The sequence below is a fragment of the Achromobacter sp. UMC46 genome, from assembly GCF_014170335.1.
In the GTDB taxonomy this organism is placed as follows: Bacteria; Pseudomonadota; Gammaproteobacteria; order Burkholderiales; family Burkholderiaceae_B; genus Achromobacter.
Genome location: NZ_LZZS01000004.1, coordinates 794561 through 852231, shown reverse-complemented (window position 1 = coordinate 852231; position 57671 = coordinate 794561). Strand labels below are relative to the sequence as shown.

50 protein-coding genes (1 of these 50 cut by a window edge) are annotated in these 57671 nt (G+C 65.7%); 16 read left to right on the top strand and 34 right to left on the bottom strand.

Features of this window, described 5'->3' with window-relative positions:
• From bktB to A9973_RS06870, 3 genes are all read right to left on the bottom strand, one after another.
• On the bottom strand, positions 1 to 749 hold the 5' portion of the coding sequence (gene bktB, locus A9973_RS06880; RefSeq protein ID WP_183012978.1) for a beta-ketothiolase BktB. Its footprint begins 433 nt before the window's first position; the window shows 749 of its 1182 coding nt (coding positions 1-749); it begins with the start codon at positions 747 to 749; its stop codon lies off the left edge, out of view.
• A 66-nt stretch (positions 750 to 815) separates the two neighbouring features.
• Positions 816 to 1616 (bottom strand): crotonase/enoyl-CoA hydratase family protein, encoded by an 801-nt coding sequence (locus tag A9973_RS06875; RefSeq protein WP_183012977.1) that lies wholly within the window; start codon positions 1614 to 1616, stop codon positions 816 to 818.
• A gap of 29 nt (positions 1617 to 1645) precedes the next feature.
• Entirely contained in the window at positions 1646 to 2614 is a 969-nt protein-coding gene (locus A9973_RS06870; RefSeq protein WP_183012976.1) for a tripartite tricarboxylate transporter substrate binding protein, read from the bottom strand.
• Positions 2615 to 2837: 223 nt separating this feature from the next.
• Between A9973_RS06870 and A9973_RS06865 the strand changes: the two genes are divergently transcribed.
• The 4 genes from A9973_RS06865 (at position 2838) to A9973_RS06850 (ending at position 6560) form a co-directional block, all read left to right on the top strand.
• Positions 2838 to 3986 carry an acyl-CoA dehydrogenase family protein gene (locus tag A9973_RS06865; protein ID WP_183012975.1) on the top strand — a complete coding sequence of 383 codons (1149 nt, stop codon included), beginning with the start codon at positions 2838 to 2840 and terminating at the stop codon, positions 3984 to 3986.
• Between the two features lie 10 nt (positions 3987 to 3996).
• Positions 3997 to 4995 (top strand): acyl-CoA dehydrogenase family protein, encoded by a 999-nt coding sequence (locus A9973_RS06860; protein WP_183012974.1) that lies wholly within the window; start codon positions 3997 to 3999, stop codon positions 4993 to 4995.
• Between the two features lie 87 nt (positions 4996 to 5082).
• Positions 5083 to 6027: a LysR family transcriptional regulator gene (locus A9973_RS06855; protein ID WP_183012973.1), complete on the top strand. Its 945-nt coding sequence runs from the start codon at positions 5083 to 5085 to the stop codon at positions 6025 to 6027.
• Between the two features lie 92 nt (positions 6028 to 6119).
• A complete protein-coding gene (locus tag A9973_RS06850) occupies positions 6120 to 6560 on the top strand; it encodes a CBS domain-containing protein (RefSeq protein ID WP_183012972.1) in 441 nt (146 codons plus the stop codon).
• Positions 6561 to 6597: 37 nt separating this feature from the next.
• Here the strand turns inward: A9973_RS06850 and A9973_RS06845 are convergent, their stop codons facing one another.
• The gene (locus A9973_RS06845) at positions 6598 to 7362 is read right to left on the bottom strand and encodes a TSUP family transporter (protein ID WP_183012971.1); all 765 of its coding nucleotides are present in this window, start codon (positions 7360 to 7362) and stop codon (positions 6598 to 6600) included.
• A 250-nt stretch (positions 7363 to 7612) separates the two neighbouring features.
• Between A9973_RS06845 and A9973_RS06840 the strand changes: the two genes are divergently transcribed.
• From A9973_RS06840 to A9973_RS06825, 4 genes are all read left to right on the top strand, one after another.
• Entirely contained in the window at positions 7613 to 8497 is an 885-nt protein-coding gene (locus tag A9973_RS06840) for an FxLYD domain-containing protein (protein WP_183012970.1), read from the top strand.
• The gene (locus A9973_RS06835) at positions 8487 to 9401 is read left to right on the top strand and encodes an FxLYD domain-containing protein (RefSeq protein ID WP_183012969.1); all 915 of its coding nucleotides are present in this window, start codon (positions 8487 to 8489) and stop codon (positions 9399 to 9401) included. Before A9973_RS06840 ends, A9973_RS06835 begins: the two co-directional genes overlap by 11 nt.
• Positions 9402 to 9625: 224 nt before the next feature.
• The gene (acnB, locus tag A9973_RS06830) at positions 9626 to 12217 is read left to right on the top strand and encodes a bifunctional aconitate hydratase 2/2-methylisocitrate dehydratase (protein ID WP_183012968.1); all 2592 of its coding nucleotides are present in this window, start codon (positions 9626 to 9628) and stop codon (positions 12215 to 12217) included.
• Positions 12218 to 12443: 226 nt separating this feature from the next.
• Positions 12444 to 13043: a hypothetical protein gene (locus A9973_RS06825; protein ID WP_183012967.1), complete on the top strand. Its 600-nt coding sequence runs from the start codon at positions 12444 to 12446 to the stop codon at positions 13041 to 13043.
• 42 nt (positions 13044 to 13085) lie between these two features.
• Here A9973_RS06825 and A9973_RS06820 read toward each other — a convergent pair whose 3' ends face one another.
• The 7 genes from A9973_RS06820 to A9973_RS06790 all read right to left on the bottom strand — a co-directional run bounded on the left by A9973_RS06820 (position 13086) and on the right by A9973_RS06790 (position 21019).
• On the bottom strand, positions 13086 to 13400 hold the full coding sequence (locus A9973_RS06820; RefSeq protein ID WP_183012966.1) for a DNA-binding transcriptional regulator: 315 nt from the start codon (positions 13398 to 13400) through the stop codon (positions 13086 to 13088).
• Positions 13400 to 13690 carry a toxin gene (locus tag A9973_RS06815; RefSeq protein ID WP_255469045.1) on the bottom strand — a complete coding sequence of 97 codons (291 nt, stop codon included), beginning with the start codon at positions 13688 to 13690 and terminating at the stop codon, positions 13400 to 13402. Before A9973_RS06815 ends, A9973_RS06820 begins: the two co-directional genes overlap by 1 nt.
• A 297-nt stretch (positions 13691 to 13987) precedes the next feature.
• Positions 13988 to 16204: a TonB-dependent siderophore receptor gene (locus tag A9973_RS06810; protein WP_183012964.1), complete on the bottom strand. Its 2217-nt coding sequence runs from the start codon at positions 16202 to 16204 to the stop codon at positions 13988 to 13990.
• A 257-nt stretch (positions 16205 to 16461) separates the two neighbouring features.
• A complete protein-coding gene (locus A9973_RS06805) occupies positions 16462 to 17376 on the bottom strand; it encodes a pirin family protein (protein WP_183012963.1) in 915 nt (304 codons plus the stop codon).
• A gap of 161 nt (positions 17377 to 17537) precedes the next feature.
• A complete protein-coding gene (locus A9973_RS06800; protein ID WP_370539452.1) occupies positions 17538 to 18521 on the bottom strand; it encodes a Bug family tripartite tricarboxylate transporter substrate binding protein in 984 nt (327 codons plus the stop codon).
• Positions 18522 to 18617: 96 nt separating this feature from the next.
• A complete protein-coding gene (locus A9973_RS06795; protein ID WP_183012962.1) occupies positions 18618 to 20135 on the bottom strand; it encodes an AMP-binding protein in 1518 nt (505 codons plus the stop codon).
• Positions 20132 to 21019, bottom strand: coding sequence for an SDR family oxidoreductase (locus A9973_RS06790; protein ID WP_183013189.1), 888 nt, complete (start codon positions 21017 to 21019; stop codon positions 20132 to 20134). The genes A9973_RS06795 and A9973_RS06790 overlap by 4 nt, the downstream gene beginning before the upstream one ends.
• Before the next feature lie 160 nt (positions 21020 to 21179).
• On the opposite strand from A9973_RS06790, the gene A9973_RS06785 reads away from it, so the two are divergent.
• Positions 21180 to 22109 (top strand): LysR family transcriptional regulator, encoded by a 930-nt coding sequence (locus A9973_RS06785; RefSeq protein WP_183012961.1) that lies wholly within the window; start codon positions 21180 to 21182, stop codon positions 22107 to 22109.
• 308 nt (positions 22110 to 22417) lie between these two features.
• Entirely contained in the window at positions 22418 to 25123 is a 2706-nt protein-coding gene (gene acnA / locus A9973_RS06780) for an aconitate hydratase AcnA (protein WP_183012960.1), read from the top strand.
• 134 nt (positions 25124 to 25257) lie between these two features.
• On the opposite strand, the gene A9973_RS06775 is transcribed toward acnA, so the two are convergent.
• Complete coding sequence (locus A9973_RS06775; protein WP_183012959.1) at positions 25258 to 26034, bottom strand: class III extradiol ring-cleavage dioxygenase; 777 nt, start codon at positions 26032 to 26034, stop codon at positions 25258 to 25260.
• A 240-nt stretch (positions 26035 to 26274) separates the two neighbouring features.
• Here A9973_RS06775 and A9973_RS06770 point away from each other — a divergent pair, with 240 nt between their 5' ends.
• The 3 genes from A9973_RS06770 to efp all read left to right on the top strand — a co-directional run bounded on the left by A9973_RS06770 (position 26275) and on the right by efp (position 29332).
• Positions 26275 to 27477, top strand: coding sequence for a DUF2863 family protein (locus tag A9973_RS06770; RefSeq protein ID WP_183012958.1), 1203 nt, complete (start codon positions 26275 to 26277; stop codon positions 27475 to 27477).
• A 6-nt stretch (positions 27478 to 27483) separates the two neighbouring features.
• Complete coding sequence (gene earP, locus A9973_RS06765; protein WP_183012957.1) at positions 27484 to 28596, top strand: elongation factor P maturation arginine rhamnosyltransferase EarP; 1113 nt, start codon at positions 27484 to 27486, stop codon at positions 28594 to 28596.
• Positions 28597 to 28771: 175 nt separating this feature from the next.
• Positions 28772 to 29332, top strand: coding sequence for an elongation factor P (efp, locus tag A9973_RS06760; RefSeq protein WP_183012956.1), 561 nt, complete (start codon positions 28772 to 28774; stop codon positions 29330 to 29332).
• 89 nt (positions 29333 to 29421) lie between these two features.
• On the opposite strand, the gene A9973_RS06755 is transcribed toward efp, so the two are convergent.
• The 17 genes from A9973_RS06755 to A9973_RS06675 all read right to left on the bottom strand — a co-directional run bounded on the left by A9973_RS06755 (position 29422) and on the right by A9973_RS06675 (position 45541).
• The gene (locus A9973_RS06755; RefSeq protein ID WP_183012955.1) at positions 29422 to 29880 is read right to left on the bottom strand and encodes a DUF1178 family protein; all 459 of its coding nucleotides are present in this window, start codon (positions 29878 to 29880) and stop codon (positions 29422 to 29424) included.
• 135 nt (positions 29881 to 30015) lie between these two features.
• On the bottom strand, positions 30016 to 30726 hold the full coding sequence (locus tag A9973_RS06750; RefSeq protein WP_183012954.1) for a DUF2968 domain-containing protein: 711 nt from the start codon (positions 30724 to 30726) through the stop codon (positions 30016 to 30018).
• 117 nt (positions 30727 to 30843) lie between these two features.
• The gene (locus A9973_RS06745; protein WP_183012953.1) at positions 30844 to 32244 is read right to left on the bottom strand and encodes a sigma 54-interacting transcriptional regulator; all 1401 of its coding nucleotides are present in this window, start codon (positions 32242 to 32244) and stop codon (positions 30844 to 30846) included.
• A gap of 43 nt (positions 32245 to 32287) precedes the next feature.
• Positions 32288 to 34396: a pilus assembly protein TadG-related protein gene (locus A9973_RS06740; protein WP_183012952.1), complete on the bottom strand. Its 2109-nt coding sequence runs from the start codon at positions 34394 to 34396 to the stop codon at positions 32288 to 32290.
• Positions 34397 to 34426: 30 nt separating this feature from the next.
• On the bottom strand, positions 34427 to 34897 hold the full coding sequence (locus A9973_RS06735; protein WP_183012951.1) for a DUF3613 domain-containing protein: 471 nt from the start codon (positions 34895 to 34897) through the stop codon (positions 34427 to 34429).
• A gap of 22 nt (positions 34898 to 34919) precedes the next feature.
• Positions 34920 to 35804: a tetratricopeptide repeat protein gene (locus A9973_RS06730; RefSeq protein ID WP_183013188.1), complete on the bottom strand. Its 885-nt coding sequence runs from the start codon at positions 35802 to 35804 to the stop codon at positions 34920 to 34922.
• Positions 35804 to 36805 carry a type II secretion system F family protein gene (locus A9973_RS06725; protein WP_183012950.1) on the bottom strand — a complete coding sequence of 334 codons (1002 nt, stop codon included), beginning with the start codon at positions 36803 to 36805 and terminating at the stop codon, positions 35804 to 35806. The genes A9973_RS06730 and A9973_RS06725 overlap by 1 nt, the downstream gene beginning before the upstream one ends.
• A gap of 13 nt (positions 36806 to 36818) precedes the next feature.
• Entirely contained in the window at positions 36819 to 37745 is a 927-nt protein-coding gene (locus tag A9973_RS06720; protein WP_183012949.1) for a type II secretion system F family protein, read from the bottom strand.
• Positions 37745 to 39100: a CpaF family protein gene (locus tag A9973_RS06715; RefSeq protein WP_183012948.1), complete on the bottom strand. Its 1356-nt coding sequence runs from the start codon at positions 39098 to 39100 to the stop codon at positions 37745 to 37747. Before A9973_RS06715 ends, A9973_RS06720 begins: the two co-directional genes overlap by 1 nt.
• A gap of 33 nt (positions 39101 to 39133) precedes the next feature.
• Positions 39134 to 40477: a pilus assembly protein CpaE gene (locus tag A9973_RS06710; protein WP_183012947.1), complete on the bottom strand. Its 1344-nt coding sequence runs from the start codon at positions 40475 to 40477 to the stop codon at positions 39134 to 39136.
• Complete coding sequence (locus A9973_RS06705; protein WP_183012946.1) at positions 40474 to 41841, bottom strand: type II and III secretion system protein family protein; 1368 nt, start codon at positions 41839 to 41841, stop codon at positions 40474 to 40476. Before A9973_RS06705 ends, A9973_RS06710 begins: the two co-directional genes overlap by 4 nt.
• A 63-nt stretch (positions 41842 to 41904) precedes the next feature.
• Positions 41905 to 42873 (bottom strand): Flp pilus assembly protein CpaB, encoded by a 969-nt coding sequence (gene cpaB, locus A9973_RS06700; protein ID WP_183012945.1) that lies wholly within the window; start codon positions 42871 to 42873, stop codon positions 41905 to 41907.
• Positions 42870 to 43361 (bottom strand): TadE/TadG family type IV pilus assembly protein, encoded by a 492-nt coding sequence (locus A9973_RS06695; RefSeq protein WP_183012944.1) that lies wholly within the window; start codon positions 43359 to 43361, stop codon positions 42870 to 42872. Before A9973_RS06695 ends, cpaB begins: the two co-directional genes overlap by 4 nt.
• Position 43362: 1 nt before the next feature.
• On the bottom strand, positions 43363 to 43791 hold the full coding sequence (locus tag A9973_RS06690) for a TadE/TadG family type IV pilus assembly protein (protein ID WP_370539460.1): 429 nt from the start codon (positions 43789 to 43791) through the stop codon (positions 43363 to 43365).
• On the bottom strand, positions 43758 to 44264 hold the full coding sequence (locus tag A9973_RS06685; RefSeq protein ID WP_183013187.1) for a prepilin peptidase: 507 nt from the start codon (positions 44262 to 44264) through the stop codon (positions 43758 to 43760). Before A9973_RS06685 ends, A9973_RS06690 begins: the two co-directional genes overlap by 34 nt.
• A gap of 144 nt (positions 44265 to 44408) precedes the next feature.
• Positions 44409 to 44591 (bottom strand): Flp family type IVb pilin, encoded by a 183-nt coding sequence (locus A9973_RS06680; protein WP_183012942.1) that lies wholly within the window; start codon positions 44589 to 44591, stop codon positions 44409 to 44411.
• A 119-nt stretch (positions 44592 to 44710) separates the two neighbouring features.
• Entirely contained in the window at positions 44711 to 45541 is an 831-nt protein-coding gene (locus A9973_RS06675) for an MHYT domain-containing protein (RefSeq protein ID WP_183012941.1), read from the bottom strand.
• 490 nt (positions 45542 to 46031) lie between these two features.
• On the opposite strand from A9973_RS06675, the gene A9973_RS06670 reads away from it, so the two are divergent.
• The 3 genes from A9973_RS06670 (at position 46032) to A9973_RS06660 (ending at position 50328) form a co-directional block, all read left to right on the top strand.
• Positions 46032 to 47741: a ShlB/FhaC/HecB family hemolysin secretion/activation protein gene (locus A9973_RS06670; RefSeq protein ID WP_183012940.1), complete on the top strand. Its 1710-nt coding sequence runs from the start codon at positions 46032 to 46034 to the stop codon at positions 47739 to 47741.
• Between the two features lie 346 nt (positions 47742 to 48087).
• Positions 48088 to 49752 (top strand): collagen-like triple helix repeat-containing protein, encoded by a 1665-nt coding sequence (locus A9973_RS06665; protein ID WP_183012939.1) that lies wholly within the window; start codon positions 48088 to 48090, stop codon positions 49750 to 49752.
• A 27-nt stretch (positions 49753 to 49779) separates the two neighbouring features.
• Positions 49780 to 50328 (top strand): MarR family winged helix-turn-helix transcriptional regulator, encoded by a 549-nt coding sequence (locus A9973_RS06660; protein ID WP_183012938.1) that lies wholly within the window; start codon positions 49780 to 49782, stop codon positions 50326 to 50328.
• Positions 50329 to 50404: 76 nt separating this feature from the next.
• Here A9973_RS06660 and A9973_RS06655 read toward each other — a convergent pair whose 3' ends face one another.
• The 5 genes from A9973_RS06655 to A9973_RS06635 form a co-directional block, all read right to left on the bottom strand.
• Positions 50405 to 52105, bottom strand: a complete 1701-nt coding sequence (locus tag A9973_RS06655; RefSeq protein ID WP_183012937.1) for an ABC transporter ATP-binding protein — start codon at positions 52103 to 52105, stop codon at positions 50405 to 50407.
• Positions 52102 to 53616, bottom strand: coding sequence for an ABC transporter permease (locus A9973_RS06650; protein WP_183012936.1), 1515 nt, complete (start codon positions 53614 to 53616; stop codon positions 52102 to 52104). Before A9973_RS06650 ends, A9973_RS06655 begins: the two co-directional genes overlap by 4 nt.
• Before the next feature lie 5 nt (positions 53617 to 53621).
• Positions 53622 to 54599 (bottom strand): ABC transporter permease, encoded by a 978-nt coding sequence (locus A9973_RS06645; RefSeq protein ID WP_183012935.1) that lies wholly within the window; start codon positions 54597 to 54599, stop codon positions 53622 to 53624.
• Entirely contained in the window at positions 54596 to 56830 is a 2235-nt protein-coding gene (locus A9973_RS06640) for an ABC transporter substrate-binding protein (protein ID WP_183012934.1), read from the bottom strand. The genes A9973_RS06645 and A9973_RS06640 overlap by 4 nt, the downstream gene beginning before the upstream one ends.
• Before the next feature lie 105 nt (positions 56831 to 56935).
• Positions 56936 to 57616: a thermonuclease family protein gene (locus A9973_RS06635; protein ID WP_183012933.1), complete on the bottom strand. Its 681-nt coding sequence runs from the start codon at positions 57614 to 57616 to the stop codon at positions 56936 to 56938.
• Between the last annotated feature and the right edge of the window lie 55 nt (positions 57617 to 57671).

Here is a 57671-nt window from a genome sequence, read left to right as displayed (position 1 = left end):
AGGCCCGAAGCGTTGCCCGCCGTGACCGTGCCGTTCTCCTTCTGGAAGACCGGTTTGAGCGTCGCCATGGTGGCGGCCGAGACATCGCGGCGCACGTGCTCGTCGGTGTCGAACACGACTTCGCCCTTTCGCGTCTTCTGCACCACCGGCACGATCTGGTCGCGGAAGTAGCCGGCGTCGATGGCGGCCGCGGCGCGGCGATGCGATTCCGCGGCCAGCGCGTCCTGGTCCTGGCGGCTGATGCCGAACTTGGCCGCCACGTTCTCGGCCGTGACGCCCATGTGCATGCGGCCGAACGGATCCGACAACGCGCCCGTCATCATGTCCAGCATGACGCTGTCGCCCATGCGGGCGCCCCAGCGCTGCGACGGCACGATGTAGGGCGCGCGGCTCATGCTTTCGGCGCCGGCGCCGATCGCGACGTCCGCGTCGCCCAGCAGGATGGTCTGCGCCGCCGACACGATGGCCTGCAGGCCGGAACCGCACAGGCGGTTGACGTTGAAGGCCGGCGTTTCCTTGGCGATGCCAGCGTTCATGGCGGCCACGCGCGACAGGTACATGTCGCGCGGTTCGGTATTGATGACGTGGCCGACCGCGACATGGCCGACCTCGTCGCCCTTGACGCCGGCGCGTTCCAGCGCGGCGCGGATGACGGTGGCGCCCAAGTCGCACGGCGGCACGTCTTTCAGCGCGCCCCCGAAGTCGCCGATGGCGGTGCGGACGGCCGAAGCGACGATGACTTCATTCATGGTGTTTCCTCCTTGTAATGCGTTCCATCATACCGCCGCCCCGCCGCCGTCGGAACGCCGCGGGCGTCACCCCCGTGGGCGGCGCGCCGCGCGCTGCGCGATGAACGCCTCCACGGCTTCCGCGTGCGTCGGGGTCTTGTGCGCCAGCGCCTGATAGGCCGCCGACAGTTCCAGCAAGGTGTCCAGACGCACGTGCTGGCTTTCGCGCAGCAGGCGTTTGGTCAGCCGCACCGCGTCGGGGGAGTTCGCCGCCATGCGCGCGGCCAGCGCACGCGCCGCGGGCAGCAGTTCGACGGCCGGCACGACCCGCGACACCAGCCCCCAGTCCTGCGCCGTGCCCGCGTCGATGGCGTCCCCGGTGAACGACATCTCGGCCGCCCGCGCCGACCCGATCAGCCGCGGCAGGAACCAGGCGCCGCCGTCCCCGGGCACGATCCCCAGCTTGACGAAGCTCTCCGCGAACGTCGCCCCTTCCGCGGCGATGCGCACGTCGCACATGCAAGCCAGATCGCAGCCCGCGCCCACGGCGGGGCCGTTCACCGCTGCGATCGTCGGCACTTCCAGCGCGTGCAGGGCCAGCGGCAAACGCTGGATGCCGTGGCGGTATTCCTGGCGCAAGGCGGCGCTGCCGACTTCGGGGCCGATCTGCCGCTGCATGTCGTTGATGTTGCCGCCAGACGAAAACACGTTGCCCGCCGCCGTCAGGATCAGCACGCGCACGGCGGGGTCCCGCTCGATGCGCGCGAACGCGGCCAGCAGCTGGTCCACGATGCCGCTGCCGGTCAACGCATTGCGCGTGGCCGGATCGTCCAGCGTCAGCGTGACGACCCCGTCCGCGCTGTGCTCGTAATGCACGAGTTCCGTCATGCCCTTCTCCTTGTATGCAGGTTTACGCACTATTGTTTCGGGATGCCGGCGCGCTGGGCGGCTTTGTCCCACTTGCGGATTTCGTCGCGCTGGAACACGCCCAGTTCTTTGGGCCCCACGGGAAACACTTCCCAGTTCGTACGCGCCAGGAACTCCGCTGCGTCCGCCGTGCCGTATATCTCCAACAGCACGCCGGCCAACTTGTCGATGACGGCGGCCGGCGTGCGGGCAGGCGCGAACGCCGCGGTCCAGTTCACCATGTAATAGCCCGGAAATCCCGATTCCTGCAACGTCGGCGTATCGGGCGCGCTCTTTAGCCGCGTATCTCCCGTGACCGCCAGCAGACGCATGCGGCCGCTCTGCACGAAAGGAATCACGGCGCCATAATCGGCGAACACGAAGTCCACCTGCCCGCCCGCGAGGTCCGTCAACGCGGGCGCCGCACCGCGATACGGCACGTGGTTGGCCTTGATGCCGCCCATGGCCAGAAACAGTTCGGTAGCGATTTGATAGGACGCGCTGCCGCTGCCGAAATTCAGCTCGCCCGGCCGTTGGCGCGCCGCGCTCACCAGATCCGCCACCGTCTTGTACGGCGCATCGGCCTTGACCGCCAGCGCCATCGCGCCGTAGCCCAGGCGCGCCACAGGCGCGAAATCCTTGACCGGGTCGTAGGGCAAGTGCTTGAACATGGCCGCATTGGTCGCCACCGGCGAATTGCTGGCCAGCAGCAGGGTGTATCCGTCGGGCTCCGCCAGCGCGACGGCCTGCGCCGCGATGAAGCTGTTGCCGCCGGGCCGATTTTCCACCGTCACGGCCACGCCGAGCTTTTCTTCCATTTTCTTTGCGACATAGCGCGCATTGCTGTCCGTGCCGCTGCCCGGAGGAAACGACACGATCAGCCGGATGGGCTTGTCGGGGTAAGCGGCCTGGGCGGACGCCGCGGGCAGCGCCAGCCATGCAGCACCCGCCAGCGCCAATAGGCGCATCAGCTTGTTCATTGCCTGTCTCCTGTTGTTATCGTCGCTCGGCGCGTTGAACGCGGCGCGGCGCTGCAGGCAGAGTAGGCACACGGGTAGGTGCCGTCTAATATTAATTTTTGCGGGAAGCGATACGAAACGCGTATCGAATATCAAATAAATAATATTGGACGGCTGTCAGCGCGCGGCGTGATAGTGGCCGTGGACGCCCTGCTGCGGGGCGCCTGTCCGCTTCGGAGCGCCCATGATTGAACCGCTGGAACTTACCGCCATCCCGCCCGAGGATGAAGCCTTGCGCGCCGACGTCCGCGCCTTCCTGGCCGATACGCTGGATGGGCTGGAACCCGACGAGCGCGCGCGCTCATGGATGGGTTTTGACGCGGCGTTCAGCCGCCAACTGGCCGCGCGCGGATGGCTGGGCATGACGTTGCCTCGCGAGCACGGCGGTGCGGCGCGCGGCCATTTCGCCCGCTTCGTGCTGTCCGAAGAACTGCTGGGCGCGGGCGCGCCGGTCTCGGCCCACTGGATTGCCGACCGCCAAAGTGCACCGCTGATCCTGAAGTACGGCACACCGGGGCAACGGGACTTCTACCTGCCCCGCATCTGCCGCGCCGACGCGTTCTTTTGCATCGGCATGAGCGAACCCGGATCCGGTTCGGACCTGGCCAGCATCCGCAGCCGCGCCGCGCCCGTCGCGGGCGGCTGGCGCTTGAATGGCAGCAAGGTCTGGACCACCAACGCGCACCGCTCGCACTACATGATCGCGCTGGTCCGCACGTCGGGTTCGCCTGAAGACCGCCACCAGGGCCTGTCGCAGTTGATCGTGGACCTGTCGCTGCCCGGCGTATCCATCCGCCCCATCGAAGACCTGGCGGGCGATTCGCATTTTTCGGAAGTGTTCTTTGACAATGTCGAGCTGGCGGATGACGCGCTGATCGGCGCGGAAGGCGCGGGCTGGGCGCAGGTGAACGCCGAACTGGCCTTTGAGCGCAGCGGCCCCGAGCGCCTGTATTCCAGCATCGCGCTGCTGGAATGCTGGCTGACCCATTGCCGGACGGTCTCGCACGACGCCAGCGACCGGGTCGCGCTGGGCAGCATCCTGTCGCACATGGCCGTTCTGCGCGCCATGTCGCTGGCGGTGGCGGGCAAGCTCGCGGCGGGCGGCAGCCCGGCCACCGAGGCCGCGCTGGTGAAAGATCTGGGCACCGAGCTTGAGCAAGCCCTGCCGCGCCTGATCGGCGACGCGCTGGGACGCCGCCCCGATATGCCGCCGCCCCTGCCGCTGCTGCGCACCCTGGCCTATCTGGAACAAGTCAGCCCCACGTTTTCCTTGCGCGGCGGCACGCGCGAAATCCTGCGCGGCATCATCGCCCGCGGCCTTGGCCTTCGATAAGGACGATCACATGGACTCCCTGCTTGGCGACGCCGCCGAACGCCTGTTCGCCCAAACCTGCACGCCCGCGCTGATCCGCGGCATCGAACAAGACCAGTCGGCCGCCCAGGCCTGGCAGGCCTGCGAAGACGCCGGCTTCGGCGACGCGCTGGTGCCCGAATCGCAGGGCGGCGCCGGATTGGACCTGCCCGATGCGCTGCCCGTGGTCTTGGCGGCCGGCCGCCACCTTTGCCCCTATCCGATCGCCCACACGATGCTGGCGCGCGCCTGGCTTGCCCTCACGGGCCGGCCCCGGCCGACGGGTTCGATCACCCTCGCCCCGCATGGCCTGGCGATTCAGGGCACGCGCGTGACCGGCGCCAGCGTTCCCTGGATGCGCGTGGCCGACCACGTCCTGGCGCATATCAACGGGCAAGCCTGGCTGCTGCCCGCGCAGGCCGGCCATGTGCAGCCGAACGGCGTACATGGCAGCCTGGACGGCGAAGCGTCGTGGGCCTTGGCTGACGCGCACTGCCTGGGCAACGGCAGCCCGCTGGACGAACTGGCCGCCACCGCCTATGCCGGCCTGATGGCCGGCGCCATGGACCGCGTCCTGGCGCTGACGCTGGACTACGCCAACACCCGCGCGCAGTTCGGCAAACCCATCGGCCGGTTCCAGGCCGTGCAGCAACAGATCAGCGTGATGGCCGAGCAGGTCTGGGCCGCGCGCATGGCCGCGCAGCTGGCGTTCCAGGGCCAAGGCGGACTGCCGCAAGCGATGCTGGCGGCCGTGGGCAAGGCGCGCGCCAGCCAGGCGGCGCCGATGGTCGCGGATATCGCGCACGCGGTTCATGGCGCCATTGGCGTCACCGCGGAATTCGACTTGCAGCTGTACACCCGGCGGCTGCGCGAATGGCGGCTGGCGGGCGGATCGGAATCCCATTGGCACGAGCGCGTCGGCGCGCACGCGCTGGCCGGCGGCGCGGACGCCCTGACCTGCCTGCGCACCACGCTGTGCGGCAACGCATGACGGCCTGATACCGGAGGGATAGCACGGATGCCGCCGCCGATACGCGCGCCGTATCATCCAGGGCAACCATCTCCTCGGGCCGCCCTCATGGATTTCCGCCATCTACAGCAGTTCCTTGTTCTTGCCGACACGCTGAACTTCCACCGCGCGGCGGAAAAGCTGCACATGTCGCAACCCCCGCTGTCGGTCTCGATCCGCAAGCTTGAAGAGATGGTGGGCGTGCCCTTGTTCGTGCGCGGCCGACAGGGCGTGCAATTGACCGAAGCCGGCCTGGCGGCGCTGGACGAGGCGCGACGCGCCCTGTTCCACGCCGAGCAGTTCAGGCTGGCGGCGCGTGCCGGGGCAGCGGGCGAAGGCGGCACGGTCCGGATCGGGTTCGTGGGGTCCGCCACCCACGGCATCCTGCCGCGCATCCTGCCCTTGTTCCGCCAGCGCTATCCTGGCGTGACTGTTGTGCTGCGCGAAGCCACGTCGATCCGCATCATGCAGGATCTGGCGGAAGACGCGCTGGAGGTCGGCATCGTGCGCGTGCCGGTGGCGATGGGGTCGAACGTGCGCCTGGCCCCGCTGACCACCGAGAATTTCGCGCTGGCCGTGCCCAAGGGGCATCCTCTAGCGCGGCGCGGCCGCATCCGGCTGACCGACCTGGCGGACGAGGCGTTCATCATGTACACCGCGACCGAAGCGGCGGGCTTGCGCATGGCGGCGATCAACGCCTGTCAGCTGCGCGGCTTCACGCCCCGCATCACGCAGGAAGCGGTGCAGGTGCAGACGCTGCTGAGCCTGGTCGAAAGCGGACTGGGCGTGGCGCTGGTGCCCGCCGGCAGCCGGCGCCATCCTGGACCCAACGTCGTCTACAAGACACTGGCCGACTTTCCCGCCGATGCCTCGATCGGCATTTCACTGGCGTGGAATCCCGACACCGAACGCAGCGCCGCGCGCAACCTGCGAGAGATGGCCAGCCAGGCGTTGCGCGACAAGCCCGCCAAATATCCGGTGCCGCGCTTGCGGCAAGGTGGCCGGCAGGCTTAGGATGGAGCATGGTCGCGCCACGGCACCCCGCGGGGCTGGAAGTGCAGCGCGCGGCCCACGTTTGAACCTTGCCAGCGATTCGGGAGCACATCGTGAAGACAGTTGCTGAGATTCTCAGGGAAAAGCCGAACCAGTCCGTCGTGACGGTTTCACCGGATTCATCGGTGTACGACGCCATCAAGACCATGGCCGAGCGCAGCATCGGCGCGGTGGTCGTCGTCGAGGGCGATACCGTGCTGGGCATGCTGTCCGAGCGCGACTACGCCCGCAAGGTCGTCCTGCAGGACCGCGCATCGCGAAGCACGAAGGTGCGCGACATCATGACGGATTCGGTCTACTACGTGGGTCCGGGCGATACGCGGGAGCACTGCATGGCCATGATGACCGAACGGCATTTTCGCCATCTTCCGGTCATCGACAATGAAAAGCTGATTGGCCTGCTGTCCATCGGCGATCTGGTCAAGGACGTGATGAGCGAACAGAAGTTCATCATCCACGAATTGGAACGCTACATCAGCGGCGGCCACGCCTGACCGCGCGGTCTAACCTCGCGGACCTGGCAGGCGCGGACTAGCCCGCCGCCAGGATCCGCGCCGCCGGCACGATCAGCCCCAACCCGGCGGCCAGCAACAGCACGAACACCATGCGCTTGATGGTCTTCATCGACCCTGCCGTGCCGTAACGGCGCGCCATCCACGTCACGCCGATCACGACCGGGAACGCCTGCACGCTGAGCCAGAACGACGACGCCATGAATGCGCCCTGTCCGGTCACCAAACCCAGGCGCACCACGGCATTCAGCGAAAACAGCACCAGCAGGCTGTTGCGGATGGACGCCAGCGGCAAGGGCTGGCGATACAGGTGATAGACCATCGGCGGCCCGGCGCTTGAGAACAAGCCGCCCAGCACGCCCGATATGCCGCCGAAAAACACGAAGGACGCCTTGGACGACAACTGCTCCAGCGGCTTCGCGCGCGCCACCAGCAGGACGGCGCAAGCCAGGATCGTGACGCCCAGAAGCAATTGCAGCAGCACCGTCGTCGAACCGCTGATCCAGGTCAGCACGGCCACGCCCACGCCGACCCCCACCAGGCTGGCGGCCATGGCCGGCCCCATCAGCGTCCAGTTCACCTGCGGCTTGGCCCGCGCCAGCGTCACGGCGGCGTTCACCAGCGACAGCACGCTGACCACGTTCGCCACTTCGGACACCGACGCCAGCTGGAACACTCCCGAGAGCCCCAGCAGCACCAGCCCGAATGCGAAGCCGGTCATGGTCTGGGCATAGGTGGCCAGCGCCACACAGGCCAGGAACAACAGATGTTGGGAGATGCTCATGCGTCGGGGGTTTTTTGTCGCCGGGCCGCCTGCGGAGAGGGGCATGTTTTTCTTGTCGCAGGGGCCGCACCCGTGGGGGGGCGTCCTACCGCGGCGATGATATCACCGGCGCGCAGGCCGCCTGCCGGCTCCGGCCAGCCCGCCAAATCACATATCTTGTCACAAATGGAAGCGTCCCTGCACCCCGCCCCTGCCGGACTGCCGCTATCCTTGCCGCCCTGTCAGTCCTAGCCGGTAAGCCCTTGCCTGAATGACGCCCAAACAGACCACGATCAATACGGTGACCCTGACCTGCTCGACTTGCGGCAGCGCCCAGTTCACCAAATTGGCCCCCAACGAGTACCGCTGCAACCACTGCCACGCCCTGACGCTGGTGGAAGACGACGTCGCCCAGCGGCTGGAAAAGATCCTGCGCGGCATGCAGCAGCCCAGCCGCCCGCCTCAGATCAAGCCCGCCGCCCTGGCGGCCATCGGGCTGGCGGTGGCCGCCGTGATCGCCATCCCTCTCGTCGCCTCGCTGCTGAGCTCGGGCAATTCGCCGGCGCCACGCCGCCTGATGCAGGAGCCGCCGATCGATGCCGCGCTGGTCAAGCTGACCGACGTGCGCCAAACGCAGGAGCGCGGCCGCAAGCAACTCGTCATGATGATGCGCAACGAGACCGGCAGGAAGATCGACGCGCCACGCGTGACCGCGACCTTCTTCCAGGGCGAATTGACGCTGTCGTCGTCCTGGAGTTCGCCGTCGGCGCGCACCTTGCAGCCCGGCGAATACGCCCCCGTGCTGATCTCGGTGCCGGACAAGGCCTATAGCCGCTATGCGCTGCAGGTCGCCACGCCCTCGCCCGCGCGCGGCAAGAGCAACGATGTGGCGCCCAGCAAGGTGCAACTGGTGCGCAACGACGGGGCGTACCGGCTGGTCGGCCTGCTGAAGAACCAGGGCGCAACCGAGGCCAACAGCACCCAGATCACCGTCATCCTGTACGGCGACGACGGCGCGATGATCGGCACGGGCAACGGCTACGCCACCGCCAGCCCGCTGGCGCCCGGCGCGCTGACCTCGTTCGACGTGCGCTGCGAGATGCTCGGCGGCGGCGACGTCGCGTCCTACGATTACATGGTGCAAAGTGAAAGCTGACCGCCCCGAAGCAAAACCGCTGTCCTGGCCGTCCAAAGCCGGACTGACGCTGATCCTCCTGGCCGCGATCGGCTTCGCCCTGTACAAGCACACCGCGCTAGGCCCCTGGGCGGTGCAGAAAATCACCGGTAAAACCACGCCGCAAGCCGCGGCGGCCCCCACAGCAGAGGCTCCCAAGGAGGCCGGCCCCGCCAGCCGCATCGTGCGGGTCAGCCCGGCCAATACCCGCGTCATCGACCACGTCCGCTTGACTACCGAAGAGCTGCTGGACCCCGACTTCGCGCTGTTCGACCCCAAAGCGTTCAGCCTGTCCGCCCCGCGCCGCCTGCTCGATGAGATCGACCGCCCCGTCCTGTATGCCGAACTCGTCAACACCAGCGACCGTTATGTGGCCTTGTCGCCCAAGGTGAAGATCGCCGTGTTCGACGGGTCGCGCGCGGTGGACCTGCGCCAGGACTGGGAGCTGCCCGCGCGCCTGTACCCGGGCGAACGCGTGCCGGTGGCGCTTCCCGGCGGGCGCTACGAGCGCGTGACCGAGGTCAAGACGGATTGGCAGCCCGCCAAGCGCGCCGCCCTGCCCGGCCCCCGCCCCAAACTGGCCGTCTCGGTGGAGAACACCGAAGCCGGCGTCGGCACCGGCACCCTCAATTTCAGCTACCGCTACCGTTACAAATACGTCACCGTCCACGGCCGGGTGCGCAACGACGACCAGGCGGAAGTCGACAACGTGCGGGTCTGGATCAGCCTGTACGACGCCCAGGACCAGGTGTCTGGCGCCACGTTCAAGGAGCTGCGGCTGCCCAAGCTGAAGCCGGGCGAAAGCGCGCCGTTCGAGGCCCAGGTCAAGCAATACGGCGGCAATTTCGCCCGGGTGGGCCTGGTCTACGACGCCACGGCACGCTAGGCCCCGGCATGGCGCCGCCTCCGGGCGCGCCCTATGAAAAGGCGGCCCCCGAGGCCGCCTTTTCCTTGCCCGGCACACGCTCCCGCCCCGCGCGCCGTCGCCGGTAAGCAACAGCTATCAACTCAGGTCTTATATAAGATATAAGACATTTGCTTGCGCCCCCCTCTTCCCTCTACAATTCCGTCAACAACCCTTCTTCCAACCCGACTTTGAGCAGGCCTCACATGCTGGATAACTACCGCCAACACGTTGCCGAACGCGCGGCTCTGGGGATTCCCCCGCTGCCCCTTACGGCTAAACAAACCGCTGAACTGATCGAACTGCTGAAGAACCCGCCCGCTGGCGAGGAGCAGAATCTGGTCGAACTGTTGACCTACCGCGTGCCGGCCGGCGTGGACGATGCCGCCAAGGTCAAGGCGTCCTACCTGGCCGCCGTGGCGCTGGGCAAGGAAGCTTGTGCGCTGATCAGCCGCGCCAAGGCGACGGAACTGCTGGGCACGATGCTCGGCGGCTACAACATTGGCCCGCTGGTCGAACTGCTGGATGATGCGGAAATCGGCACCATCGCCGCTGATGCGCTGAAGAAGACCCTGTTGATGTTCGACGCCTTCCACGACGTGAAGGAAAAGGCCGACCGCGGCAACGCCAACGCCCAGTCCGTGCTGCAAAGCTGGGCCGACGCCGAATGGTTCACCAGCCGTCCGGAACTGCCGGAAAGCCTGACGATCACCGTCTTCAAGGTGCCTGGCGAAACCAACACCGACGACCTGTCGCCGGCGCCCGACGCCACGACCCGACCCGACATCCCGATGCACGCCCTGGCGATGCTGAAGAACAAGCGCGACGGCGCCGCGTTCGAACCGGAAGAAGACGGCAAACGCGGCCCGATCAAGTTCATCGAATCGCTGAAGGAAAAAGGCCACCTGGTCGCCTACGTGGGCGACGTGGTCGGCACGGGTTCGTCGCGCAAGTCGGCCACCAACTCGGTGCTGTGGTTCACGGGCGAAGACATCCCCTTCGTGCCGAACAAGCGCTTTGGTGGCGTCTGCCTGGGCAACAAGATCGCCCCGATCTTCTACAACACGATGGAAGACGCCGGCGCCCTGCCGATCGAACTCGACGTGTCCCAGATGGAAATGGGCGACGTGGTCGAACTGCGTCCGTACGAAGGCCGCGCCTTGAAGAACGGCGAAGTCATCGCCGAATTCGAAGTGAAGTCCGACGTGCTGTTCGACGAAGTGCGCGCCGGCGGCCGCATTCCGCTGATCATCGGCCGCGGCCTGACCGCGAAGGCGCGTGAAGCGCTGGGCCTGGCGCCGTCGACGCTGTTCCGCCTGCCCAAGGATCCGGTCGACTCCGGCCACGGCTTCACGCTGGCCCAGAAGATGGTCGGCCGCGCCTGCGGCCTGCCGGAAGGCCGCGGCATCCGCCCGGGCACCTACTGCGAACCGAAGATGACCTCGGTCGGCAGCCAGGACACCACCGGCCCGATGACCCGCGACGAACTGAAGGACCTGGCTTGCCTGGGCTTCTCGGCCGACCTGGTGATGCAGTCGTTCTGCCACACCGCCGCCTACCCGAAGCCCGTGGACGTCAAGACGCACCACACGCTGCCGGAATTCATCAGCACCCGCGGCGGCATTTCGCTGCGCCCGGGCGACGGCGTGATCCACTCGTGGCTGAACCGCATGCTGTTGCCCGACACCGTCGGCACCGGCGGCGACTCGCACACCCGCTTCCCCATCGGCATCTCGTTCCCCGCCGGCTCGGGCCTGGTGGCCTTTGCCGCCGCCACGGGCGTGATGCCCCTGGACATGCCGGAATCGGTGCTGGTCCGCTTCAAGGGCAAGCTGCAGCCCGGCGTCACCCTGCGCGACCTGGTCAACGCCATCCCGCTGTACGCCATCAAGCAAGGCCTGCTGACGGTCGCCAAGCAAGGCAAGAAGAACATCTTCTCCGGCCGCATCCTGGAAATCGAAGGCCTGCCCGACCTGAAGGTCGAACAAGCCTTCGAACTGTCGGACGCTTCCGCTGAACGTTCGGCCGCCGGCTGCTCGGTGCACCTGAACAAGGAACCGATCATCGAATACATCAACAGCAACATCGTGATGTTGAAGTGGATGATCGCCAACGGCTACGAAGACGAGCGCACGCTGGGCCGCCGCATCAAGGCCATGGAAGCCTGGCTGGCTGATCCCCAGCTGCTGGCCCCGGATGCCGACGCCGAATACGCCGCCATCATCGAAATCGACCTGGCCGACGTGCACGAGCCCATCGTGGCCTGCCCGAACGACCCGGACGACGTCAAGACGCTGTCTGAAGTCGCCGGCGCCAAGATCGACGAAGTGTTCATCGGCAGCTGCATGACCAACATCGGCCATTTCCGCGCAGCCTCCAAGCTGCTGGAAGGCAAGCGCGACATCCCGGTCAAGCTGTGGATTGCCCCGCCGACCAAGATGGACGCCACGCAACTGACGGAAGAAGGCCACTACGGCGTGTTCGGCACGGCCGGCGCGCGCACCGAAATGCCGGGCTGCTCGCTGTGCATGGGCAACCAGGCGCAAGTGCGCGAAGGCGCGACCGTCATGTCGACCAGCACCCGCAACTTCCCGAACCGCCTGGGCAAGAACACGAACGTGTACCTGGGCTCGGCTGAACTGGCCGCCATCTGCTCGAAGCTGGGCCGGATTCCGACCAAGGACGAGTACATGGGCGATATGGGCGTCATCAACAAGAGCGGCGACCAGATCTACCAATACCTGAACTTCGACAAGATCGCGGACTACAAGGACGTGGCGGACGTGATCGAGGTCTAAGCCTCAAGCGCCAGCCAGGCCCTTTCGCCTGCATGACGGCCCCGGAGCGATCCGGGGCCGTTTTTCTTTGGCCGTGGACAGGCTCCGATTGCCGCGGCTTTTCGGAAAATTTCAGGGACGGAACTTTTCGGGCGAAACGTTTTCATACAATCGCGCTACCTTGTGACACTTTGCCCCTAACCGGCGCGGCTTGCCGCCTGCGCCCCCCCCTGGAGGACGCCTGCCAATGACCCGGCTTTTGCTGCCGCCGCTGCTACTGCTGGCGCTTGCCGGTTGCGCTACGGCGCCGCCATCCAACCCCGAGAACATTTGCGCGATCTTCCGTGAAAAGCCGGACTGGCACGACGCCGCCCTGAAAGTGCAGAAGAAATGGGGCGCCCCCGTGCCGGTGCCGATGGCCATGATGTACCAGGAGTCCTCATTCAAGCAGGACGCCGTGCCGCCCCGCTACTACTTCCTGGGCATCATCCCCTGGGGCCGCGTCAGCTCCGCCTACGGCTATGCGCAGGCCAAGGACGAAACCTGGGCCGACTACAAGAAGGACGCCGGCGGCTGGGGCGCCAGCCGCGACAACTTCGCCGACGCGCTGGATTTCATGGGCTGGTACATGAGCAAGTCGCAGCGCATCAACGGCGTGTCCAAGTGGGACGCCTACGGCCAGTACCTGAACTACCACGAAGGCTGGACCGGCTACCGCAACCGCAGCTTCGACCGCAAGGCGTGGTTGAAGACGGTGTCGCAGAAAGTGCAGGCGCGCGCGGAGAAGTTCACGTCGCAGTACAAGAGCTGCGAGGCGGACCTGACGCGGGGGGGATGGTTCTGGTGAAGGGGCGGCCTTAGCGCCGGCACTCGGGGACCGGCTTGCCGCTCAAGCCAGTGCCGCCAAATGTTCCACCGTTTCTGGGTACTTCTCTACCAAGCGGATGAGTGTTGTCGCCTGAGCATTGGGTTTTGCCCTGCCCTGCTCCCAGTTTTCAAGCGTACGGGCATTGGTCCGCAAGTACATGGCGAACACCGGCCGCGACATATTCAGGCGCTCCCGGATGGCGACCAGTTCGTCCGCCGAAATCGCCGCCAACTCGCTCAAGCGGACCTTATGCGACCTAAGCGTGGTCTTCCCGTGGCGCTCGTCAGCCAACGCCGTGAACCCTTCAGTCAGCTCGGAAAAAATGTCGCGTTTCATCAGCATGTCCTTTCTCTCAATTCGGCTGCCAACAGACCCTCAAGCGCCTTTCGTTGAACAGCACTCAGATCATCTTGCTCGTCTTTGCCGTAAACGGTGAAGAGCCAGAACTGTGCCCCCCCCCCGGACCACCAGTAATAAATGACGCGGAGACCGCCTCGCTTGCCCTTCTGCCGGCGTAAGTCGGCAAAGCGGACTTTGCGAAGGCCGCCGGCCCTTTGTATCAGCTCGCCGGCCGTGGGATTGCGCAGCAACATGACTTGCAAGGCCAAGAATCCGGTGTCATCCATGTAGGTGGATCGATGGCGCTGAAACGGGGGTAGCTCGACAAATAGTGCCTGCATAATTGTACGTTATCTGCGTATATTTCCATAAGCGCCGCAACGCGGCGGCCGAAGGGGCGCGGGTTCATCCAGAGGGTGACGATCCCACTACGCAGGTACAAGCCCGTCTACCAAAATATCGGACTGTTGGGCGCAAAGACTCACGCGCATCAACTCGGAAAGCCGACGCAGAAAGCAAAAACCCCGGCTTGGCGCCGGGGTTTTGCATGCATGCCGGCTCATGCCGGCTCATGCCGGCCACGATCAGAAGTCCATGCTGGCCGACAGCAGGAACGTGCGGGGACCGCCCAGGACCAGGTAGCCGTTGCCCGGGTAGCCGCCCACCGACGACCAGTAGTTGCGGTTGGCGATGTTCTCGACGCGCGCGCGCAGGGTCACTACGTGGCCGTCGACGTCCATCATGTAGCGCAGGCCGGCGTCGAAACGGGTCCAGCCGGGCACTTTGAGGGTGTTGGCATCGTCCGCGTAGGACGAACCGGTGTAGACGACGCGGCCGTCCACGGCCAGGCCCTGCACGCCGGGGATGTCCCATTCCACACCCATGTTGGCCTGGAAGCGCGGCACGCCGATCACGCGGTTGCCGTCCAGCGAAGCCGTGCCAGTCGAGCGCTGCTCGGCATCCAGCCACGTCAAGCCGCCCAGCACGCGCACGCTCTTGATCGGCTCGCCGTAGACAGTCAGTTCCGCGCCCTGATGGCGGTCCTTGCCCGAAGTGGTCAGCGCATTGCTGGCGTTGTACATCGCGCGCGGCTTGTCGGTCGAGAACAGCGCCAGGCCGGCGCCCAGGCCATCGCCTTCGTACTTCACGCCGACTTCCTTTTGCTTGGAAACGTACGGCTGCAGGCTCTGGCCGACGTTGGGCACGGGCTTGCCGTTCGCATTGGCGGGCGCGGTCGGCCCTGCGACGAGCGCTTCGATGTAGTTCGCATACAGCGATACGCTGGGCGCCACCTTGAAGACGATGCCGGCGGCAGGCGAATTGCGGCTGGCGTCATAGGCGCCGTTTTCCTTGCCGGTGTTGTAGGCGTAATCGCGCTGGGACAGCTTCTGATGCCGGATGCCCAGGGTCAGCAGCACCTTGTCGTCCAGGAACGACATCGTGTCGCCGAAGGCGTAGCTGCTCATCCGCGTGCGTCCTTGCAGCGCAGGGTTGTCGATGTCGTTGCCCCGCAGCGCGCGTGCGCTGAAGGCCGGCTGGTCGTAGGACACCGGGTCGTAGATGTTGGTCGGAAACGTGTTCGCGTAATCCATGATGTAGGCGTTCTTCTTCTTCAGGTCGAAGAAGGACGCCGACACGACGAACTCGTGGCCCACCGGGCCCGTGCGCACCTTGGCGCGCAAGCCCAATTCACCCGTGTTGACGCTGTCTTCGCGGGTGTTGTCAAAGCGGTAGAAATTGCCTGCGCCGGTGCTGCCGTTGGTCAACGTCACGTTGCCCAGCGAGTTCGCTTCATCGCTGCGGCGAAAGCCGTACGCCGCCCAGCCGGTCAGCTTGTCGCTGAAATCGTGCTCGGCGCGCAAGGTGCCGAACAGATCGCGCTCGTTGGAGTACGACCACGGCTGCGCGTAGTTGGAACTGGCGTCCGGCGCGTCAGGCACGCTGGTGACGCCAGCGCCCATCGTCACGTTCGGCCGCGCCCGCTTCAACTTGTTTTCCTGCCAGCCGATGTCGCCCGACAAGCGCGTATCGGCCGAGCGCCAGTCGATGCCCAGCGACACCAGGCTGGTGCGGGAGTGTTCGTCGTCGATCGCGGTGTCGCCGCTGCGCTGCGCGGCGTTCAGGCGGATACCGGTGCTGTCATCGGGACCGAAACGACGGGCGATGTCGGTCGACACCTGGAACTGGCCGCCGCTTGAGATGCCGGTGGTGACGCGGGTCAACGGATCGTTCGGGGCGCGCTTGGGCACCAGGTTGATCACGCCCCCGATGCCGCCGCCGCTGGGCGTGGCGCCAGTCAGGAACGCCGACGCGCCGCGCAGCACTTCCACGCGCTCGAACAGTTCGGTGGCGATGTACTGGCGGGGCAGCAGGCTGTACAGCCCGTTGTAGGCCACGTCGTCGGAGCTCAGGATGAAACCGCGGATGAAGTACGACTCCTGGAAATTGCCGAAGCCGCGCGCCACGCGCACGCCGGAGTCGTTCTGCAGCACGTCGCCCACGCTGCGCGCCTGCTTGTCCTGGATCAGCTCGTTCGTATAGCTGGTGATGCTGAACGGCGTGCTCAGGTTGTCTTGCGTGCCCAGCACGCCGACGCGGCCGCCGCTGGCCACCTGCCCGCCCGCGAAGGGCGCGGCCAGGCCGCCGGCCGACGCATCAGCGCTGGCCTCGACCTTGATGGCTTCCATCGACACGACGGAGCCGTTGGAGGCGGCGGGTTGGGCTTCGGGGGCGGTTTGACCGTAGACGGCGCCCAGGCACGGCAGCGTAGCGGCCATGCAGGCAAGAGTTCTGATTTTCATATCGGGATCAAGAGAGACAGGAGAGACGCATCACTGCGCAAAGAAACGCAAAATCCCGATGGGGTCACGCACGAAAAACGGCTTTCCAGATCGCATACCGCGGGACAGGGCAGCGGCCTTGCCGAGCCCGTTCACCAAGGGGTCTTGAGGTCTTACGCTGGAAATATTATCAAACAGAGAATCATTCTCATTACGTCCCTATTTTTGAATGGGAGTTCGTTGTCCCCGCACAACAAACGCCCCTGACGACTACAGGGTCAAACCACCTGATCCTGGCGCAATTGTCCGAAGTCGCCGGCCTCATAGGCCGCCAACGCACGGCTCAGGCCGCGTTGACTGGCCATCACGATCGGGCCGTGCCGAAAAACGGGTTCGTCCACGGCGGGGCCGGCGATCAGCACGAAATGGGCGGGCGCCCTCCCGGCCATCAACAGCAGCACGCCTTCGTCGTCGGCGGACGGCGCCGATGCCGCCAACGCGGATCCGGCATGCAGCACGGCGAAATCCGGGTCCCCGCCTTGGCGCTTCGGCAAGGGCGGCGCGCCCCGCACGCGATGCCGGGCGCGCACGCCCAATTCCCCCTGCACCGCGTAGACCCAGGCGTTCCAGCCGGGTGGCAACGGCAGCAGCTGGGTGGCCCCCGGACGCAGCCAGCCGTCCAGGATCATCAACGCTTCCGGCGTGGCCAGCGGAGACTGCCAGCCGCCGTGGCTGCCTGCCACGACGCGGACGCGGCCGGCATTCGTTTGAATGACCGGCATCTCCCAGGCGCGAAGCAGCGATACCGCCGGGGGCAGCGACTTCTGCCGGTCCGGCAGATTCAACGCGATGCGCAGGCCGTTCAACCGCGCCTCCCCCGCGGGCTGCTGCGCCCGCAGGATGCCTGTGCCCGCCACGGTCCAATGCAGGTCGCCTGCCTGCGCCTCGTGTTCGTTGCCGGTACTGTCCTGGCACCGCATGGCGCCTTTGGCGTCTTCGAACAGCAGCGTGGCCGCGCACAGGCCGGCGTGCGGCTGCGGCGCGGACGTCGCCCCGGTCATGACGAAGTGGTCCACCATGACGACAGGCGACGGGCTATGGGAGAAATCGGTGTGCAGGAACGGTCGGACAGTGCAGGCACCGCCCGCGGATTGGAGCTGGCCGGCAACGACGTTGCTGAGATGGATAGTCAAAAAATGCTGCCTGATGATGGAGTGCCGCTAGGGCCTGCCACACACGGAAAGGAGTCTCCCTTCCATGTGCGCAGGCCCTAGCTGACGCGAAGCTTATGGGTTCCGCGCGACCCGCGCAATCCCCCATTTACCCCCCTCGCCCCGACCGCAGCGCCGCCGGCTCAGTCCAGCGTGATCTGGTTCGCCCGGATCACCGCCCCCCAGCGGTCACGGTCTTCCGAGACGTACCGGTCGACTTCCGCCTGATCGCGCGGCGCCTGGATGGCAAGCCCCAACGTCTGGAACCGCTCCCGGAAATCCGGCTGGTTCATGACGCGGGCAACGGCATCCTGCAAGGCGCGTGCCTCGGCGGGCGGCGTGGCCACCGGCACGGCGACGCCGAACCAGGTCGCCGCGCGGAAGCCCGGGAACCCGCTTTCGGCCACGGTGGGCACGTCCGGCAGCACGGGCAGCCGCTCGGCCGTGGTCACCGCCAGCGCCTTGATCTTGTTTTCCTTCACCAGCGGCAAGGACGTGCTGATGACGTCCACCATCAATTGCGTGTCGTTGGCCATCAGCGAGCTGAGCGCCGGCGCACTGCCGTTGTACGGAATGTGCGCCATATCGATGCCGGTCCGGGTCTTGAGCAGTTCAGTCGCCAGTTGCAATGGATTGCCGATGCCGACCGACGCATAGTTCATCTTGCCGGGATGGGCCTTCGCGACGCTGACGAACTGCGCCAGCGTCGCCGCGGGCACCTCGTTGTTCGCCACGACCACCAGCGGCAGCTCGGCCACCACGGACAGCACGCGGAAGTCGCGCGCCGCATCGTAGGAGATCTTCCGATAGAGCATGGGGTTGAGCACCATGCTGGCGTTGCTGGCCAGGAACAGCGTGTACCCGTCGGGCTGGGCGCGGGCCACCTGCGTCGCCGCGATCATCGTGTTCGCGCCCGGCTTGTTTTCGACTACCACGGGCTGTTGAAGCTCGCGCGCCAGGCGCTCGGCCAGTACACGCGACAATTGGTCGGCGGCGCCGCCCGGCGTGTAGGGCACCACCAGTTTCAAGGGCCTGTCCGGGAATGCCGCCAGGGCCTGCGGGATGCTGGCGGCACACACCAGCATCGCGGCCGCGACGCGGCCGAACCAACGATTCATCTGCGACATGCTTGTCTCCCGAGTCTTCACGGACTCTTGTAATGGGTACTGCCTGAAGGAACTGAACGACGCGGCAGGCGGCCTTACGTCATGGCCGCGCGGCCGCTACACCTTGCGCGCCTGGCCCTCCCAGAACGCCGCCCGCAGCCGCCGTTTGGCGATCTTTCCGTTGTCGTCGCGCGGCAGGGCCTGCCGCAGTTGAAGCTCGCGCGGGACCTTGTAGCGGGCGATCCGGGAGGACAGCCATTGCATGGCGGCCTCCACATCCAGGGCAGCCTCCGGCGCGGGTTGGACCAGTCCCAGCAGGCGTTCGCCGAACTCGGGGTCCGGCACGCCGAAGACGGCGCAATCGGCCACGCCCGGGTACTGCATCAGATGGTGTTCGATTTCCGCCGGATAAATGTTCACGCCGCCCGAGATCACCAGGTCCGATTCGCGGTCGCACACGAACAGGTAGCCGTCTTCGTCGACATAGCCCAGATCGCCCAGCCCGATCAGGCCGTCGCGCTCGACGGCCTGGCGGGCTTCGGGATGGTTGCGGTAGGTGAAGTCGGCGTAGGCGGGCTGGCGCACGTGGATGCGCCCGATCTGGCCAGGCGCGCAGACAGAACCATCCTCGGCGTAGATGCGCACTTGCGCCGGGCCGATAGGCCGCCCCGCGCTGCCCGGCTTCGCCAGCGCCTCATGCGAATCGATCGCGGTCACCATCCCCGCCTCGCTGGACGCGTAGGTTTCGTGCACCACCGGCCCCAGCCAATCGATCATCGCGCGCTTGAGCTCCGGGGCGCAGGGCGCGCCGGTCGAGGCTACGAAGCGCAACGACGACAAATCGAACGACGCCCGCGTGCCCGCATCCAGCTTCAGCAACCGCACATACATGATGGGCACCAGGTAGATCGTGTCGATGCGGTGCTGTTCGATCAGGCGCAACACCTCGACGGGGTCGAAACGCGGCATCAGCACCAGCGTGTCGCAAACGCGCAGCGCCACCTGTGCGAAGACGCTGGGCGCGCTGTGGTAGACCGGCGCGGGCAGCAAGGCCCGGCTGCCCTGGCGCAGGCCATAGGCCTGTTCGACCACGGCTTCCACGGCCGCCAGGTGCTCGGCAAGCCGCTCCACCGGGAAAGGCTGGCGGACCACGCCCTTGGGGCGCCCCGTCGTGCCCGACGTATAGGCCATGTGGCCGCGCGGCGCGACCAGCGGACCGTCATGGCGCGATTGCGCGTTGCGCCAGGCCTCGTAGTCGTTAGCGTCGACGTTGTTGGCTTCGAAACCGGCATCCACACCGCCCGCGACCCGCAGCACGGGCAGGCCGGCAGGCAGCGCCGCCCGGACCTCGCGCCACAGGTCGTCTTCGGCGATCAGCAGTTTCGCGCCGCTGTCGTTCGCGAGGAACGCCACGTCGTCGGCCGTGTAGTGCCAATTGATCGGGCAGTAATAGCAGCCCAGCCGCTTGCAGGCCTGGATGATTTCCAGATAGGGCATGCCGTTGCGCAACAGCACGGCGATCACGTCGCCTTCGCGCACCCCCATGGCCGCCAGGCCTGCCGCCACCTGTTCGCCGCGTGCGGTCAGCGCGTCGCGGTCCAGGTCGACGCCCCCGGCAATGATCCGTCCGCTCATGCCGGCTTCCCGGCGCGCAGGGCCTTGTCCTGCGCGGTGCGCGCTTCGATCGCGGCGCGGGCGGCCGCCCAGTCTTCCTCAGTCCACTCGAAATACTGCTTGAAGTAGGCGCCATTGGCTAGATAATCGCCGCCGTCCAGCGCAATCGTCTGGCCGTTGATCCAGTCGTTGCCCGGACCCAGCAGAAAGGCCGCCAGTTCGCCGATATCGTGCCCGGTGCCCAGGCGTCGCATGGGATTCTGCTGGATCAGGGCATCCTGGCCGTCGCCGTTGGGGCGCAGCCGCGCGGTCGCGCCTTCGGTGGGGATCACGCCGGGCGCAATGGCGTTCATGCGGATGCCGTGGCGGCCCCATTCGACGGCCAGCGATTTCGTCATCGCGTCGATGCCGGCCTTGGACATCGCCGACGGCACCACGAACGGCGATCCGGTCCACACCCACGTCACGACGATGGACACGACCGCGCCTTGCGCGCCGGTGGCGATCCAGCGCTTGCCCACGGCCTGCGTCGTGTAGAACGTGCCGCGGAACACGGTGTCGGCGATGGCGTTGAAACCGCGCGCCGACAGCTTTTCAGTCGGACTGATGAAGTTGCCGGCGGCGTTGTTGATCAGGCCGTCCAGGCCACCGTGCGCGGTCCAGATGCCCTCCACCATCGCATCGACCGCGTCCGCATCGCGGATGTCGACCGCATGGGCATAGGCCTGCCCGCCATGCCTGGCGCGCAGGGCGGCGACGGCCTCCTCCAGCACGGACAGGCGCCGTCCGCACAGGTGGACGGTGGCGCCCAGCGACGCCAGTTGCTCCGCCATGGCGTAGCCCAGGCCGGTCCCCCCGCCCGTGACGAGGATGCGCTGGCCGCGGAACAAGTCCGCCCGGAACATGCTTTGCGGCATGGTTTGTCTCCTGTTGTCGTTTGGAATCCCGGTTGCGGACGGATACGTCCGATGCGGTTCGAGACCAGAATATCAACCCGTGAATAGCGCGACAATCCTTCACTTTGAGTAAACTCTGTTTCCTCACAGGCAACAATCGACGACACCCATGTCCGCCTTGCCCGCGCTAGATCTGAATCTGATCCAGTTGTTCGTGACCATCGTCGAAGCGGGCACGCTCAGCGAAGCCGCCTTGCGCCAGGGCGTGACGCGGTCTCACGTCAGCCGAAATCTGCAGAAGCTGGAACGGGCATTCGGGGCGCAATTGATTCGCCGGACAACCCGCCGGCTGGAACTCACGCATCAAGGCAGCGTGCTGTACGAGCACGGCGCCCGCATGGCGCGCGAGGTGGATTCCGCCCGCCACGCCTTGCAGAAGCTGGGCGCCGAGCCCACCGGCCATGTGCGCCTTTCCCTGCCCACAGGACTGGGCGAACTCGACGCCCTGCGCCCATTGCTGGTGCGCTTTGCCCTGGAACACCCCAGCCTGAGCCTGCGCGTGCTGTTCTCGAACCGGGTCAGCGACCTGATTTCGTCGGAGATCGACGTGGCATTGCGCGTGGTCTCTTCGCCCCCGCAGGACTACGTGGCGCGCGAACTGGGCGACGTGAAGTGGCACTTGTGCGCCGCCCCCGCGTATCTGCAACGCGCCGGCACGCCCTCGCATCCGCGCGACCTGGGCCGGCTGGACTTCCTTTGCCCGCCCGGCCCCAAACCGCAGGCGGCGCTGCGCCTGCTGCGCAAGGGGCAGGCCTACGAGGTCAAGTTGGCGCCCCGGTTGCAATCCGAGTACTTCCCGTTCCTGGCCGACGCGGCCCGCGACGGCGCCGGCGTGGCGCTGTTGCCCGCCTATATCGTGCAGCCCGACCTGGAATCGGGACGGCTGCGCGAAGTGCTGCCCGCCTACAAGGCGGAAGGGCCCGGCGACAAGCTCTTCATCCTGACCTCGCCGACCCCCTACCCGTCCACCGCCCAGCGCGCGCTGGTGGATTATCTGAAGGCCGAACTCGAGCCGCTGCTACGCGATTTCCTGGCCTGACGCGGCCTTGCCCGTGCTGCGGAGGGCGCCTGCGCCGCCCGCCATCCAACTGTAGGACTTCCTTGGTAAAAACGCGGGGTCTTGCGGGCTTGGCCCTTGTCCGCCAAAGTAGGGGTTTTGCAGCAGTTCCGGCTGCCGTTTACCGGAACGGGGGCGGAACTTTGACGTGCTAGCCAGGTCTTATATAAGATATAAGACACAAAGCCGCACGCGGGCTTGTCTCCCCTACAATGACAAACGCGCAAAAACGCCAAAAATTGCCGCCTGCGCTCGGGCAGATAGAGCCAGGCAAAACCACGGAGTCCATCATGCCGCACAACACCCTAGATACTCTCAAGAACTTCAAGATCGGCAATAAATCCTGTCAGTACTATTCGCTGCCGGCATTGGGCAAGTCCCTCGGCATCGATGTGCAGCGGCTCCCGGTTTCGGTCCGCATCGTGCTGGAATCCGTGCTGCGCAACTGTGACGGCAAGAAGGTCACCGAAGAACACGTCAAGCAGCTCGCCAACTGGCAGGCCAACGCCCGCCGCGAAGACGAGATCCCCTTCGTCGTGGCGCGCGTGGTGCTGCAGGACTTCACCGGCGTGCCGCTGCTGGCCGACATCGCCGCCATGCGCTCGGTGGCCGACAAAATGGGCAAGAGCCCCAAGAGCATCGAACCCCTGGTGCCGGTGGACCTGGTGGTCGACCACTCGGTCATGATCGATTACTTCGGCACCAAGAATGCGCTGGACCTGAACATGAAGCTGGAATTCAAGCGCAACCAGGAGCGCTACCAGTTCATGAAGTGGGGCATGCAGGCGTTCGACACGTTCGGCGTCGTGCCCCCGGGCTTCGGCATCGTCCACCAGGTCAATCTGGAATACCTGGCGCGCGGCGTGCACCAGGACAAGAAGAACAACGTCTACTACCCCGACTCGCTGGTGGGCACCGACAGCCACACCACGATGATCAACGGCATCGGCGTGGTGGGCTGGGGCGTGGGCGGCATCGAGGCCGAAGCCGGCATGCTGGGCCAGCCCGTGTATTTCCTGACGCCCGACGTGGTCGGCGTGGAGCTCAAGGGCCAGTTGCGCGGCGGCGTCACCGCCACCGACCTGGTGCTGACCATCACCGAAATGCTGCGCCGTGAAAAAGTGGTGGGCAAGTTCGTCGAATTCTGCGGCGAAGGCACCGCCAGCCTGACCGTGGCCGAACGCGCCACCATCGGCAACATGGCGCCCGAGTACGGCGCCACCATGGGCTTCTTCCCGGTCGACGAACGCACCATCGACTACTTCCGCGGCACCGGCCGCACGGAAGACGAGATCGCCGCCTTCGAAGCCTATTTCAAGGCGCAGAAGATGTTCGGCATCCCGGCCGCCCAGGACATCAACTTCACCAAGCTGCTGACGCTGGACCTGTCCACCGTGGCCCCGTCGCTGGCCGGCCCGAAGCGTCCGCAGGACCGCATCGAAATCGGCAACGTCAAGAACACGTTCATCGACCTGTTCTCCAAGCCCGTCGCTGAAAACGGCTTCAACCAGCCTTCTGAAAAACTGGGCAAGACCTTCACGACCAGCGCCGGTACGCAGATCAAGAACGGCGACATCCTGATCGCCGCCATCACGTCCTGCACCAACACGTCCAACCCCAACGTGCTGCTGGCCGCCGGCCTGCTGGCCAAGAAGGCCGTGGAAGCCGGGCTGAAGGTTCCCAAGCACATCAAGACCTCGCTTGCCCCGGGATCGCGCGTCGTCACCGACTACCTGACCAAGACGGGCCTCTTGCCGTACCTGGAAAAGCTGGGCTTCGACGTGGCCGCCTACGGCTGCACCACCTGCATCGGCAACGCGGGCGACCTGACGCCGGACCTGAACGAAGCCATCACCGGCAACGACCTGGTGTGCTCGGCCGTGCTGTCCGGCAACCGCAACTTCGAAGCGCGCATCCACCCGAACATCAAGGCCAACTTCCTGGCCTCGCCGCCGCTGGTCGTGGCCTATGCGCTGGCCGGCACCGTCACGCGCGACCTGATGACGGAACCGGTTGGCCGCGGCAAGAACGGCGACGTCTGGCTGGGCGACATCTGGCCGACGTCCGAAGAAGTCGAAGCGCTGATGAAGCATGCGCTGGACCCGAAGGTCTTCGAGGCCAACTACGGCCAGGTCAAGAGCAACCCGGGCAAGCTCTGGGAGAACATCAAGGGCGTCAGCGGCGACACCTACAACTGGCCGGATTCGACCTACATCGCCGAACCGCCCTTCTTCGAAGGCTTCGGCATGACGCCGGCCGCGATGCCCGCCGTCAAGGGCGCCCGCGCGCTGGGCGTGTTCGGCGACTCGGTCACGACCGACCACATCTCGCCCGCCGGCTCCATCAAGGAAACGTCGCCCGCCGGCAAGTGGCTGAAGGCCAACGGTGTCATGAAGGCCGATTTCAACAGCTATGGCTCGCGCCGCGGCAACCATGAAATCATGATGCGCGGGACGTTCGCCAACGTGCGCATCAAGAACCTGATGATCCCGTCGCTGCCGGACGGCAGCCGCTTCGAAGGCGGCGAAACCCTGTTCCAGCCCACCGGCGAACAGATGTCTATCTATGACGCGGCCATGAAGTACGTGGCCGACGGCACGCCCACCGTCGTGTTCGGCGGCGAAGAATACGGCACCGGGTCGTCGCGCGACTGGGCAGCCAAGGGCACCCAGCTTCTCGGCGTCAAGGCCGTGGTCACCCGCAGCTTCGAACGCATTCACCGCAGCAACCTGGTGGGCATGGGCGTGCTGCCGCTGCAGTTCAAGGGCGCCGACAGCGTGCAGTCGCTGGGCATCACCGGCGAAGAGACCTACGACATCTCGGGCCTGGAAAACGGCATCAAGCCGATGCAGGACGTGACGCTGACGATCACCCGCAAGGATGGTTCGAAGCAGGATGTGACGGTGCTGCTGCGCATCGACACGCCGATCGAGGTCGACTACTACCAGCACGGCGGCATCCTGCCCTTCGTGCTGCGCCAACTGCTGGCCGCTTAAGCCCTTTCGCGGGCCCCGCGGCATAGGGCCTCGCGATATGAAAAGCCCCGGAACCTTGCGGTTCTGAACTGACCCCCGAAAGTTGGACATTGATCCAACCTTCGGGGGTTTTTACATGGCGCCTGGCGGACGGTTCAGTCGTCGAACTGATACGCGTCCATCGCCAGCGCGCCGTACGAGACCTCGTCGTTCAGGCGCTTGGCCGACACCCCGCCCGCCCCCAGCGCCACGTACAGCGGCATCAGGTGGTCGTCATGCGGGTGCGCTTGCGTCGCGCCGGGCGCCTGCGCCTGCCAATCCAGCAGGGCCGGCACATCGTGCTCCGCAAGGCGATGCGCATACCAATCCTGGAACGCCGGCACGTAAGGCACGGCCGGCGCGTCATGCGGCATCCGGACGTGGCGCAGATTGTGCGTCAACGACCCCGATCCGATGATCAGGATGCCCTCGTCGCGCAGCGGCGCCAGCGCGCGGCCCAGCGCCATCTGGCCGGCGGCGTCGCGCGCCATGTCCAGCGACAGCTGCACCACCGGCACGTCGACCTCGGGGTACAGGTAGCGCAGCGGCACCCAGGCGCCATGGTCCAGCGGACGGCGCGGATCGCGGTCGGCGGCGATGCCGGATTCGGCCAGCAGCGCCTGCACGCGCGCCGCCAGTTCGGGCGAGCCCGGCGCCGCATACTGCAGCGTGTAGAGCTCCGGCGGAAAGCCCCCGAAATCATGCCAGGCCACTTGCTGGTCCCGGGTGGACAGGGCCAGCCCTTCGCCCATCCAGTGGGGCGACACCACCAGGATGCCGCGGGGCTTCTGGCCTTGCGCCAGGCTCCACGCCGCCAACACGGGGCCGGTCAAGCCGGGTTCAACGGCCAGCATGGGCGAGCCGTGGGAAACGAAAAGCGTAGGCCAACGCATGGCGAAGCCTCCAGGAATGATGTCGATGAACCTATTTTCGGACGTTTCGAATCAGCAATAAACCCCCTCTGCAGGGATGATCTGTTGCCCGATCCGCATTAATCAAACGGACCCTGCCGCGTGGCCTGCCCGCGGCCACGCCATTGCGCCCCCGGCGGGCCCGGGTCCGCCCCGAATGCCGAGGCGCGCGGCGGGCGTTAAACTACGTCGTTACACACTTACTGGACGTCCCCCGAAGTTATGGCCCGATCCCGCAGCCAATCCGCTCCCCGCATGACCCGTGACGCGACCCGCCTGGTTGCGCTTGCCCAGGCGCTCAACCGCTCGGGCAGCCGCGTCGAAGACGTGTTCTGGGAGAACCAGCTTGGCGAAGCGATTCCCAAGCTGCTGAAAGCTGGGCAGGACGCTCCGCTGGAAGCGGCCCTGGACCACCTCGCGCAAAGCGACATAGGCGCCTATGAAGTCTTGATCGAACAGGCGGAAACCCTGTCTGAATCGATGAAGATCGAAAAGAACGGCGTCGTGTACGACGTGCTGCTGATCGTTGCGCCCATCGTCGCCTGGACCCGTTACGCCATCCCCACCGGCCCCGTCTCCGCCTCCGCCCAGCAGGCGCTGCTGGCCCAGTTGCACGGCCATGTGCTGTCCAGCCAGGCGCGCACGGCACTGATGCCCATGCTGGTCAGCGTGGACGAAATGCCCCGCACGTTCGGCGAAACCTGGCAATGGCTGCAACGCCTGGGCACGCAGGCGCTGGGCGCGGAAACGACCAAGCCGGCCCTGAACACCGAAACCGAAACCGCGAACATGCTGGCCGACACGCGCTACATCATCGGTGCCGTCGCGGTGCCCGAGAACGCGCCGATCTTCCGCTGGCAGGAACAACTGGGCGAAGCCGAAGCCAGCCGCGACGCGTGCCAGGAACAATGGGCTGCGCAGGCGCAGCCCACCCTGGCCGCCCTGCTGCCGGGCTGCGGCTTCGAAGCGCTGCTGCCCGACGCCTATTACGTCAGCAACCGCGAAGCCGACCGGCGCGTGCGCCCGTTGTCGCTGCGCGCAGCCATCAGCTGGCTGGAAGGCGCGGTCAGCCTGGAAGCCTCGCAGTTGCGCGCGGTCGTGGCCGGCTGCGGCGAAAGCCGTATTGACGAATACCGTATCGGCTTCACCGCACGCAGCAGCAACGACGTCTACTACGGCTGCGTGTGGCCCTTGTACGGACGCGAAGAAGAGCTCCCGTCCGACGAAGGCCAGGCCGACGTGGTCGACGAGATCACGGCGTTGCTGAAGGAATACGGCGTCACCGAAGTGCGCCGCATCCCCGGCGTGCTGCCTGCCGAGTACTGCGAAGACTGCGGCGCGCCCTACTTCCCGAACCCGTTGGGCGAACTGGTTCACGCCGAACTGCCCGAAGACGCCGAAGCGGCCCCCGCCAAGTTCCACTAAGCCGTCATGCAAGCAGACATCTTTTGCCGGGTCGTCGATAACTACGGCGACATCGGCGTCTGCTGGCGGCTGGCGCGCCGGCTGGCCCGAGGCAGTGGCTGGGATATCCGCCTGTGGGTGGACGATCTGGCCAGCTTCGCGCGCATCCAGCCCGGCATCGCGCCCCAAGCGGCGCGGCAGCAACTGGGCGGCGTGGACATCGTGCATTGGTCCGATGCGCCCGACCCGGCCCTGACGGCGCGCGACGTCGTCATCGAGGCCTTCGCCTGCGATCCCCCGCCGGCGTTCGTGGATAGCATGCGCCGCGTGCATCCCGCATGGATCAACCTGGAATACTTGAGCGCCGAGGCCTGGGTGGAAAGCTGCCACGGCCTGCCGTCGCAGCGCCCGGACGGCTTGGTGAAGCACTTTTTCTTCCCCGGCTTCACGGCCGCCACCGGCGGCCTGCTGCGCGAGCCCGGACTCAGTGCCGAACGCGACGCGATGCAGTCGTCCATGGACCTGCAGAACGGCTTCCTGCGATCGCTGGGCGTGGACGACGCCGTGTTGTTGCGCCGCCACGACGGCGCCCGCACGGTGTCCCTGTTTTGTTATCCCACGGCGCCCGTCGATGCCCTGGTCCAGGCGCTGACCGCCGACGCGCGGCCCAGCGTGCTGCTGGTCCCCGAGGGCGTGGCACCCGGGTTGGAAGCGGCCTGCGCCGCGCCAGACGCCCCTCCCCTGGCGCGCCTGCCCTTTGTAGCCCAGCCGGATTTCGACCGCCTGCTCTGGTGCGCGGACCTGAACTTCGTGCGCGGCGAGGATTCCTTCATCCGCGCGGCCTGGGCGGCGCGTCCCCTCGTCTGGCAGATTTACCCCCAGGACGAGAACATCCATCTGGAAAAACTGGATGCCTGGTTGGCCCGCTATCCGGCCCCGGATTCCGCGCATGCGCTGATTCGCGCGTGGAACCAGCCGGAAACGGGCCAGACCGCCGCGGCCGTCGCCCAGGCGCTTGCGCCCGATGCGTGGCAAGCCTGGTCGGCTGCCGCGCGGCACTGGGATGCCAGCCAGGCCGCCCTGCCCGATCTGGCCGAAAATCTGGCGGACTTTTGCGCAGACTTGGCCAAGAAACGTTAGAATAGAGAGTTTTCTGAGTCGCCCTGAATTTGTCGGGCCTCAACTATGACGCCTCCCGGGGTGTGCATGAAACCGCTGTCAGGGGCTTTTTTCCCGGACCTTTAGCTCGTGATTTTTGCGAAGGCGGCTTTTTGCAAGCACGGCGAGTGCACCCATCCCCCCCGGAGTTTTATCGATGAAAACCGCTCAGGAATTGCGAGTCGGCAACGTGGTCATGGTCGGCAAGGATCCCCTCGTGGTCCAGAAAGCCGAATACAACAAGTCTGGCCGTAACGCTGCTGTTGTGAAGCTGAAGTTCAAGAACCTGTTGACCGCATCGGCCAGCGAATCGGTCTACAAGGCCGACGAAAAGTTCGAAGTCGTCCAACTGGATCGCAAGGAGTGCACCTACTCCTACTTCGGCGACCCGATGTACGTCTTCATGGACCAAGAGTACAACCAGTACGAAATCGAAGCCGAAAGCATGGGCGACGCCCTGAACTACCTGGAAGAAGCGATGCCCGTGGAAGTGGTCTTCTACGACGGCCGCGCCATCTCGGTTGAACTGCCCACCACGCTCGTGCGCGAAATCACCTACACCGAACCCGCCGTCCGCGGCGACACGTCGGGCAAGGTCACGAAGCCGGCCAAGATCAACACCGGCTACGAACTGAACGTGCCGCTGTTCTGCGCCATCGGCGACAAGATCGAAATCGACACCCGCACGAACGAATACCGCAGCCGCGTCAACAACTGATCCGGCAACAGCGACAAAAAAAGCCAGACCTTCGGGTCTGGCTTTTTTCATTGGCGCCGCATTGATCGCAGACGCCCGTCCTGCAAACCTTACTGCAAACGCTCGTCGTCCAGGAAATCCGGCACGGCCATGACGTCGATGCCGTCGTCGGCCAGCGCCTCGCGCTCTTCGGGCGTGGCGGTGCCCCGGATGGGGCGCTCGTCGGCATCGCCCTCGTGGATGCGGCGCGCCTCTTCGGCGAAACGCGGCCCCACGTTCTCGGTATTGCGCAGCAAGGCGCGCACCTGCTTCATCACGACCGCCTGCAAGGCGGCCATTTTCTCGGCCTCGGACGCGCCCGCCGGCACGGCGGGCGGCTGGGCCGGCGCATGCAGGTGGGACACGTTCAGGCGTGGCGCCGACAGGCGCTTGGTGATGCTGGCCGACCCGCAAACCGGGCACGTGACCAAGCCACGCGCCTGTTGCGCGTCATAGTCATCGTGCGATCCGAACCAGCCTTCGAAAATGTGGCTGTGCTCGCACTGGAGGTCGAAAACTTTGAGAGCCATGGTTGCTATATGGGGTCCAGCAGCCAGAATACAAGAATCCGCCCGCAAGGGGCGCCATCCCCCCGCTTGAAGCGGGGAATGGGCGGCGCCCAAGAAAAACGGGCCCGAAGGCCCGTCCTGGCGATTGGCGCCGACTTACTTGCCGCGCTTGGCGGCCGGGCTGGCGTTGATTTGCGCCTGCTGAGCCTGCAACGAATCGATCTGGCGCTGCAGATCGCGCAGTTGCTGGCGCACGTCCTTTTGCTGATCGGCCAGTGCCGTGGTCTCCTGACGCGACTGCTCCTGGCGTGCCGCGACCTGCTCTTCCTGCTGCATGCGCAGCGTGCGGTCGGCCTGCAACGTGCTGAGCTGGGCGTTGCGGCTGGCCAGCAGCTTCTCGGCGTTCGCGTATTCGGCTTGCAGCTTGATGCGTTTGATGTCCACTTCAGCCAAATCGGCGGATTGGGCGGCAAACGCGCGGTACGTGGATTCGGCCTGCTTTTCCGACACGGTCTTCAGCACGCGCCAGAAATCCTTCTGCTGGAACAGGGCGACGTAATAGGTCAGGTCGTCCGGCTTGAACAGCAGGCTGGCGCCGTACGTCCCGTTGTAAGCGGTGCGCAGCTCCGAAACCTGGCGGCTCTGGATCAGGCCCTGCAATTCCGCCACGGTGGACGACGGGCGCGCGGCCGCTGCGGGGGCGGCAGGCGGCGGGGTCACGGGCGTGGAGGCGGCCGGCGCGTCCTCGACCTGCTTAACCGTGGGCCGCGGCGCTTCGGATTGCGCGCTGGCGCAAGCCGCCAGGCCGGACAGTGCCGTGCCTAACAGCGCCATGCGAGTGGCGGCACGGATAAATTGGACGTTCATGCCTTCCCCAAAAAAATCGTTGCGGAACTATAGCAATTTATTTCGCTCACGGCTGACCGACTTACATTCGTCGCGAGTAAATTTGTGGCCCCGTACGGGCCTTTCCCTATTGCATGATCAGGACGCCTCGACAACCCCCTCCGCCGTTTCGCCCTGGCCGCCCCCAAGATGCAGTTTCCGCATCTTTTCCCAGAGCACCTTGCGGCTGATCCCCAAGGTATTGGCGGTGTCCTGGCGGCGCCAGCCATTGACGTCCAGCGCGGCCAGGATACGGGCGCGCTCGGCGCGCTCGGCATCGGTGAATACGGGCGGTTCGCACAGCGTGCTTGGCCCGCCCAGGGTGCCGGCTGCGCGCAGCGGCTCCCCGATCTGATCAAATATGCGTTCAATGCGCGCCTGGTCCCAATTCTTGAACTGCCGGCGCATGATCGCCACGCGCTCCGCCACATTGGACAATTCGCGCACGTTGCCGGCATAGCGGGTGCGCGCCACGCGCGCCAGCAGCCAGTCCGGCGGCTCGCCGTCTCCGCCCAGCCGCTCGAGCAAGGCGCGGAAAATGGCGATTTTCTCTTCCGGCCCGCGCTGCTCCAGGTTGGGGATGCGCAGCTCGATCACCGCCAGGCGGTAATAGAGGTCCGCCCGGAACTCGTCCTGGCCCACCAGCACCCGCAAATCCTTGTTGGTTGCCGCGACCAGCCGGAAATCCACCGGGATCTCCACGCTGGAACCCAGGCGCGTCACGGCGCTCTGCTCCAGCACCCGCAGCAATTTGACCTGCTGGTACAGCGGCAGATCGCCGATCTCGTCCAGGAACAGCGTGCCGCCGTTGGCCTGTTCGAAATAGCCCTTGTGCGCGCCGACCGCCCCGGTGAAGGCGCCTTTCGCATGGCCGAAGAAATGCGCTTCGAACAGGCCTTCAGGGATGGCGCCGCAGTTGACCGCCACGAACGGCCCGTCCGACCATTCCGCTCGATCGTGCAACAGCCGGGCGATGCGCTCCTTGCCCACGCCCGTTTCGCCGTGGATCAGCGCATTGCTGCGGCAGTCGGCGAACATCTCGGCTTCGGCCAGCAGCGCCCGCATGGGTTCGGACACAGCGATCAACGGCTGTTCGCGCTTGGGCGCGGTACGGCTGAACTGGTCCAGCGTACCCAGCAATTCGAACAACAGCTTGCGCAGGTCCGCCGTCGTGAAGGACAGCGGCAAGGTGTACGAATATTCAGGCGGGTAGTAGCGCGAATCGCGCCCGCGGGCCTCGGCCGCCACCCATATCACCGGCATGGCCTGAACCGCCAGCCAGTCGAAACCGCTGAACCGGTTGTCGCCCATCACCGATACCGACACCAGCGCCACGGCGGGGCGCGTCGGGTCGCGCGGCGGCGGAAACGCAGTGCCGGCATCCGCGCGCACCAGCGACACATCCATGCCGACCAGGCAGCGCTCCGCCCGGGAGGCAATATCGGAAGTGCCCTCCCATACGTACACGTCGAACTCGTCGCGGGCGAATTTCTGGGTCATGGCTTGAACGCCAAGGCGCGGGCGGGAATCAAAGGCTTCATCATCAGTACACCAAACGGGGCTGGCCGCAATCCACGGACAGCAGCGAGACGTCGGTCTGGCCGACGCTCAGGCCAAGCAGGTTGAGCAGTTGCTGCAGCAGGCCCGACAGCGGCGCCAGAATAGGCTGCAACAGGTTCACGACGATGGACAGCACGCCGCTAATCTGCGAGCTGCCGCTAAGCGCCATGGTCGCCACCGAGTTGATGCGGCACTGGCGGATGGCGCTTGGGGTGATACCCAACGCGCAGACGACGTCATTCAAAGGCGCCAGCAGCAATGAACTCAGGATATTGCCGACCAGTTGCAGGGTGCCGCCCAGCACACCCGTCAAGCCCCCGGTCGACAGGCGGGTGCTCAACTGGTTCAGCGCGGTCGTGGACCATTGCAAGTTGTTGACCACTTGCGAGATGGAGTTGCCGGCGCTGCTGCCGCCGCCGCCCACCAGATCCGTCGCCAGCGCCGTGCGTTCGGCCGACGTCAGGGGCGTGCCGGTATTGAAGAGATCGCCCAGAATGCCGCCGATCAGCGCATCCGACAGGTTGGACGCCAGCGCGCCCAGGTCGATGGAGGTGGCGTTGACGGTCTGCGTCGACGGCGTGCCCGGAGGCTCGGTCAGCGTCACGGAGACGGGCGCGGCGGAGTTGAAAATCGGCAACGTGACCTTGGCGGTCAACGGCAGGATGCCCAGCACGTTCAACACCTGATGGCGCTGGATGGCGGCAAACGCGCTGGGCTGACAGCTATTGGTCAGCGACACGAAGTTCGCGGCGTTCTGGTCGGTGCTGGAGGTCATGCCCGGGAAGCGCCCCAGGCAGACGTTGGCGACGGAGGACGTCACCGCGATCGTCGCCTGCGACTCCGTCAGCGGCGCCTGGCACAGGTTCGTCAATGTGCCGGTGGACTGCGCGACGTCGATGATGATCGGCAAGTCCACCTTCGTGCCCAGCGTATTCGCCAGCAAGGGGCCCACCAACGGGATATTGGCGGTATTGACGCGCAGATACACGCGGATGCCGGCGCTGGTGGCCTGGGTGCCGATGCCCCCGACCGCCAGCGTGGGCGGTTCCACCACGCGCACGCGGGCGTCCACGCCCAGCAACGGCACGCTCAGACCCAGATTGATGAGGTTCTGCCCGTTGGCGATGACCAGGGCGGTCTCAAGCAGGTTCAACGCGTTGACGTTGGCTGCCAGGGCGCCGGTGGCGTCTCCCCCCGCCACCGAGAGGTTCAGCACGCCGCCGTCGCCAAAGAGCTTGACCGGCAGGTTCAACGGCATCACGGCCAGCACCGTATTGATGGCGTTGTTGATAAGACCAATGCTGGCTCCAGCGGTGCCGCTCTGATTGACCACCGTCAACGTGGCGTTGAGCAGCTGCCCCAGCGTCAGGTTGTTGACCGCCGCCAGTTCGGCAGGGGTGCCCACACCGGTGGCCACCGACAGGGGCAAGCCCAATGCCTTCAGCAAACCGGATGGCGTGATGTTGACGCTAGCCAGGCCCGCCGCGTCCAGCACATCCAGTTGCGCGGGCGTCGCCCCGACGGAGGCCAGCAGTTGCGACAACAGCCCACCCCTTTCCAGGCGCAGCAGGCGCGAACCCACCATGAATGCGGCGACGGGCTGCGTATTCGTCGCCACGGCGGTGGTCGTGACCAACGTGCCGTTGTCCGCGCCGCCTGAGAAGTTGGGGACGATGCTGGTCAGCCGTTTGCTGACCGTCACGCGCACGGCATTAAACGGCTGCCCGCTGGCGGCATCGAAGACATGCATGCCCGTGGCGTCGGCACGGCTTGAATCCCATACCTTGCACTCGACGGTGACATCGGCCGCCGTGAAGGCCTGGAAGAAACCAGGCAGGTTGGCCAGCGCCGACGTCCGGCCGGCGGTGCCCGCCCGCGCGCAGTCCGCTGCGGCCCCCATGCCCAGCACCTGCACCGCCGACAGCGCCGCGAGGTCGGCCCCTTTCTGCATCTCGCGCTTCATGTAGAAGCTGTAGGACACGTGCGCGACCCCAAGCAGCACCAGCCCCACCAGTACCGCGAACACGACAGCCACGGTGATGCTGCCGCGCTGGCGCAGCAAAGCCGAGGAACGCAAAGACGCGGCGGGCATGGTCGGCAGGCTCCGGCTCGAATCCGAGCCTTAATTGGTGTTCTTGGTTTCCACCCGCTTCTGGAACCATTCCGGGATCGGCTGCCTGAAGCTGTCCACGTAACGAGTCCAGGCCGCCGATGAGACCGGTCCCAGAATGGGCAACGCGCCCCCTGCGCGACGGCCGTCTGCCTGGGCTGCCAACAATCCCCGGGTCACATCGCCGAAGCCTTCCCGGACCTCGGCGGCGGCCGGCGGCGCAGCCACCGGTGCCGCTGGTGCCGCCGCCTGCGCCGCCGCGGACGCATCGGTCTGCGGCATCGACGTCTGCACTTGCTGCACCACGGGCCGGTTCGGCAAGGCGGCCGCCGGCAGCGGCGCCGGCTGCGCGGCGCCCGCCGCCGCCCCGCCCGACATGTTTCCGGTCAACGGCGCGTTCGACTGGGCCTGGGCGCTCAGGGGCGCAAGCGCGGTCAACGCCAGCGCCACGGAAAAGGAACGGATCAAACGAGGTTGAGACATGAGAGTTTTCCTGAACACGGAGTTAACGCACGATGGGCCCATTGCCCAGGCCATCCATCAACGGACTCATCATTGGCATCACGCTGCCTTCGCCGCTGGACACGCGGGTAGCCGCCTGGCCGCCGACTGCCGCCGATGCCGGCATCGGCGCGGGGGCCCGATGGCTGCGGATTTCGGAAGCCAGACGCAGCACCTGGCCGCGCGCATCGTCCCCAAGCTGTGCCCGGTCCATCAGGTTCTGGGCCTTGGCCGGATCGCCTTCGACCAGCAGCAGCACCGCCATATTGGCCAGCACCTTGCCGTTCTCCGGCGCCAGTTCGGCCGCCTGGCCGAGCGGCACCCGGGCGCCATCCACATCGCCGGCGCGCAGCCGCGCATAGCCCAGATCGCCGAGGAACCGCGCGTTCATGGGCGCCAATCTGGCCGCGCGGGAAAAATAGTCGACCGCCTGATCGAATTGGCCGCGACCGCCCGCGATCAGCCCCAGGCCGTGCCAACCATCCGCCGCCTGATCGCCACTGGTCAGGGCGCGATAGGCCTGCTCGCTCAACGCGGTCTGGCCGGTCTGGCGCAAGGCGTCCGCGCGCATGACGGCCAGCCGGCTGTCATTGCCGAATTTCTGCTGATACGCCTCGATGTACGCCAGCGAGGCGAAATAGCGTTCCTGGCGCTGCGCTTCGGAAATCAAGGAGAGCATCATCTCCGGTTCTTTGGGCCGGCGGCGGCCCTCCGCCTCGTCCTCTTTCTGACGGGCCAGCGCTTGATCCTGCTGCTGTTGCTGCATCAGCTGCCAGGCCGTTTCCGCACTGTTGGTCTTGCATCCGCTCAAGCCTGCGGCCGCGGCGACCGCCGCGGCCAAAAGGGTCCAGCGCAATGCGCCCTGCCGACTTCCTGTCGCACCCGCCATCATGTCCCCCCCATGCGCGACATCGCGCGTATCACCGCTACAAATCCCGATCCGCCGGTGACGATCAGCAGCGCGGGCAGCAAGGTCACGATCATGACGCCCGTCATCTTGACCGTGGTCTTGCCGACTTTCTCTTTCAATTCAAGGCGCCGCGAATCCCGCAGGCGCTCGCCAAAACGGTTCAGCGGCTCTTGCACCGCCCCGCCGTGCTGATCCACCTGCGCGATCAGGCGGCAGATGGCGGACAGGTCGTCGTTGTCGAATCCGGCGGCCAGCCTCGCCAGCGATTGCTCGCGAGTGCGGCCGCGCACGTAGAGCTCGGAGGCCAGGCGCAATTCCTGCGACAGCACCGGCAGCACCTGCCCGAACTCCGTCACCAGCACCTGCATGCTCTGATCGATCGACAGGCCCACGCCCTGCAAGAGGCGCAACAGGTCGATCAGCAAAGGCAGTTCGTCCGCGGCCAGCCGGCGGCGTTGCGCCACGCGCCGCCGCACGAACCATTTGGGCAGCATGTAGCCGACGGCAAAACCCAGGAAAGCCGCCACTAGCATGCCCGACAAGGAATCGACATAGTGGTAGCGCAGGCCCAGCGTCACCGCGGCGATGGGCAGCAAGATCGCCAGCCCGAACCGGAACACGACGAAACGCGACCTTGCGTTCGCCGCATCGGCGTACCCGGCGATGTCCACCAGCTTGCGGTCTTCGGCGGCCAGCAGGGTTTCGGCCAACCGGCCTTCGCTCAGGCGCTTGCCGAACGAATCCGCCGCCCGCGTGGCGGCCGCAAACCTGCCCTGCCCGTCTTGCGCGGGCATGGCCGCCGCCGCTGCCGCGCCGCCCATCTGGCGCGACGCCAGCGCGTGATCCACGATCTGCCGGTTTCTGTTTTGGCCGCGCAACCGGCGCACGATGCCCACGCCCAGCACCAGCATGGCCGCAGCGATCAACATCAGCCCCATCGCCAACACGGAGGTAACGCTCCAGGAGTTCAGGATATCCATCTCATCACTCCCATCAAATGGACTTTGCCATGCGGTACAGCCAATAGCTGCCGACGAGCTGCAGCACCACGGCGGTCACCAGCATCTTGAACCCGGCCGGATCGCGCCACAGGTTCATGAAAAGATCGTTGTTCGTCAACATGATGAAGCCGCCGATGCCCACGGGCAGCAGCGCCAGCACCCAGGCGGAAAGCCGGATCTCGGCGGAACTCGCCGACAGCTCATTGCGCGCCTGCGCCACATCGCGCATGAAGGCGGCCATGCGCTCCAGCACCTGATCGCTGCGGCCGCCGAAACGCATCGCCAGCGACACCACGGCGGCAATCATGTAAAGCTCTTTCAACCCGTACAAGCGGGACACGTGCACCAGGGCCGCATCCAGTTCCTTGGCGGAACGGCTCAGGCTGGCGGCCGTTTCCACGACCTCCCGCAACGGTTCGTCAGTGGTGGCGGCCGCGGTCTGAAACGCGGCCCCCATGCTGTTGCCGATCGTGATCAGGCGCACGATGTTGTCCAGGAACGCCGGCAACTGCGAAATCATCCGGCGCTGGCGCTTGTCGGCGCGCAACCACAGCAGGAAGTACTCCAGGATGGCCACGAGCAACAGCGTCACGATGCCGGACAAGACGCCCAAAGTCAGCCACGCCAGCGCCGCCAGCCCCAACAGGGGCACCGCAAGCCGCACGTAAAGCCCCATGCTTTGGCGCACGCCCGCCAGCAGCAGCAAGCGGTCCCATCCCGGCAGGCCGCTGCGCAACGCGCGCGCGCTTTCGAAGATCGCCTCGGGCTTGGAAGACGCGTCGCGCCCCCGGTTCAATTGGTTTTCCAGGAAGGACGAGCTTGCGGCCCGGCGGGCGCCGCTGTTGGCGTGACGCCAAAGCAGCACCGCGCCGATAGCCAGCACCAACGCCAAGCCTCCCAGCACCAGGGCTTGCATCATCAACGCCTCCGGCTCCAGAATCCGCCGCCGTCGTTATCGCCCGGCCCGGGATCGTTGGCGCGCGCCTCGGTGCGCATCTTGGCAAGCTTGGGCGTGTGGGGGTGGATCCCCAGCCAGTTCCAGCGGTCCTTCTCTTCGCCCTCGGGCGTCGTAAAGGTTTCGTGGCGATAGAGCTCCTGAGTGGAAATCACGTTGTCGCCCATGCCGGTGACCTCGGTCACTGACAGCACGCGGCGCTTGCCGTTGGACAGGCGGCCGATCTGCACGATGAAATCCAGCGCGCTGGCGATCTGCCTGCGCAGGCTGTCTTCGCTTCCCTGGAAGCCGGCGAAGCCCGCCAGCATCTCGATCCGGTACAGGCATTCGCGCGGCGAGTTCGCGTGGATGGTCGCCATCGACCCTTCATGGCCCGTATTCATCGCCTGCAGCATGTCCATGACTTCCGCGCCGCGCACTTCGCCCACCACGACGCGGTCCGGACGCATCCGCAGGCTGTTGCGGATCAGTTCGCGGATACTGACCGCGCCGCTGCCGTCGAAGCCGCCCTGGCGCGATTCCAGCCGCACCACGTGCGGGTGGTTCAGCGAGAGTTCCGCCGTGTCTTCCACGGTGACGACGCGCTCCGTTTCCGGAATGAAGAACGCCAGCGCATTGAGCAGCGACGTCTTGCCGGAGCTGGTGCCGCCGGACACCAGCACGTTGCAGCGGTTTTTGACCGCTTCGTGCAGCAGCCGGTAGATCTCTTCGTCGAACGAGCCCAGGGTCAGCAGATCGGCGGGCTTGAGCGGATCCTGGCGAAACTTGCGGATCGACACCATTGGCCCGTCCACGGCCAGCGGCTCGATCACCACGTTCAGGCGGCCGCCGTCGGGCAGGCGGGCGTCCACCATGGGACTGGATTCGTCCAGGCGGCGACCGATCGGCGCCAGGATGCGCCGCACGATACGCAGCACATGCTGGTTGTCGGTGAACCGCAGCGTTTCGCGGGCCAGCACGCCACGACGCGACACGAACACGTTGTCGTAGCCGTTGATCAGGATGTCTTCGACGGCCGGATCGGCCAGCAAGTCTTCCAGCGGCCCCAAGCCTGCCAATTCCTTCGTCAAGGCCTCCGCGATCTGCCGCATTTCGGCCTCGTTGATCGGCACCCTGCGCAAGCGCACGAAACTCGCGACCTCGATATCGACGAATTCCTGGATCGCCGACCGCGCCCACCGGCCGAACTCCGCGCCCAACTCCTCGATACGCGAGAGCAGGTGCTCGTACGCCGCCGTCTTCACTTCCTGGAAGCGGTTCGACGCCGAGAACCCCTTGTCGCCATCACCGCCAAACTCTATCGTCGCTGTCATGATCATGTCGGCTTCCGTTGCAGTCCTTGCGTCGTTCCGTTAACCGACGACCATACGGCGGTGCACGCCGGGCAGCCACGTGGCCAGCCAGCTTGCCCGCCCACCGGGCGTGCTTTCTTCCGCCCCCAGCTTTTCCACCAGCCCTTGCACGGCGCGCACGTAGATGTCGCGCTCGGCGTCTTCGTGCAGCAGGTGCCCCTGGTTCGTGCACACCATCAAGGCCAGCGTGCGGTCCGGCAAGGTGCCCACCAGTTCCAACTGGAAGCGTTCGGCGATTTGCTGCGCGGTCATGCCGTAGCGCTCGTCGTACCGGTTGACGATCAGGCCCAGGCTGCGGCGGTCCACGTGCAATTGCTCAAGCTCTTGCAGCAGCCCGGCCAGCGACACCAGGGCGCCGACGCTCTGATCGGTCACGATCCAGTTCTGTTCCGATGCGCGCGCCAGGCCCGCCACGAATTCCGGATTGGTGAATCCGCCTGAATCGGCGATCACCACGCCGAAATGCTGGCGCATGCGTTCAAACACCAACAGCGAATCTGACTGCGACACATCCCGCATCAGGCCCAGGTCGCGCGGCAGAGACAGGACGCTGAGGCCGTTGGCCGTATGCGGCATGGCCGACGCCAGCAACGTGGAATCCAGACGGCGCAGGTTGCGCGCCGCCTCGGAGAAATCGAATTCCCCGCCAATGTTCAGATACAGCTGGCAGTCACCCACGGGCCAGCCCAGGTCCATCAGCGCAACGCGGCTGGACAGCGGCAGCGAGGAGCCCGGCTCGGCGGCCGCCGCCTTGGCGCTCTTGCCGCCATGGGCGGTGGCGCGCATGCCGTGCGCCTGCTTCAAGCGGTCCTGCGCCATGTGGGCCAGATGTACAGCCAAGGTGCTGGCGCCCACGCCGGGGCGCGCGCCCAGCAGCAGGACGCTGCGCCGCGAACCGTCCGCGCGCCCGCCTTCCGCCTGCGCGTCCAGCAGCCGCAGCACGATATCCTTGATTTCCTGCGGCGCGATCGTCGGATCGACAAAATCGCTGACGCCCGCCCGCAGGGCGGCAATGGCGCCCTCAGGCTGGCTCAGCAAACCCACCGCGACGCGCGGCAAGGTCGGTGCGATGCGCGCCAGCAGACGCGCCAGTTCGGCTGACTTGAACAGTTTCCCGGGCTCGTCTTCGCTGAGCGTGAAATCCAGGAACACCACTTGCGGCGATATCTCCGCCAGACGCCGTGCCAATTCTTCGTTGCCGGGACACTCCTGGGTCAGCATGCCCATATCGCCCAACACCTGCCCCAATTGCACCGCGACATCCGCCCCCTTGGAGCAGAACAAAAACCGCTTGCTGTTTTGCAGGCCAACCCACTCGCTTGCATGTGTCTTCATATTGTTCACCGCGAAAAACCCGGCATTTGCTGGCCGCCCATGGGACCCGTCAGGTAGTAGCCCCAGGCGTTGAAGCCGTTTTCCGCACGCTCTTGCTTTTCCCCCGGCATTGGCAGGTTTACCCCGCGTGCGATGGGGCGGACCAGGCGCGGCGTCACGACGATGACCAACTCGGTTTCCTCTTGCGTGTAATCGAGGCTGCGGAAGAACGAACCGATGATCGGCAGGTCGCCCAGCAAAGGCACCTTGCTGACCATCGCTTTGGTCTGGCGCGAAACCAGGCCGCTGATCACGAAGCTTTCGCCATCGCCCAATTCGACGGTCGTGTCGGCGCGGCGGGTGCGCAGCGCCGGGATGATCGAGCTGGAATCCGTGCCGCTGTTCAGCACGATGCCGTTGCTGTAGTCCAGTTCACTGGCCTCGGGCGCCACTTTCAGCGAAATGCGGTCGCGGGACAGCACCGTGGGCGTGACGGTCAACCCGATGCCGAAAGGCTTGAACGTGACCGACACCGTCCCCAGTCCACCGGCTTCGGGGATCGGCAGTTCGCCGCCCGCCAGGAAGCTGGCGCTTTGCCCGGTCATGGCCACCAGCGTGGGCTCGGCCAGCACGCGTGCCATGCCGTTGGTCTGCAGCAGGCGCAGGTTGGCGGAAAAATTCTTGGTGTCGTAGAACAGCGAGAACCCAGATGCCGCCGATGCCAGGTTGGACGGAATGAGGCTGTTGGTCGCGCTCCATGGGCCTCTGCCGCCGGCGCTCCAATTGATGCCCGCCTCTTTCATCACCGAACGCGACACTTCGACGACCTTGACCTCCACTTGAACGATGCCGCCTGTGCCGGCGGAAGACACGTCGACGACGTTCTTATCGCCCCCCACGGCGGAGGCCGCAATGGCGGCCGAGGCCACCTGCCCCATCGGTGTCTCGGCATGGCCGGACACGACCGCCCGATCTCCCGCGATATCGACGTTGGCGCCGCCGGCGATGCCGCGCGTGGCCAGCGCGCCCTGGACGCTGCCGCCCACGCGCAAGTTCCAGACCTGCGGCGCCGCGTTGTTGCCGCTCCAGATCTGCAACTGTGTCGTGCCCGGCTTCTTCCCGTAGATCAGTATCGATCCCGCGCGCTTGCCGGAGGCCGGCAAGACCTTCACATCGGCCACGTCGGGGTCGCCGATCGCGATGCGCGACGGCGCGGCGCCGTCCAGCAGCAGCGTCTGCTGCCCCTTCACGGACAATGCAAGATCGCGAGCCGGCGCAGGCGCATTCGAGCCCGGCGCGGACGCCGCGGTCTGCGCGGTGGCAAGGACGCCGTGGGACATCGCCGCTGCCGCCGACAGGAGGCAGATCAAGGTGGTGCGCTGAGTGTTCTTCATTGTGCTGAATCTAGTCATATGAGAGAGTCCAGCCGCGCCTGGCGCCTAGCCGCGCGGCCATGTTCAATAACGCACACGTTCGGATTTGTCTCCGCGCAAGATCTCCACCGTCCTGCCGCCGCCTCCGCCGGAATTCGCACCGCGCACCGGTGCGGCAGGGGCTCGCGCGGCAGTCGTCGTCCCGTCAAGCTGGACCAGGCTTTCGCCGGCGAACGCACGGTTCGGTCCCTGTTTGAGCGCTTCGCGTTGCTCGGGCGTCAAATCCGCGCGGGTCGGCAAGACCGTGCCGCGCTGCGCGAACAATTGCGTATCGGGCATGCTGTCGTCATTCAATGGCCGCAACGCCAGTTGCAGGCGACCCGAACGGCTGGCCAGAATGAGTTCATTCACATGTTCCACCGGCACCGCCAGTACTGCGGTCTTGGCGGGTTGGGCCGGCTGGGCCGGCGCGCCCGGCTGCCCGGCCGAACCCCTCTCCGGCCCGTCCACGGAATCCTTGCCATAAGCCAGCACGCGTACCTGCGATTGCAGCAGCCGCGATTGGCCGCCGGGAACTTCCTGGCCTTTTTCGATCATGAAGAACACGTCAACCCAGTCACCGGGCGCGACGCGGTTGCCGCCCCCGATCACTTCGTCCACCGCGATCGCCACGGCGCGCTCGCCTGCCTTCAACTGACGCGCCAGCCCTTGCGCCAACAGGCTGGGCAGGAGCGGGTCGCCCGCGGCGATATCGACCTTCGTGACGGCGCCTTCCAATACGGCCACGGCGTTGTAGCCGCCGGACAGCGGCGCCTGCCATTCGTCCACCCGCAGCATGCCCTCGCTATGGATGCGCGAACCGGCCGGAATCGCCTCTTTGGCTACGACGACCGGATAGAGCTTGACCGGCGCGGCAGCAGCCGGCGCGGAAGGCGCGGACGCGACACTGACCGGCGGGCTCGTGGGCGCGGACGCCAGCCGCCAAGCGACGAAGGCCAGCACAAGCCCCGCCACCAACAAAAACCCCGCGACGATCTTGCTCAAACTGCTCATGGTGTCCCTTGCGATATCTGAACAACGGCTTGCGAATGCAAACGGGTAGGAATCCAGTTCGGTCCCATGCCCGGCAATGTGGTGATCAGGCGCTGCAAGGTGGCCAGCAGCGGCCAGGATTGGGTGTTGTAGGTCAAGCCGACGGTGGCGCAATTGGCTTGCTGCCCCCCCGAGCCGCTCCAGGCGCACGGTGCGCTGGTGGTGGCGCAGACGACCGCGGAGCCTGTCGAGAACGCGCTCATCGCGGCCGAGCACGCCGCCGCCGGCACATTGGCCTGGCCGTTGAATCGGGCAAACACGGCAGCGCGGGCGCCGTCCGTCGCGGCTGACGCCAATTGCTGCTGCATCCAGAACAGCACCGCGAAGCTGAGCACGCCGCAGATGAACATCAGCAACATGATCAAGGTCAAGGAGAATTCCAGCGCAGCGATGCCGCGTTGGCAGGACAACGACGGCCGGCCGGCACGGTGGCGCAAGATGGCGCGCATATCAGCGTTCCCCATTCAGATGCACCGTCGCGCGGGCGCTCAGCACCCCGGAGGCCGGCATCAGCACCGTTTGCAGCAACGGCAGCGCCGGAATCAGCGGATGCGCGCCGTAGGCATAGGACACGGTGACTTCGACCTGGCCGTCGGCAAGGGCACGGCCGCTGCAGGCTCCGCCCGCCGAGCTGCTCAGCGCGCCCGTGCTGCCGCAGACCGCTACTTGAACGGCGGACGCCGACATGGAACTGATCCATTGCGCCTGATACAAGGCGGCATCGCGCCCGGCATTGGCCCGGACGGCGAGCGACGGCGTGCCCTCTTGCCACTGCAAGACCTTGCGCGCGCCTTCTTGCGCGGCAAGCGTCACGGATTGTTGTGCGGCGGCCACCAGCGAGTACGTCAGAATCGCGTAGAACACCAGGAAGAACACCACGAATACCAGGCCGAATTCAACGGCATACACGCCACGCTGAGCGCGGCGGCTCCCAGGTATGCGGCATAGGGAATTTGGCGAAGGCGATGGGCCACGGGCCAGTACCGCGACGCGATTACATAGAGCAAGCCATGCAGGCCAGCCAGCAGGCTCGCCAGTACCAGCACCAGGATCAGCGGCGCGATCCCCAGCAGCAGCCCGATGATGGCGATGGCCTTGACGTCGCCCGCGCCCATCAGGCGCCGGCTCCACAGGATCAAGAACGGAATCGCCGCCAGAAATCCGGCAAGCGTCATGAATCCACCGGCGAATCTGGGCGGGTAGACCCAGCCCGGGACGGCCCATGCGGCCGCCAGCCAAAGCAGCTGTGCCACGAACCCCGCGACGATCAACGCGTTGGGGACACGGCGGTAGCGCAGATCGTTGTAGATCAGCACCAGAGTCCAGCATGCGAATAGCAGCCACCACAACACTTCCCCTGGATACAAGGCGGGACCTTCCGATAATTCAAAAATCCAGACTTCAAGACCGCTTACAGAAGCCAGTGAACAGGTCAAGCAGCCCGCCTGTCGGGATGGCCCCAGGGGCCATCGCGACATGGACCGGCTTGCCGGGCGTTAGATTGCCCCGCCCTGGGAGGTAAGCTTGGCGCCCAAGTCTGTGAACAGAGTGGTCAGGCCTCCGGTAAAGAAGCCTATTGCAGCGATGATCGCCACCGCCATCAGCCCGGCGATCAGCCCATATTCCAGGGCAGTGATGCCTTCTTCGTCATTCCAGAACTGCGCAAGTTTCGCTTTCATGTCGAGCTCCTAACACTCGATTGATAATTGAGCGGCGCCGTGGTACGACACCAGCCCCCTATGCCCGGAACTGCTTGCTTTGCGAGAGCGTTCCTACCCGCGCACAATCCGGGGCCCTGCTAACCCGGCCCTAACGTGGACCCTGGCACCTTGCCAGGCTCCGACACCGGTGCCGATTCAATAATGGAGTCGATCCGTTGCGCCATCCGGGCGCGAAACCGGGTCGATGCCCGCTGCAACTGCCAACGCATGATCAACAGCGTGACGGCGGACAGCGCAAAAGCGATATACGGCAACATGAGCCCGCCGATTTGCAGGCTGGAATACTCACGAGGGGTTGTGCAGATAACCGTGCCGGCAGCCGCGCCGGTGTAATGCATGCCACACACGGCTATCGCCATCAAAATGGCGGCTCCGCCGCGCTGAAACTCATTCTGCGTATTGAAAGCCAACCACAGCGCGGCTGACGCCGCGATTACCGCGATAAGCACCGATAAAACAACCATCGGCAAATTCCAAAGCAATACGGCCGGCATGCGCATGGCGCCCATGCCCAGATAATGCATCGCGGCGACGCCCAGGCCGGCGGCAAGGCCACCCACCAGGCAGCGCCCGAAAGTGAAGCGGTCGCGGCCGACATACCAGAATGCCCACCCCGAAAAGCCGGCGGCGACGATGAAACTCAGTATGGTGAGGCCGAGCTGATAGCCCACGTCGAAAGGCAGGTTCTGCGCCTGCATGCCAATGAAATGCATGCTCCAGATACCTACCCCGCCCATGGCGACTGCGCCGATGAGGATGTAACCGATGCGTATTTCACCGTCCTGGGTTTCGGTGCGGATACCCACTGCGGCAAGCAACGCCACATACGAACCCAGCACCGCGGTCAGGAACGACAGCGCCACCAAACCGGCATGGAATGAAAGGGGAACAATGTCACCCGGGTTCATGAACGGCCCCAATCAAATATTCTGGAATCGTGGCGTTCCGCCGGCAGGCATTTCCGAGAAGTACTGCGGTCACACGCGCCCATCTTGTGGACTCCCGATAGCCTGAAAACCGATGTGTTTTGATACGTTTATATAGTCTTATCTATTAACATTTAATACACATCAGGGTTTATACCCATATTCACAATACTCAGGCAACAGACATGTAACGGATATCCCAAAATTCATATCAATCTTATTAAAAACCCCTAGTTAACCCTGACATTCCCTATGTGAAGTCATTCCAGGACAATTCGCAATGTTGTTATCTTGTCGTTTCCGACTGGTCACACTGAAATAAATTGTCATTATCATAGGTGGCTGGCACCATACCGCCTACGGCGCACGGAAGCACTTTTTACCAATGCTATGTCCCTCAATATGTTCAATATTTAATGAATATCGAATACGTGGCGGGACAGCGCCTGCAGAAATGAGAGACATAAAAGGCATGAGACGCACGTACCCGGCAAGTCCGCTTACCCTCGCCCTTATCTGCGCCCTTGCCTTCAGCGCGAATGCGCGCGCGGACGGGCCGCTGCGAGGAAACCCCGTTGACTCGCTTCCGCGGCTGGAAACGCCGCCCGGCGCCAAGCAGCCACCTCCCGTCGTGGAAACCGCCACGCCCGAACAATTGGCGTTGCAAGCCAGGTTGGCGCAGCGCATCGTGCCGCTCAATTTCGACGTGAGCGGCGTCCACGCCATTCCTTTCGACGAGGTCTCGGGCATTCTTGCGCCGTTGTCAGGCAAAGAAATCAGCCTGGGCGAACTGGTGCAGCAGGTCGACAAGATCACCCAGCTGTACCGCGACAAGGGATATCCGCTGTCGTTCGCGCTGGTGCAGAACCAGACGTTCGCCAACGGGCTGGTGGTCGTGACGGTGGTCGAAGGCTATATCGGAAACGTGCGGATCGAAGGCGATATCGGCAACGCGCTGGACCGCCTGGAAACGCTGGCAGGCCCCTTGAAAGAAGACCGCCCTTTGCAGCAGGCCACGCTGGAACGCCAGCTGAATCTGATGCGCACCGTGCCGGGCGTGAAATTCACGCCCAATCTGGACCTGCCGCGCCGCGCGGATGGTGCGACCGAACTGGTGCTGACGGCCACCCGCCAACCGGTGAGTGTGACCGGCGGCGTCGCCGATCTTGGCACCGGCATGCAGCCGCTGGTCAACGTGGGCACCAATAGCCTGACGCCGCTGGGCGAGCAGGTGAAACTGACCGCATCCATCCCATTCAACACCGACGACGTCAAATATGTCATGGGCGAGGTCCGCGTGCCGATCGGCCCTGACGGTTTGGCCATCAAAGTCGACGGTTATCACTATGACGCCAAACCCCAGGACGATGCCATCGAGTACCTGGGATTCGAGCGCCGGGTGAAAAACGACCGTATCGGCGTCGGCGTCAGTTATCCGTTCTTATTGAACAACACGCGTTCCTTGACGGGCACGCTGGGCGTCTACGCGGCCAACTCGAAGGACCGCTACGACTCGCGCACCTCGGATCTGTGGCTGCAGCAGGATGCGCGCGTACGCGCCGCCAATGCTGAACTCCGATATATCCAGGTTTCTGAAAGCAAAACGACAGACGTTACTGCTAGCGTGTCCAAGGGCTTTGATGCTGCAGGCGCGAAAAAGGACATTTCGACCAACTATGGGTATTCGGCCACGCCGGTCCTTGACCTGGATTTCACCCGCTACAACCTGAATGCAAAACAAACGTTTGCGTTGCCGGCGCAGTTTGGACTGACGTTTTCGGGCGCTGCCCAATACTCCAGCAATATCCTGCCTTCGTCAGAGCAAGTCTCTTTCGGCAGTTGGAGATATGCCATGGGCTACGCGCAAGGCGAGCAGAGCGGCGACAAGGGCGTCGGCGTATCGGCCGAGGTCAACCGCCGGTTCGGCACGGGTTGGGAATACCTGTCGAGCGTGCAGCCGTATGCCTTGGTGGACTATGCGCGCACCTGGTACAACAACAAGGGCTTGCAGGAGATTAACCAACGGCACTTGTCGTCGGTCGCCCTGGGCTTGCGGTTCACGGACGACAAATACTATCTGTTTGATTTCAACGTGGCCAAGCCGATCGGCTCGGCCTCGGTCAACAACGACCGCGACGTGCGCTTCAACGCCAACTATTCCCTGTTCTACGACGCTTTCTGAACCCGGGACCATTCCCTCTCGACTGACCGGCGCCTGTTTTCACAGGCGCTTTTTTTTGCGCATCCCACACACCGCGTTACGTAACGTCGCCCGTAACGTAACGGGAAATAACCTGCCATTCGTAACATTCGCAGGGTTTTTGCGGTCGCAAAAATGAGGGTTTCCCAAGATTGGGGCAAACCCTCGATCCCACCACCAAGCCATTGATTTATATGTATTTTATTTTTCCTTAAATACCAATCGAGGGCCGAAATTCGGGCGCGGGAAAAATGTTGGCACGGTTTATGCATGTAGAGACGTATCGGGCAGTTTCATCGCCTGACCTATCCAACCCGAGGAGCTCGCCATGTATACCCAAGTCGAAGCAAAGCGCTTTCAACGTATTTTGACCTCCACCGTCATGGCCGCTGCTCTGATGAGCGCGCTGGCTGCCTGCGGCGGCGGTGGAGGCGGCAGCAAGTCAGCCGGCCTGCCGGGCACCGATATCCCGACCAATCCGGGCGGAACCAATCCGGGTGGTACGAACCCCGGCGGCGGCACTCCCGGCGGCACCGATCCGAACAATCCGCCTGTCAATCCCGTGACGACCGGCCTGCTGCAGACCACGCTGGGCAACACCGGCAAAGCCGTCGACAACACCCTGCCCCTGAATCTGAGCACGACGCTGGGCGGCGTGGGCAAGGCGCTGGATCCCACCGTGGCGCCCATCGCCAATACCGTTGTCGGGCTGACGCAGCAAGTGGGCGCCACGACCGGTTTGGGCCAACCCGTGGACGGCGTCACCAAACAAGTGGGCGGCCTGGTCAGCGACCTGGGCACCACCGTCAAGGGCACCGGCCTGCCGGGCGGACTGAGCTCCGGCCTGGGCGGCCTGGTCGATGGCTTGGGCAAGACGGTCGCCAGCACCGGCGGCCTGCTGAACGCCGACCCCGCCAATCCGCAACCGCTGACGACCATCCTCGGCAACGCCACGAACGCCGTGGGCGCATTGACCACGGGCCTGTCCGGCCAAGGCGGCCTGTTGAACCCGGTGACCCAAGCCGTCGGCGGCGTTACCGGCGGCGTGCTTGGCGGCCCGTCCAAGCCGATCCTGGAACCGGCGCTGGGCAATGTCGGCAAGACCGTGGACAACGTGCTGCCGCTGGGCCTGCAGCCCACGCTGGCCGGCATTGGCGCCGCGCTGGATCCCACCGCCAGCCCGCTGGCCGGCACGGTCACCGGCCTGACGCAGCAACTGGGCGCAACCACCAAGCTGGGCGCGCCGGTCGCCGGGCTGCTGTCGAACCTGGGCGGCACGCTGGCTTCGGCCGGTAGCTCGTTGCCGGGCAATACGGCGGGCCTGAACGGCGTGCTGCAAGGTCTGGGCGGCGCTGTCACCAGCGCGGGCGGCTTGCTGAATGCCTCCGCCGCCAATCCGAACCCGCTGGGCGCGACGTTGGCCAACGCCACCGGCGCGGTCGCTTCGTTGACCGGTGGACTGGGCCTGGGCGGCGTGACGGGTGGCCTGACGGGCGGCGCTGGCGGCACCGGCGGTTTGTTGAGCCCGATCACCGGCATCCTCGGTGGCGTGGGCGGCGTGGGCGGCACTCCGGCTGCGGGCGGCGTAGGCGGGCTGCTGGCGCCCGTGACCGGCTTGCTGGGCGGCGTGACCGGCGCAGTCGGCGGCACAACGGGGGGCACGGCCAACGGCGGCCTGCTCGGTGGTCTGCTGGCTGGCGTGACCGGCGGCGCTACCGGCGGCACTACCGGTGGCGCGAATAATGGCGGCCTGTTGGGCGGCTTGCTGGGCGGCGTGGTCGGCGGTGTCTCGGTCGGCGCGACGACGGGCACGGGCGCCAGTGCAGGCGCCAGCGCCGGCGGCGCAGCTGGAGCGGGCACCCCCAACGGCGGCTTGCTGGGCGGGTTGCTGGGCGGCGTGACGAGTGGCGTGACCGGGTCGTCGACGACCGGCGGCGCGACGAATGGCGGCCTCCTGGGTGGCCTGCTGGGCGGCCTGTCGGCCAAGAAGTAATCCCCTCATCCGCAACGGAGCGACACCATGCTGCAACAAGAATCCATCGTTCACCATGAGCATGTGACCGTGATGCCTGAATCTCGCACGAGTGACCTGCGCCCGGGAATGCTTGACGATATCGCCCTGATGCTGGGTCGGCAGTTTTCGGTGTACAACGCCGCATGCCAGTCGGCCCTGGCGGAAAAGCTGAGTATCCCCCTGGCGGATCTGAAGGCGCTGGAACTGGTGATGGAGTTCGATGCCTTGCCTACCGGGCAACTCGCCCAGCTGATGGGAATCAGCTCCGGCGGCGCGACCGCCTTGATCAACCGGCTGGAGGCGGCAGGCTATGTGCAGCGCGGCCGCCACCCGCTGGATCGCCGGATGATCGTGATCCGGCCGGTCGAGGAGCAATGCCAGCACCTGTCCCAGGAGCGGCAGTGGATCACCGAAGCGGTGATGCTGATGGCGCGCCGCTACGACACAACCGAGCTGGAGACCGTGCACGCCTTCCTGGCGCAATGCGTCCGCACCTTGAGGCACGACACGCTGGTTTGGCTGGAGACGCGCAGCGCGCATCTCGACGATCACTGACCCCGATCTTCGCGCGGTACGCCGACCGCCCCGCACGCCCTGATCCGAAAGGTTCAGGGCGTGTTTTTCATGGGAATCAAGCGGGCGGCGCGCCGAACTGCAATCGCGGAACCGCCGCCAGCAGCCGGCGCGTCAGATCCTGGCGCGGCGCATGCAGCACAGCGTCGGCCTGGCCCAGTTCGATGATGCGTCCGCCGTCCATGACGGCGATCCGATCCGCCAGATATTCGACCACGCCGAAATTGTGCGTGATGAACAGATAGGCGATGCCCAGTTCGTCCTGAAGCTCGCGCAGCAGGTCCAGGATCTGCGCCTGGACGGAGACGTCGAGCGCGGAGGTGGGTTCGTCGCAGATCAGCACTTTGGGCTCAACCGCCAGCGCCCGCGCGATCGCGATGCGTTGGCGCTGGCCGCCCGAGAATTCGTGCGGATAACGCGTCAGCGTGTCGACCGGCAGGCCCACCCGCTCGATCAATTGCGCTGCGTGCGCGGCGCGCGCCTCCTTGCCCATGCCGCGGCGCAGGGAGGCCAGGCCTTCGTCCAGGATGTCGCCCACCCGCATGCGCGGGTCCAGCGAGGCGTAGGGATCCTGGAACACGATCTGGATGTCCTGGCGCAAATCGCGTAGCGTGCGGCGGTCGGCCGACAGGGCGTCCTTGCCCTGAAGCATCGCCCGGCCGGATATCCGGGCGCCTTCGATCAGGCGCAGTAGCGCCTTGCCGGTCGTCGTCTTGCCGCAACCGGATTCGCCCAGCAGCGCCAGCGTTTCGCCCGCCCGCAGCGAGAAGGTCACGCCGTCGACCGCCTTGACCCACGACACGATCCGGCGCAACGGGCCTTTTCGCACGGGGTAGTGCACCTTGAGGTCTTGCACGTCCAGCACCACCTCGCCGGCTTGGCGCGCGGCGCGCTTGCCCGCCAGAATGACGTCTTCACGCGCAATGGCTTCGCGGCGCTGCGCCGTTAGCGGAACGCCCCGTTTTTCAAAGGTCGGGATGGCCTCGAACAATTGCCGCGCGTAGGGGTGCTTGGGGGCACGGAAGAATTCCTCGGCGCTGGCGCTTTCGACGATTTCCCCGCCGCGCATAAGCGCCACGTGATGCGCCACATTCTTCACCACCGCCAGATCGTGCGTGATGAGCAGCACGGCCATGCCCATTTCCCGCTGAATGTCCGCCAACAGGTCCAGGACTTGCGCCTGCACCGTGACGTCCAGCGCGGTCGTCGGTTCGTCCGCGATCAGCAACAGGGGCTCGGCCGCCAGCGCGATGGCGATCATGACGCGCTGCTTCTGCCCGCCCGAGAATTGGAACGGATAGTCGTCCACCCGGCGCTCGGGTTCGGGAATGCCCACCCGCCGCAACCAGTCCACCGCGCGGGCGCGCGCCGCGGCGCCGCGCAGGGGCGTGTGCGCCGTCAACGTTTCGATGATCTGGTCGCCGACCCGCATCACCGGGTTCAGGCTCGTGGACGGCTCTTGAAAGATGATGCCGATCCGGCCACCGCGCACGCCGCGCATGGCGCTTTCGGGCAGGCGATTCAGGTCTTGGCCGTCCAGTTCGATCTGCCCGCCGACGATGCGGCCGGCGTCGGGCAGCAGCCGCAGCAACGCCAGCGCCGTCATGCTCTTGCCGCACCCGGATTCGCCGACCAGCGCAAAGGTCTGCCGCTGGGAGATGGCCAGCTGCAGCCGCTTGACCGCGTGCGTCATGCCGCTTTCGCCGGCGATATCGACATCGAGCCCTTGCACCTCGAGCAACAGCGCATCGCGGCTCATGGCGCTTCTCCCGATTTGGACGCGCGCGGTTCGGCCGCCAGCGCCGGCGCCGGACGGCGGCCCAGCAGACCGCCCAGGCGCGCCATGCGGCTGGGCTTGTAGCGGCGCGTGCGCGGATCGAAGGCGTCGCGCACGGCATCGGCGAACAGGTTGGCCGCCAGCACCAGCGCCAGCATGAAAATGAAAGCGGTCATCAGGCTCCACCAGATCATGGGATCACGCGACATTTCCAACCGGGCGCCATTGATCATGGAGCCAAAGGAATTCATGCTGGGATCCACGCCGATGCCCAGGTACGACAACACGGCCTCGTAGAGCACCAGGCCCGAGAACTCCAGCACCACGGTGATCAGCACCAGGTGCGCGACGTTGGGCAGCAGGTGGCGCGTCATGATGCGCCAGTGCGACACGCCGAACGCGCGGGCCGCCTGCACGTATTCCAGTTCGCGCAGCTTAAGCGTTTCCGCGCGCAGCAGGCGGCACAATCCGGCCCAGCCCGTCAGGCCGAGGATCATGCAAAGCAGGAACAGCCGCAGGTCCGCGCGGGCGACGGAGGTATCGAACAGGTCGGAATTGTTGTCGATGTAGACCTGCATCATCAGCGCGCAAGCCGCCACCAGCAACACCCCGGGAATGGACGTGATGGTGGTGTACAGGTATTGGATCGCGTCGTCGACCTTGCCCTTGAAGTACCCCGCCGCGATGCCGAAGACGATGGCGGGCGGCAGCATGGCGATGGTGGTCAGGCTGCCGATGACCAGCGCGGTGCGGATGCTCTTGAGCGCCTGCCACAGCACGTCGTTGCCGATGCGGTCGGTGCCCAGCGCGTGATAGCCGCTGGACAGGCCCGCCAGCGCGCCGGCCGTCAGGCACAGCAAGGTGAACGTGACCGCCATCGCGCGCCAGGGAATATCCGACTGACCGCCAAGCAGTTGGCCCGCAGCCTCGGATGCCGAACCCGCCCGCCGCGTGAGGCAGGCGTACAGGATCGCCGCCGCCAGCAACGCCACGCCAAGTCCGGCGGCCAGGCCCATCCCCAGGCGCTTGAGGACATCGCCCGCGTACTCTTGTTCGACGTCGGACAAATGAGTGGCCGCGCCGCGCAAACGGGGATAGTCGCGCACCGGCTTGCCGTCGACCACCATGCTTTCCTTCAGGAACAGGTTGGCTGCAAGCGGCTGCGAATAGTTCTTTTCGGGGCGGGTCAGGACGGTGCCCGACAAGAGGCCGTCCAGCGCCGATTTGACGACCGGCGCATAGACCGGCGGCGCGCCGGCGGCGGCGCCTGGCACCGGCGGAAGCAGCGGACGGTAATGCACGGAGTCCAGCAGGCCCACCAGGCCGAACGCGACCAGGACCACAGCCGAGCACATGGCAGGCGTGTCGCGCGCCACGCGCGCCCACGTCGCACGCAGGTTCGGACTGCGGCGCACGTGCCAGACGTAGGCCAATGCGCTGAGCGCCATCAGCCACAGCGCGACATCGGTCCACAAGAAAACGATCTTTGGCATGGCGGCTACTCGAAACGGACGCGGGGATCAGCCAGCGTGTAGGAAATATCAGCCAGGATCAGCCCCACGATATAGAGCGCCGCGCCCAGGAACACCATGGCCCGCACGACGGAGAAGTCCTGCGCGTTGATGGCGTCGATGGTGTAGCTGCCCAGGCCCGGGATGCCGAAGAACGATTCCGCGATCAGGCTGCCCATGAACAGCAGCGGCAAGGCGGCGACCGTGCTGGTCAGGATGGGCAGCATGGCGTTGCGCAGCACGTGTCGGAACAACACCACGCGTTCGGCCAGCCCCTTGGCGCGCGCGGTGCGCACGTAGTCCTTGCCGATTTCTTCCAGGAACAACGTGCGGTAGAAGCGCGCCTCAGGGCCCAGCCGGGAGACGATCGCGACCAGCACCGGCAGCGCCAGGAACTTGACGACGTCGAGCCCGCCCGCGAAGCCCGAGAACGGCACCAGGCGCATGAGCTTGGCGAAGACCCACTGGCCCGCGATGATGTAGAACAGGCTGGATATCGACAGCAGCAGCACGCACACCACCACGCCCCAGAAATCCAGCCGCGTCGCCCGGAAATACACCAGCGTCAACGAGAAGACGATGCTGACGAAAAGCCCCAGGATGAAGGTGGGCACCGCCAGCGCCAGGCTGGGGCCCATCCGGGTTTTGATTTCGCGGCCGATATCGCGGCCGCTGTCGGACGCACCGAACTCCATCACGAGCAAAGGCACCGAGCGCTGGTAGAAGACGGTATCGGTCAGCTGGGCCGCCCCTTCCGCCCGGGCGTTGAAGAACAGCGGCTTGTCGTAGCCGCGTTCGACCTTCCATTTTTCCACCGCGTCCTGGCTGGCGCGCTGCCCGCCGATGGCCAGGCGCGCCATGTCGTCAGGCGTGTTGACCGCGAAGAACAGAATGAAGGTGAAGAGGTTCACGCCGATCAGAATCAGCACGCCATACAGCAGCCGGCGGATCACGTAGCCGATCATGATTGATGCTCCTTACGGACGCCCGGACCAAAGGCCGTCTGGCGTTCGCGGCGCTTGAGCGCGACGTAGGACGGCCAGATCGCCAAGGCCAGCAACAGCACGAACAAGCCGATCGGCCACCACCTGGGGAAATTCCATTCGTCGATCTTCTGCTGCCGCAGCGCGGGGTCGAGCTTCAGGTATTGAAGCGTGTTGCGAACCATCTGCGTGGGCTTGGCGTTGCCAACCCACTGCTGGTAGGCGCCCCCCGACATCGGAAAGTACCCGAACATCCAGGGCGCGTCGCGCTGCACGATGTCCACCATCCGGGCGATCAGCTTTTCCTTTTCAGGACCGTCATCCAGGAATTTCATCTGCTCGAACAGCTTGTTGAACTCGGGGCTGTCGTAGTTGGCCGCGTTTTCACCGCCGCCCTTGGCCTTGGCGTTCGGGCCGTACAGCAAGAACAGGAAATTTTCGGCGTCGGGATAATCGGCGTTCCAGCCCCACAGGAAGATCTGCGCCGCGCCGCGCGTCATCTTGTCCTGGAAGCGGTTGTAGTCGGTGGAGCGCAGATCCAGCTGCACGCCGATCTTGTTCATCTGGCGGCGCATCCAGTCGAACTGCGGATTCGATCCGCCGCCCTGCATGGCGTCGTAGTACAGCACCAGCGGCGCGCCCGTCTTGGCGCTGCGGCCATCGGGATAGCCCGCTTCGGCCAGCAGACGGCGGGCGACATCGACGGACTTGCGCACGGGCTTGCCATCGACCAGGTCGTACACGACGGGGTTCACGCCTTCGGGAGGCTCGCGGTAACCCAGCACGCCCGGCGGCACCGGCCCTTGCGCCACCGACGCCTGGCTGTTCTCGAACACCGCCACGTATTCTTCCCAGTCGAACACGATGCTGATGGCCTGGCGCAGCTTGCGGTTCTTTTCCGCCTGCTCGGGCGTATCGCCCTTGCCCACCACCGGGTCCATCCAGTTGAAACCCATGTACCAGTTGGCCGTTTCGACGGTCGTGGGCAGCCGGATGCCGCGTTCGCGGTACTGCCTGGCCTTGTCCTGGCTGTCTCCGGCGGCGACCAGCATCGCGACGCCATACTCGCCGCGCTCGATCTGCGGTGCGTCGTAATAGCCCTGCATGAACTTGCCGATCAGCGGGATGGCTTCCTTTTCCAGGCTGAAGACGGCGCGGTCGATGAAGGGGGTGGGCTTGCCGCAATCGGCCAGCAGGCCGGCGGCCTTGTCCCCCGCTTGGCCGTCGCAAGGATAAGGTTCGCCATGGAAATTGGGGTTGCGCACCAGCACGTGGCGGCGGTTCGGCAACGATTCGGCCAGCATGTAGGGGCCGGTCCCCACGGGCCACGTATTCAGCGACAAGTCGTGCGAGGCCATGCCCGGCTGATTGTAGAAACGGTCGGCCTCCCAGGGGATCGGCGCCGTGAATGTCATGGCCAGCCAATATTTGAACTGGGGATACTTGCCGTTGACGCGGATGCGCAGCGTATGGGGATCCAGCGCCTGGACGCCGGTGAAGCCGTCGGCTTCGCGCAGGTCCAGCCAGGGCGGCGTGCTGCCCCCGGGCAGGTCGCGCCGCATGTCGCGGTCGCGCTGCCGCAGGCGGTCGCCGTAGTCCTTCATGCCCTGGACGTGGTCGGCCATCACCGAATAGATCGGCGACACCACGCGCGGGCTGGCCAGGCGGCGGAACGCATAGACGTAATCGGCGGCCGTGAGCTCGCGCGTGCCGGTGCGCGGAAAATCGGGAATGTAGAACTTGTCGTCGAGCTCGCCTGCAGCCATTGGGAAATAGTCGTAGCTGCCGTCGGTCTTGCGGGCGAATGCCGGGTGCGGCTGAAAGCGCACGCCGGGGCGGATCTTGATGTCGTAGACGCTTTCGGCGATCTGTTCGCCCGGCGCGTCGGCGGGCAGCGTGTTGCCCTGGGCATCCAGGTAGACCGGCGGGGTGATGGATTCGGCCGAGCGCGGCACCAGTTCGTAGGGCCGTTTCAGGTAGTGATAGCCATACAACGTCTCATAGATGTTGTATGTATATGGCGTTTCGTCGACGGAATAAGAGCTGGCCGGGTCCAGATACTTCGGCGAACGCTGCGTGAACGCGGAGTAGAACGTGTTCTGGCCTTCCGCGCCGGACGGATAGGGGCTGTTGATGGGGCTTTCTTGCGAGCAGCCCGCCACTGCCAGCAACAGCAGCGTGGCCGTCGCCCAGAGCCGCTTCAATGCACGCATGGAAACCTTCCCTTCAAATCGTTGCGACAGAGGATAGCAAACGCGGGACGGAGCCAGTACCCAGGCATCCCCCTAGCGGACGCGCCAGCGCCTGGCGCGCCCGGCTCAACCGCACTGGCGCTGGCGCCAGCAGTCGTAGCGCCATTTCCAGGGTTGCATGGCGCCCTGCTGCACCCACAGGCCGCGGCCGGCGTCCTTGGCCTGGCGTTGCAGGTCGGGCATGGCCTTGTCGCGCAGGTAGTCGCCCTTTCTGGCCGTATAGGCCCAGGCATAGCCGGCTTCCACTTGCAGGCGGTTGGCCGAACGGCCGTCTTCCAGGATCAGCGCGCACACGTCGCGGCCGTACTGGTCTTTTTCGTAGCATTGGGCGGTGACCGTCTTGCCCGCCACCAGGCTGGCCAGGTTCTTGCGCGACGCCTCGGCATAGGGCTGCCCGGGCTGGTCGGCGCCATGGCCCTCTTCCGGCGCGTCGATGCTGTCCATGCGGATGCGCCGCTGGCCGTCCGGAGCGCGCAGCGTGACGGTATCGCCGTCCGCCACGTTGACGACAGTGCCGGTCAGCGTGTAGCTGCCTTGGGGCACCCCGCCCGCCAATGCCGGCCCCGGGCGGGACGGCGTTTGGTTCCGGGATTGGGATTGCCCCGCTGACGGGGACGCGGACGGACGGGATTCGTCGCGCCCGGAAGGTTGCAGCCAGTTGACGATGGCGCCTGCCGCCGCGAGGATCAGGGCGACGATCAGGGCGGTCAGCTTGTTGCCGCCGCGAAAGGAAGGTTTGCCACGCACCGGCCGGGCTCCAGGTTAGAAACGCAGGAAGTGTGCCATACCCCGAACCGCTCTG

What these genes read in the sequence shown, in the direction of transcription:
- A9973_RS06680 (WP_183012942.1), bottom strand. Translation starts at nt 44,591, where the DNA reads ATGAAAGCGAAACTTGCGCAGTTCTGGAATGACGAAGAAGGCATCACT.
- earP (WP_183012957.1), top strand. Translation starts at nt 27,484, where the DNA reads ATGCAAGCAGACATCTTTTGCCGGGTCGTCGATAACTACGGCGACATC.
- acnB (WP_183012968.1), top strand. Translation starts at nt 9,626, where the DNA reads ATGCTGGATAACTACCGCCAACACGTTGCCGAACGCGCGGCTCTGGGG.
- A9973_RS06725 (WP_183012950.1), bottom strand. Translation starts at nt 36,805, where the DNA reads ATGGATATCCTGAACTCCTGGAGCGTTACCTCCGTGTTGGCGATGGGG.
- A9973_RS06855 (WP_183012973.1), top strand. Translation starts at nt 5,083, where the DNA reads ATGGATTTCCGCCATCTACAGCAGTTCCTTGTTCTTGCCGACACGCTG.
- acnA (WP_183012960.1), top strand. Translation starts at nt 22,418, where the DNA reads ATGCCGCACAACACCCTAGATACTCTCAAGAACTTCAAGATCGGCAAT.
- A9973_RS06810 (WP_183012964.1), bottom strand. Translation starts at nt 16,204, where the DNA reads ATGAAAATCAGAACTCTTGCCTGCATGGCCGCTACGCTGCCGTGCCTG.
- A9973_RS06860 (WP_183012974.1), top strand. Translation starts at nt 3,997, where the DNA reads ATGGACTCCCTGCTTGGCGACGCCGCCGAACGCCTGTTCGCCCAAACC.
- A9973_RS06705 (WP_183012946.1), bottom strand. Translation starts at nt 41,841, where the DNA reads ATGAAGAACACTCAGCGCACCACCTTGATCTGCCTCCTGTCGGCGGCA.
- A9973_RS06675 (WP_183012941.1), bottom strand. Translation starts at nt 45,541, where the DNA reads ATGAACCCGGGTGACATTGTTCCCCTTTCATTCCATGCCGGTTTGGTG.
- A9973_RS06795 (WP_183012962.1), bottom strand. Translation starts at nt 20,135, where the DNA reads ATGAGCGGACGGATCATTGCCGGGGGCGTCGACCTGGACCGCGACGCG.
- A9973_RS06670 (WP_183012940.1), top strand. Translation starts at nt 46,032, where the DNA reads ATGAGACGCACGTACCCGGCAAGTCCGCTTACCCTCGCCCTTATCTGC.
- A9973_RS06870 (WP_183012976.1), bottom strand. Translation starts at nt 2,614, where the DNA reads ATGAACAAGCTGATGCGCCTATTGGCGCTGGCGGGTGCTGCATGGCTG.
- A9973_RS06740 (WP_183012952.1), bottom strand. Translation starts at nt 34,396, where the DNA reads ATGCCCGCCGCGTCTTTGCGTTCCTCGGCTTTGCTGCGCCAGCGCGGC.
- A9973_RS06840 (WP_183012970.1), top strand. Translation starts at nt 7,613, where the DNA reads ATGACGCCCAAACAGACCACGATCAATACGGTGACCCTGACCTGCTCG.
- A9973_RS06655 (WP_183012937.1), bottom strand. Translation starts at nt 52,105, where the DNA reads ATGAGCCGCGATGCGCTGTTGCTCGAGGTGCAAGGGCTCGATGTCGAT.
- A9973_RS06735 (WP_183012951.1), bottom strand. Translation starts at nt 34,897, where the DNA reads ATGTCTCAACCTCGTTTGATCCGTTCCTTTTCCGTGGCGCTGGCGTTG.
- cpaB (WP_183012945.1), bottom strand. Translation starts at nt 42,873, where the DNA reads ATGAGCAGTTTGAGCAAGATCGTCGCGGGGTTTTTGTTGGTGGCGGGG.
- A9973_RS06665 (WP_183012939.1), top strand. Translation starts at nt 48,088, where the DNA reads ATGTATACCCAAGTCGAAGCAAAGCGCTTTCAACGTATTTTGACCTCC.
- A9973_RS06815 (WP_255469045.1), bottom strand. Translation starts at nt 13,690, where the DNA reads ATGGATGACACCGGATTCTTGGCCTTGCAAGTCATGTTGCTGCGCAAT.
- A9973_RS06875 (WP_183012977.1), bottom strand. Translation starts at nt 1,616, where the DNA reads ATGACGGAACTCGTGCATTACGAGCACAGCGCGGACGGGGTCGTCACG.
- A9973_RS06715 (WP_183012948.1), bottom strand. Translation starts at nt 39,100, where the DNA reads ATGATCATGACAGCGACGATAGAGTTTGGCGGTGATGGCGACAAGGGG.
- A9973_RS06820 (WP_183012966.1), bottom strand. Translation starts at nt 13,400, where the DNA reads ATGAAACGCGACATTTTTTCCGAGCTGACTGAAGGGTTCACGGCGTTG.
- A9973_RS06825 (WP_183012967.1), top strand. Translation starts at nt 12,444, where the DNA reads ATGACCCGGCTTTTGCTGCCGCCGCTGCTACTGCTGGCGCTTGCCGGT.
- A9973_RS06790 (WP_183013189.1), bottom strand. Translation starts at nt 21,019, where the DNA reads ATGTTCCGGGCGGACTTGTTCCGCGGCCAGCGCATCCTCGTCACGGGC.
- A9973_RS06800 (WP_370539452.1), bottom strand. Translation starts at nt 18,521, where the DNA reads ATGTCGCAGATGAATCGTTGGTTCGGCCGCGTCGCGGCCGCGATGCTG.
- A9973_RS06770 (WP_183012958.1), top strand. Translation starts at nt 26,275, where the DNA reads ATGGCCCGATCCCGCAGCCAATCCGCTCCCCGCATGACCCGTGACGCG.
- A9973_RS06720 (WP_183012949.1), bottom strand. Translation starts at nt 37,745, where the DNA reads ATGATGCAAGCCCTGGTGCTGGGAGGCTTGGCGTTGGTGCTGGCTATC.
- A9973_RS06730 (WP_183013188.1), bottom strand. Translation starts at nt 35,804, where the DNA reads ATGGCGGGTGCGACAGGAAGTCGGCAGGGCGCATTGCGCTGGACCCTT.
- A9973_RS06640 (WP_183012934.1), bottom strand. Translation starts at nt 56,830, where the DNA reads ATGCGTGCATTGAAGCGGCTCTGGGCGACGGCCACGCTGCTGTTGCTG.
- A9973_RS06650 (WP_183012936.1), bottom strand. Translation starts at nt 53,616, where the DNA reads ATGCCAAAGATCGTTTTCTTGTGGACCGATGTCGCGCTGTGGCTGATG.
- A9973_RS06750 (WP_183012954.1), bottom strand. Translation starts at nt 30,726, where the DNA reads ATGAACGTCCAATTTATCCGTGCCGCCACTCGCATGGCGCTGTTAGGC.
- A9973_RS06660 (WP_183012938.1), top strand. Translation starts at nt 49,780, where the DNA reads ATGCTGCAACAAGAATCCATCGTTCACCATGAGCATGTGACCGTGATG.
- A9973_RS06745 (WP_183012953.1), bottom strand. Translation starts at nt 32,244, where the DNA reads ATGACCCAGAAATTCGCCCGCGACGAGTTCGACGTGTACGTATGGGAG.
- A9973_RS06695 (WP_183012944.1), bottom strand. Translation starts at nt 43,361, where the DNA reads ATGCGCGCCATCTTGCGCCACCGTGCCGGCCGGCCGTCGTTGTCCTGC.
- A9973_RS06755 (WP_183012955.1), bottom strand. Translation starts at nt 29,880, where the DNA reads ATGGCTCTCAAAGTTTTCGACCTCCAGTGCGAGCACAGCCACATTTTC.
- A9973_RS06775 (WP_183012959.1), bottom strand. Translation starts at nt 26,034, where the DNA reads ATGCGTTGGCCTACGCTTTTCGTTTCCCACGGCTCGCCCATGCTGGCC.
- A9973_RS06865 (WP_183012975.1), top strand. Translation starts at nt 2,838, where the DNA reads ATGATTGAACCGCTGGAACTTACCGCCATCCCGCCCGAGGATGAAGCC.
- A9973_RS06845 (WP_183012971.1), bottom strand. Translation starts at nt 7,362, where the DNA reads ATGAGCATCTCCCAACATCTGTTGTTCCTGGCCTGTGTGGCGCTGGCC.
- A9973_RS06645 (WP_183012935.1), bottom strand. Translation starts at nt 54,599, where the DNA reads ATGATCGGCTACGTGATCCGCCGGCTGCTGTATGGCGTGCTGATTCTG.
- efp (WP_183012956.1), top strand. Translation starts at nt 28,772, where the DNA reads ATGAAAACCGCTCAGGAATTGCGAGTCGGCAACGTGGTCATGGTCGGC.
- A9973_RS06785 (WP_183012961.1), top strand. Translation starts at nt 21,180, where the DNA reads ATGTCCGCCTTGCCCGCGCTAGATCTGAATCTGATCCAGTTGTTCGTG.